Here is a 57,671-nt window from a genome sequence, read left to right as displayed (position 1 = left end):
GGAAGATCACGTCCGGGTCGGTGCGATTGATCTCCGCGATCACCCGCTCCCAGAACACGACCGGTTTCGTGTGCGGATTGTCCACGCGGAAGATGCGCACACCGTGGTCCATCCAGAACCGGAGCACCCGGACCGTCTCCCGGATCAGCCCGGGCATGTCCGCGTCGAAGGCGATCGGATAGATGTCCTGGTACTTCTTCGGCGGGTTCTCGGCGTACGCGATCGTGCCGTCGGGGCGGTGGTGGAACCACTCCGGGTGCTTCTCCACCCACGGGTGGTCGGGCGAGCACTGGAGCGCGAAGTCCAGCGCGATCTCCAGGTTCAGCTCGGCGGCCCGGCGCACGAAGTCGTCGAAGTCGTCGATCGTGCCGAGATCGGGGTGCACGGCATCGTGCCCGCCCTCCGGCGACCCGATCGCCCAGGGCACGCCGACGTCGTCCGGGCCCGGATCCAGCGTGTTGTTGCGGCCCTTGCGGAAGGTCGTGCCGATGGGGTGGATCGGCGGCAGGTACACCACGTCGAAGCCCATGGCGGCGACCGCGGGCAGCCGCCGCGCCGCGGTCCGGAACGTGCCGCTGACCGGCGGCTTCCCGGGCTCCACCACCGCGCCCTCGGAGCGCGGGAAGAACTCGTACCAGGAGCCGAACAGCGCCCGCTCCCGCTCCACCAGCAGCTGGAGCGGCTCGGCGGAGGTGACCAGCTCGCGCAGGGGGTGGCGCGCGAGGAGGTGGCGCACGTCGGGGGTGAGCGCGGCGGCCAGCCGGGCGGCGGCGGGACGGCCGGTGTCGCGCAGGGCCTCCACGGCCGCGAGCAGCGCGGCGCGGCGGCCCTTGCTCTCCGGCACCCCGGCCGCGGCCCGCTCGTACAGCTGCGCGCCCTCCTCCAGGACCAGCTCGGTGTCGATCCCCGCGGGGATCTTGATCTGGGCGTGGTGGTGCCAGGTGGAGACGGGGTCGCTCCAGGCCTCCACGGTGTAGGTCCACAGGCCCGTCCGCGGTACGGAGACGGTGGCGCCCCAGCGGTCCGTGCCGGGCGCCAGCTCGCGCAGAGGGGTCCAGGGGCCCGGGTTGCCCTCGGGGTCCCGCAGGACGACGTTCGCGGCGACCGCGTCGTGGCCCTCGCGGAAGACCGTCGCGGAGATCTCGAAGGCCTCTCCCACCACCGCCTTCGCGGGCCGGCGGCCGCCCGCGACGAGGGGACGCACGTCCAGGACCGGGATGCGGCCGATCGCGGGCGTGTACTCCGGCGCGCTCGCCGACGCGGACGCGCCTGCCGACGCGCTCGCGCCCGCGGACGCGCCCGCGTGCGCGGGGGCGGCGGGGACGTCGGAGCCGGTGGTGGCGGGKTCGGCGACGACCGGCTCGACGACGGGCGGCTCGGTGGTGACCGGCTCGATGGCGGCGGGCGCAGCGGTGACCGGCTCGGCGACGGCTGGCTCGGTGACGGGCGGCTCGGTGGCGGGCGGCTCGGTGGTGGCCGGCTCGGCGGTGACCTTCCCGGCTCTTCCGACGGCGGCCTTTCCAGCCTTCCCGCCCTTCCCGGCGGCGGTTGTCGCCGGTCCGGCCGGTTCCGTGGACGGAACCGGCAGCGGTGACCCGCCCGTCGGGGCGGACCCGTCCGGCCGGGCGGGCCTGGCCGATTTCGCCGGCTTGGCCGACTTCGGTGTCTTCGCCGGTTTGGCCGGCTTGGACGACTTGACGGGCTTGGCCGCCTTCGCCGTCGCGGCTGTCCGGTCCGTCCCGGCGGCGGTGGCCGGGGACCGTGGCCGGTCTGCTTTCTCCCCCTGGTCCGGGGGTGGTGTCGTGCCGGGCGTCGTGGGTGGTGACGACTGGTGGTGCATGGCGGGCATGACCGCTCCTGTCCGCGTCAACGAGGGTGGGCGGATGAGAGTGTGAGGAGGTGCTCCTGTGGTGGGTACCGGAGGAGCCTTCCCACCCCTTTCGGGTGGGCAATCCGGCACTTTGTTAACTACTCGCGCGTATGTCCACACACAAGACCGGCCTCGCCCGACGCGTATCCGCCAAGGATCCTTCAAGGATCTGCCCCGGATTCGCGAGATGAGACAGGTCTCTTGGTGGGCGTTGGTCAAGATTTGTCGACCTGCGGGTGCCCCGGCGGTGAACCGGGACCCGCGCCGGACGATTTTCCGACGGCCGCCCACTCGAATGGACCCCCTCTGACCTGCACGGATGTCGCAACGGGGTGGGCCGGCGGGGTGCGGGCCGTTCAGGTCCGCGGCATGGAGCGGCGCCGTCGAGGTAACCGGAAAGATCGTCCTGTCGGAGTCATGCGGGTGCGGCGCGGAGGTGATGCCCATGCCGGAAGCGAACGGGTCGGCGCGCGCCCCGGCCCGGGAAGTCCGCCCGTCCGTCCTCCCTGCCGCCGGTCCCGGCCGTGACCGGCACCTTGACACGGACCGGAGACACGGGTCGGCGCGATCGGACCGAGGGCGTACGCCCCCGCGGAGGTCCCGCGCACCTCGCGGCTCCCGGCCGGGCCGTGCGGGACGGTGGCCGGATCCCCACCCGGCGCCCTCGCGCGGGGCGAGCGGGGCCACGCGGCCGTACGCCGGGACGGAACCGGCCGTACCGGCCGTGCCGCCCGTTCGGCCCACACCCGGGAGGCGGCGAAATCGAGCCGCGCGGAGCGAGCGCGGTCCCGCGCGTCCGGGGCCCGCGGACGGGACGCGACCGGTCCCGGACGGCCCGGACGGCGGCGAGGCGCACCGTGCGGCGCACTTCGCGCCGTAGTTGCGCGGGCACCCTCGCCGCTACCGTCGTGGGTGACGGGGGCGCACACCGACGTGTGCCCCTCACGGCCCCGACCCCGACCGAACCGCCCCGGTGCACCGCCCTGATACACCGCTCCGAGGCGTCACCCCGATACACCGTTCCGACACATCGTTCCGACAGACCGTTCCGACACATCGCCCTGGTACGCCGCCCTGGTACGTCCTCCGTGAAGGTGGAAGCTCGTGAAGGCCATCCGCAGGTTCACCGTGCGCCCCGTACTCCCCGAAGCCCTCCAGCCCCTCAGCGACCTGGCGCGCAACCTGCGCTGGTCCTGGCACGCCGAGACGCGTGACCTCTTCCAGTCCGTGGACCCCGAGCGCTGGGTGTCCTCCGGCTGCGATCCCGTGCGCCTCCTCGGGAACGTGTCGTCCGGACGGCTGGCCCAGCTCGCGCAGGACCGGCGGTTCGTGCGGCGGCTGACCGACGCCGCCCACGAACTGGACGAATACGTGACGGGCGACCGCTGGTACCAGTCCCAGCCGCCCGAACGGCCCGACGCCATCGCCTACTTCTCACCCGAGTTCGGCATCACGGCCGCGCTGCCCCAGTACTCCGGGGGCCTCGGCATCCTCGCCGGGGACCACCTCAAGGCGGCCAGCGACCTCGGGGTGCCCCTGATCGGGGTCGGACTGCTCTACCGGCACGGCTACTTCCGCCAGTCCCTGTCCCGGGACGGCTGGCAGCAGGAGCACTATCCGGTCCTGGACCCCAACGAACTGCCCGTCTCCCTGCTCCGCGAGGCCGACGGCACACCCGCCCGGGTCTCCCTGGCGCTGCCCGGCGGCACCGCCCTGCACGCGCGCATCTGGCTGGCCCAGGTCGGCCGGGTCCCGCTGCTGCTGCTCGACTCCGACGTCGAGGAGAACGACCTCGGCGAGCGCGGCGTCACCGACCGGCTGTACGGCGGCGGCAGCGAGCACCGGCTGCTGCAGGAGATGCTGCTCGGCATCGGCGGGGTGCGCGCCGTCCGTACGTACTGCAGGCTCACCGGCCACGCGCGGCCCGAGGTGTTCCACACCAACGAGGGCCACGCGGGCTTCCTCGGCCTGGAGCGCATCCACGAGCTCTCCGCCGAGGGCCTCGACTTCGACGCCGCGCTGGAGGCGGTCCGGGCCGGCACCGTCTTCACCACCCACACCCCGGTGCCCGCCGGCATCGACCGCTTCGACCGCGAACTGGTGGCCCGCCACTTCGGTCCCGCCGCCGAGCTGCCCCGCATCGACGTCGAGCGCATCCTGCGCCTGGGTCTGGAGACGTACCCGGGCGGTGAGCCGAACCTCTTCAACATGGCGGTGATGGGCCTGCGCCTGGGCCAGCGCGCGAACGGCGTCTCCCTGCTGCACGGCCAGGTCAGCCGCGAGATGTTCGCAGGCCTGTGGCCGGGCTTCGACCCGGCCGAGGTCCCCATCACCTCGGTGACCAACGGCGTCCACGCCCCCACCTGGGTGGCGCCCGAGGTGCTGCGGCTCGGCGCCCGGCAGATCGGCGCCCAGCGCACCGAGGACGCCCTCACCGTCGGCGGCTCCGACCGCTGGGACGCCGTCGCCGACATCCCCGACCAGGACATCTGGGACCTGCGGCGCTCCCTGCGCGAGCAGCTGGTGACGGAGGTGCGGGAGCGGCTGTACGCGTCCTGGCGGCAGCGGGGCGCGGGGAGCGCGGAGCTGGGCTGGATCGACGGCGTCCTGGACCCGGACGTCCTGACGATCGGCTTCGCGCGCCGCGTGCCGTCCTACAAGCGCCTGACGCTGATGCTGCGCGACCGGGACCGGCTCCTGGACCTGCTGCTGCATTCCGAACGGCCCGTCCAGATCGTGGTGGCGGGCAAGGCCCACCCGGCCGACGACGGCGGCAAGCGCCTGGTCCAGGAGCTGGTGCGCTTCGCCGACGACCCGCGGGTGCGCCACCGCATCGTCTTCCTGCCCGACTACGGCATGGCGATGGCACAGAAGCTGTACCCCGGCTGCGACATCTGGCTCAACAACCCGCTGCGCCCGCTGGAGGCGTGCGGCACCTCCGGCATGAAGGCGGCGCTGAACGGCTGCCTCAACCTGTCGGTGCTGGACGGCTGGTGGGACGAATGGTTCCGCCCCGACTTCGGCTGGGCGATCCCCACGGCGGACGGCACCGCGGTCGACGACGACCGCCGTGACGACCTGGAGGCCGCCGCCCTCTACGACCTGCTGGAGCAGCGGGTGGCCCCGCGCTTCTACGAACGGGGCCAGGCCGGGCTGCCCGACCGCTGGATCGAGATGGTCCGCCAGACCCTGACCCACCTGGGCCCGAAGGTCCTGGCGGGCCGCATGGTCCGCGAATACGTGGAACGCCTCTACACCCCGGCGGCGTTGGCCCACCGGTCCATGGACCACGCCGCCGCCGGCGAGCTGGCGGTGTGGAAGTCCCGGGTGCGGGCGGCCTGGCCGCACGTGACGGTCGACCACGTCGAGACGACCGCGCTGACGGCCAGGGCCGAACTGGGCTCGACGCTCTCCCTGCGGGTGCTGGTCGGCCTCGGCGACCTGACCCCGGACGACGTCGAGGTGCAGGCGGTCTCCGGCCGCGTCGACACGGAGGACCGCATCACGGACGGCGCGGCCTTCCCGCTGAAGCCGGCGGGCGGCCCGGACCAGGAGGGCCGCTGGCTGTACGAGGGCCCGCTGTCCCTGGACCGCACGGGCCCCTTCGGCTACACGGTCCGCGTCCTCCCCTCCCACCGGCTCCTGGCGTCCGGCGCGGAACTGGGCCTGGTGGCCGTGCCCTCGGAGGAACTGGTGGAGGGGGCGGGGGTCCTGATGCGCTGAGCCGCCGCCGCCCGGTGCGTGCCGGACGGTGTGCCGCTGGTGGCGTGCGGTGGGTGGTGTGCGGCGGGCGGGGCGCTGTCCTAGACCGCCTCGTCGTCCGCGCACATCCGCCGCAGCACCGTCCCGCACCGCCGGGCGTACGCGTGCTGCAGACCGCGCGTCGCCGCCCCGCCCGCCTTCGCGTACCACTTGGCCGGACGGCTGAAGGCGGTCACGGTCAGCCAGACCGTGCCGTCGCCCGTGCGGTCGACCACGAAGGCCTCCTCGCCGGACTCGGGATGGCCGGGGAGGGTGCCGTAGGCCCAGCCGGCCCGGCGCGGCTCGTCCAGGGTCCAGACGATCCGGCAGGGTGCCTTGACGAGCGGGCCCAGGCCGACCGTCACGTCCACGCCCGGGGCCGCCTCGGCGGCGTCCGTCGTGACGGTGACGCCGATCGCCCGGTGGAGTTCCCAGGTCATGAGCGCCCGGGAGGCCGTCCTGAAGACCTCGTGGCCCTCACCGATGCGGGTGCGGACGTGCAGGGGGTGGAAGCCGGGCGGGCACCGGCCGTCGCGGGTCGCGCCCACGTCCTCGTACGTGAAGGGCATGGGCACCAAGAGTAGGGCGGCACCCGGGGACGCCTCGTCCCGGGTACCGCCCCTCACGACTCCTTGGCCGTCAGGCCACGTTCACGGCGGACCAGGCCGCCGCCACCGCCTTGTACTCCGCGCTCGACGTGCCGCCGTACAGCGCGGACGCCGCGTTCAGCGTCGCCGTACGGGCGCCCGCGTACTTCGTCGTGGACGTCATCCCCTCGGTGAGCGCCTTGTACCAGATCTTGATCGCCTTGTCCCGGCCGATGCCGGTGACCGTCGAGCCGTTCGACGTCGGCGAGTTGTAGCTGACGCCGTTGATGGTCTTGGCGCCGCTGCCCTCCGAGAGGAGGTAGAAGAAGTGGTTGGCCGGGCCCGAGGAGTAGTGGACGTCGACCGAGCCGAGGCTGGAGGACCAGCTGTCCTTGGACGCGCCGTCCTTGCTGGGCTTGTCCATGTAGCGCAGCGGGGTCCCGTTGCCGTTGATGTCGATCTTCTCGCCGATGAGGTAGTCGCCCACGTCGGAGGAGCTGCCCGCGTAGAACTCGACCGCCGTGCCGAAGATGTCGGAGGTGGCCTCGTTGAGACCGCCCGACTCGCCGCTGTAGTTGAGGCCGGCGGTGTTCGCGGTGACGCCGTGGCTCATCTCGTGGCCCGCGACGTCCAGCGAGGTGAGCGGCTTGGCGTTGCCCGAGCCGTCGCCGTACGTCATGCAGAAGCAGGAGTCCTGCCAGAAGGCGTTGACGTACCCGCTGCTGTAGTGGACGCGGGAGTAGGCCGCGACGCCGTTGTTCTTGATGCCGGTGCGGCCGAGCACGTTCTTGTAGAAGTCCCAGGTGACCTGGGCCCCGTAGTGCGCGTCCACCGCGGCCGTCTGGGTGTTGGACGCGGCGCCGGTGCCCCAGGTGTCGTCCGCGTCGGTGAAGAGGGTGCCGGTGCCGGACGTGCCCCGGTTGAGGTTGTACGTCTTGTGGCCGCCGCGGGAGGCGTCGTTGAGCTGGTAGGTCGAGCCCGACAGCGAGGTGCCGATGGTGACCTTGCCGGAGTACTGGCTGTTGCCGATACCGGTCTTGACCGCCTCCCACTCGTACAGCTTCTTGCCCGACTCGGCGTCGGTGACGACGTGCAGCTCCTGCGGGGTGCCGTCGTGCTGGAAGCCGCCGACGACCGTCTCGTAGGCCAGGACCGGCTTGCCGTCGGCCGCCCAGACGACCTTGCGGGGCGCCTTGTCGGCGGCGGACTTCGTGCTGCCCTCGGCCTTGGCGGCGGACACGGCCTGCTTCTCGGCCGCGGACTTGGCGATGGACGGAGTGACGTCGGTGACCTTGATGGTCGCCTTGGTCGCCTTCGTCACGCCCGTCGTCTTTCCGGCCTTGGTCTCGTGCACGACCAGGTCGCCGCCGAGGACAGGGAGGCCGGCGTAGGTGCGCTCGTAGCGGGTGTGGGTCGTGCCGTCGGCGTTCTTGACGACGTCTCTGACGACCAGCTTCTCGTCGGCGCCGAGGCCTATCTCGTCGGCGGTCTGCGGAGCGGCGGCCTCGGCCTTCTGGATGAGGCCCGTACGGGCGGCCGGGGACAGCTGGACGGGCGCCGCGGCGAGGGTCGTCTCGGACTGCTCGGCCGGGGTCTGGGCGGAGGCGGTCGTGAGACCGGTGGTGAGGAGGGCTCCGGCCGCGACGGCGGTGGCGATGGCGAGCGTGGTGCGGTTGCGACGCGCGTAGAGGGGGGTCACACAAGCTCCTTCGTGGGGGGTGACCGGCCGTCATGGGGAAGCGGCCGGACTGCGGTGAAGTTGCGGTGCGGGCGTGCCGTTGGTGCGAGGTGAACAGTGCCAGTTGAGTCGCGTACATGTCAGCGGGGCGAATGCAGGTTGGCCGGAAATCGTCCGCTGCCCGAAGATCCGCGTACGCAATGCGGACTTGATCGGCCGCAAAGGACCGGCAATGGAACCGGCAGGAACAAGTAAGTGCGCGGCAAAGCCCAGGTCAAAAGGGTGCCGCCCCGGGAGTCGGCTCCCGGGGCGGCATCGGGTCGTGACGGGCCTGTCAACTCGGCCCTACGGGAACGTGATCTTCCAGCCGTTGATCCTGCCGACGTCCTGGGCCGCCTGGTCCTGGACCCTCAACTGCCATGTTCCGTTGGCGACTTCGGAGGACGCGTTGACCGTGTAGGGGCCGGTGACGTTGTCCGCCGAGTCCGAGGAGCTGAAGGACTTCAGGCGGTAGGCCGTGCCGTCCGGCGCCACCAGGTCGACGACGAGGTCACCGCGCCAGGTGTGGGTGATGTTCGGCGTCACGATCAAGTTGGAGGGTGCATTTCCGGCCTGGCCGGAAACAGTTATCGAGGAGGTGACGGCGGCCCCGTTGTCCGGGATCGCCACCACGGCCGTGCTCTCGAACGACGTGCCGCCGCCCCCGCCGGGCCGGGTGCCGACGTTGATGCCCGCCCAGGCGTTCTGCACGGCCGTGTACTCCGCGCTCGTGGTGCCGTACAGCTCACCCGCGACCGCCAGCGTGCCGGTGCGGGCCGCCGCGTAGTTGGTCGTGGTCGTGAACTTCGTGGTGAGGGCCTTGAACCAGATCAGCGCGGCCTTGTCGCGGCCGATGCCGGTGACCGGCAGACCGTCCGAGGTCGGCGAGTCGTAGCTGACGCCGTTGACGGTCTTGGCGCCGCTGCCCTCGCTGAGCAGGTAGAAGAAGTGGTTCGCGGGGCCCGAGGAGTAGTGCACGTCCACCGAGCCGATGCCGGAGTACCAGCTGTCCTTCGAGGCGCCGTCCTTGCTGGGCTTGTCCATGTAGCGCAGCGGGGTGCCGTTGCCGTTGATGTCGATCTTCTCGCCGACCAGGTAGTCGCCGACGTCCGAGCTGTTGCCGGCGTAGAACTCGACGGCCGCCGCGAAGATGTCGGAGGTCGCCTCGTTCAGGCCGCCCGACTCGCCGCTGTAGACCAGCCCCGCGGTGTTCGCCGTCACGCCGTGCGTCATCTCGTGCGCGGCCACGTCGATCGAGGTGAGCGGCTTGGCGTTGCCCGAGCCGTCGCCGTACGTCATGCAGAAGCAGGAGTCCTGCCAGAAGGCGTTGACGTAGTTGTTGCCGTAGTGGACGCGGGAGTACGCGCCGACGCCGTCCCCGCGGATGCCGGTGCGGCCCTGCACGTTCTTGTAGTAGTCCCAGGTCAGCGCGGCCCCGTAGTGGGCGTCCGCGGCGGCCGTCTCGGCGTTGGAGGCGGCGCCGTTGCCCCACACGTCGTCCGGCCCCGAGAAGAGCGTGCCGGTGCCGGACGTACCGCGGTTGAGGTTGTACGTCTTGTGGTTGCCGCGGCCGGTGTCCGTGAGGTTGTACGTCGACCCGGACTGCGCGCTGCCCAGCGTCACCGAGCCGCTGTACTGGGTGTTGCCGGTGCCGTTGTCGACGCCCTGGTACTCGAAGAGCTTCTTGCCGGTGGCCGCGTCGGTGACGACGTGCAGCTCGTTCGGGGTGCCGTCGTGCTGCAGGCCCCCGACCACCGTCTCGTAGGCCAGGGCCGGCTTTCCGTCCGCCGCCCAGATCACCTTGCGCGCGCCGTCCGCCTCGGTCCGCTTCGAGCCCTCGGCCGCGGCGGCCCTGAGCGCCTGCTTCTCGGCGGCCGCCGGCTTCACGGCGGCGCTGGTGGTGAGGCCGGTGAGGCGGGCCTTCACCGCCCGGGTCACGCTCTGGGTCCGGCCCGACTTCGCGGTCTCGACCACCAGGTCGCCGCCGAGGACCGGGAGCCCGGCGTAGGTGCGCTCGTAGCGCGTGTGGACCGTGCCGTCGGCGTCCTTGACCACGTCGCGGACGACCAGCTTCTCCTGGGCGCCGAGGCCCAGTTCGGCCGCCGTGTCCGCCTTCGCGGAGTCGGCGTCGCGCAGCAGCGCGGCGCGCTGGGCGGGGGAGAGCTCGACGGCCAGGGACCCCTTGTCGAGCGTGCCCGGGGCGGGCCGGGGGTCGGCGGTCGCCGTACCCGTCTGGACGGCCGCGGTGAGCAGGGCGGCGACGGCGACGAGCGCGCCGGCGGTGCCCCTGCGGCGGGTGGAGTGCGAGGTGTGTCTGTGGGAGGTGCGTCTCAACACGGACTCCTTCTGCGTGGCCACGGACCGCGTGGCCAGGGGGGACCGGACGGCCGGCAGCCGACCGGGCAGCACAGGACGGAACGCAGAAACACGTGCGTGGGGGGAGCCACACCACGGCGGCGCTGACTGTGAGGTTGCTGTGGAGTGGTCGTGGGAAGAGTGGCAGGGGAACGGCTCCCTGTCAGGKGCGCATCAATAGATTGGCCGAAAGGGTCCGTTGTTCGGGATGCGGTGTTCGGTATACGGACCCGCCGCCTCCCGGCCGTACGAAAGCGGGCGCACCGGGGCGGGACCGGACCCCTGCCCGGCCCGGGACCGGACCCCTTGCCGGGCCAGGGACCGAACCCCTTGCCTGGTCCGGTCCCGTCCCGTCGTGTCCCGTTCCGTCGTGTCGCTACGACACGCGTACGACGCCCGGTCCGCGCGGGCGCAGGGCGGCGCTGACGGCCCGGCCCGCCTGGGCGACGGTGTCCGCGAGCCGCGCCACCGGTGACGACGCGTCCGTCACCACGCTCAGCGAGGCCGTCGGCGACGGCCCCGAGCCGTACAGCGGAACGGCCACGCAGGACACCCCGGCGACCGTCTCCTCGTGGTCGAACGCCACCCCGCGGTCCCGGATCGTCTCCGCGTCCGCCGCCCACGACGGCGGCAGCGGGTCCAGCGGCAGGCCGGGGCGCGCCCCGGCGACGATCACCTTCCCGGCCGCGGTCGACCAGGGGTACAGCGCGCCGGGCCGCACCGGGACGATCTCGTCCACCTCGCCGGGGACCGCCGCGACGACCATCGTGCGGCCCTCCCGCAGCACGTTGACGGACACCGTCGCGCCCGTCGCCCCGGCCAGGCGGCGCACCGGCCCCCGCGCCGCGCCCAGCAGACGCGGGTGCGCCTGCCAGCCGTGCCCCAGCCGGAAGATGCGCGACCCGATGCGGTACCGGCCGCCGCGCCGCTCGATCGCGCCCAGTTCCGCCAGCTGTCCCAGCAGGCGGTGCGCGGTGGCCTTCGGCAGGCCGCTGTCCGACGCGAGTCTGGTCAGCCCCTCCGGTGCAGGGGGCGGGGGCATACGCGGCGGGCATGGGCCTGCCCGCCGAAACCGCCCCGCACCAAGGGCGTCGCCGGGCCCGGGGACGACTCAAGCCGTCGGTGGGTGGGGGCTGGTCGCGCAGTTCCCCGCGCCCCTGAAGGGCTGCGCCCTCAGGGGCGCAGCCCCGTCTTCGAGGGGCGCGAGGAACTGCGCGAGCAACCACACACGGCCCGTCGGCTCCGGCACGGCCCGGGCCACCGGGTCCTGGGGCGTGCCGGCCCCGCCCCCCCCGCCGGACATCTCTAAGGGGCGTCCGGCTGCGCGTACTTCTCCCTCAGCTCGATCTTGCGTACCTTCCCCGAGACCGTCATCGGGAAGGACTCCATGATCTGCAGCCGGCTGGGGATCTTGTAGTGCGCCAGCCGTCCCTCGCAGAAGGCCCGCACGTCCGCCAGTGTCGGCGGATCGGCGGGATCGCGCGGGACGACGCAGGCGAGCACCTCCTCGCCGTACCGTTCGTGGGCCACGCCGACCACCTGCACGTCGGCGATCCCCGGGTGCGCGTACAGGAACTCCTCGATCTCGCGCGGGTAGATGTTCTCGCCGCCCCGGATGATCATGTCCTTGATGCGGCCGACGATCTGCACGTACCCGTCGTCGAGCATCACGGCCAGGTCGCCGGTGTGCATCCACCGCCCGGCGTCGACGGCCTCGGCGGTCCTCGCCGGCTCGTCCCAGTAGCCGAGCATCACGCTGTAGCCGCGGGTGCACAGTTCACCGGCCGCGCCGCGCGGCAGGGTCACCCCGGTGGCCGGGTCGACGACCTTGACCTCGATGTGCGGCAGGACGCGCCCGACCGTGCCGGTGCGGTGCTCCAGGTCGTCGTCGCGGCGCGTCTGGAGGGAGACGGGCGAGGTCTCCGTCATGCCGTAGCAGATGGACACCTCGGCCATGTGCATCTCGGCGACCACCCGCTTCATCACCTCGACCGGGCAGGGCGAGCCCGCCATGATGCCGGTCCGCAGCGAGGAGAGGTCGTACGTCGCGAAGTCCGGCAGGTCCAGCTCGGCGATGAACATGGTCGGTACGCCGTACAGCGAGGTGCAGCGCTCCTGCTGCACGGCCCGGAGCGTCGCCGCCGGGTCGAAGGAGGGCGCCGGGACGACGATGCACGCGCCGTGCGAGGTGGCCGCCAGATTGCCCATGACCATGCCGAAGCAGTGGTAGAAGGGCACGGGTACGCAGATCCGGTCCTGCTCGGAGTAGGCGATCGCCTCGCCCACGAAGTAGCCGTTGTTGAGGATGTTGTGGTGGGAGAGGGTCGCGCCCTTGGGGAAGCCGGTGGTGCCCGACGTGTACTGGATGTTGATCGGGTCGTCGCAAGACAACTCGGCTGCCCGCAAAGGGAGTTGGGCGCGCGCTTCGGCGGTCACGCGGTCGGGCAGCGCGTCCCAGCCCGGGTCGCCGAAGTACACGGCCTCCCGCAGTGCGGGACACCTGCCCCGCACCTGCTCGACCATCGCCCGGTAGTCGCTGCCCTTGTGGCCGGGTGAGGCGAAGAGCAGGGAGACGCCGGCCTGCTTGAGGACGTACTCGACCTCGTGGGTGCGGTAGGCCGGGTTGATGTTCACCATGACCGCGCCGATGCGGGCGGTGGCGTACTGGACGAGCACCCACTCGGGGCAGTTGACCGCCCAGATACCCACCCGGTCGCCCTTGGCGACGCCGCTCGCGAGCAGCGCGCAGGCCAGGCGGTCGACGTCCTCGGCGAAGCGGGCGTAGGTCCAGCGGCGCCCCGACGGCACGTCGACGAGCACCTCACGGTCCGGCCAGCGGGCCACCGCCCGGTCGAGGTCGGCCCCGATGGTGTCCCCGAGCAGCTCGGTGCCGCCCGTCCCGTGCGCGTACGACAGCCGTGCGGGCGCCGGCCGCGCACCGGACGGCGGTGACTGGGTGGGCCGCGCGTCGGACGACGGCGGCTGCGTGGGTGTCGGTCCGGTCATCGGAAGTCCTCCTCGCGGTACTCGGCGTCCGACCCGGCGGCCGTGGCCTCGCGCAGCTCGATCCGCCGGATCTTCCCGGACACGGTCTTGGGCAGCGCGCCGAACTCCAGCCGGCGCACCCGCTTGTAGGGGGCGAGGACCGTGCGCGCGTGCTCGAAGAGCACCTTGGCGGTGTCGGGCCCCGGCTCCCAGCCCTGCGCCAGCACGACGTACGCCTTCGGGACGGCGAGCCGCAGGTCGTCCGGCGCGGGCACGACGGCCGCCTCGGCGACGGCCTCGTGCTCCAGGAGCGCACTCTCCAGCTCGAACGGGCTGATCTTGTAGTCGCTGGCCTTGAAGACGTCGTCGCTGCGGCCCACGTACGTGATGTACCCGTCGGCGTCGCGCGAGCCGATGTCCCCGGTGCGGTAGTAGCCGCCCGCCATCGCCTCGGCGGTGCGGTCCGGGTCGCCGTGGTAGCCGGTCATCAGGCCGACGGGCCGCGCCGACAGGTCGAGCGCGATCTCGCCCTCGGCCGCGCCCGGGGCGCCCGTGACCGGGTCGAGCAGCTCGACGCGGTAGCCGGGGCTCGGCCGCCCCATCGACCCCGTCTTCAGGGGCTGGCCGGGGCTGTTGGAGACCTGCACGGCCGTCTCGGTCTGCCCGAAGCCGTCCCGGACGGTGACGCCCCAGGCCCGGCGCACCTGCTCGATGACCTCGGGGTTGAGCGGCTCGCCGGCGGCGACGACCTCGCGCGGCGGGGTGCGCAGCCGGCTCAGGTCGGCCTGGACGAGCATGCGCCACACGGTGGGCGGCGCGCAGAACGTCGTCACCCCGGCCCGGTCCATCTCCGCCATCAGCCGGCCCGCGTCGAAGCGGGTGTAGTTGTGGACGAAGACGGTCGCCTCCGCGTTCCAGGGCGCGAAGAGGTTCGACCAGGCGTGCTTGGCCCAGCCGGGCGAGGAGATGTTCAGGTGCACGTCGCCCGGCTTCAGCCCGATCCAGTACATGGTCGCCAAGTGGCCGACCGGGTACGACACATGGGTGTGCTCGACGAGTTTGGGGCGGGCGGTGGTGCCCGAGGTGAAGTAGAGCATCAGCGGGTCGCCGGCCCGGGTCGGACCGTCCGGCGTGAAGGGGCCGGGGTCGTGGCGGTGGACGTCCTCGTACGCGTGCCAGCCGGCGCGCCCGCCCTCCTGCGCGGGCCCGCCGTCGGGGGCGCCCCCGACGGCGATCCGCGTGTAGTCGCCGGGCACCTCGTCGAACTTGGCCGTGTCCTCGGCGCGCACCAGGACGTGCCGCACCCGGCCCCGCTCCACGCGGTCGCGCAGGTCGGCCGGGCCGAGCAGCGGGGTCGCGGGGATCACCACGGCGCGCAGCTTCATCGCGGCCAGCGCCGTCTCCCACAGCTCGGCCTGGTTGCCGAGCACGACGAGGATCCGGTCCCCGGCGCGGACGCCGAGCCCGCGCAGCCAGGCCGCGGCCCGGTCGGAGCGCGCGGACAGCTCGGCGAAGGACAGCTTCGTCTCCCGGCCGTCCTCCTCGACGATGTGCAGCGCGGTGCGGTGGTTGCCCCGCGCGACGGCGTCGAACCAGTCGAGCGCCCAGTTGAAGTGCTCCGGGCGGGGCCAGGAGAAGCCCTCGTAGGCGGCGGTGTAGTCCTCGCGGTGCTGCAGCAGGAAGTCCCGCGCGCTGCGGAAGTGCTCCGTCGGCGTCGTCGGCGGCGTCGTCATCTGTCCTCCTCGGTCCCGGGGCATTGCCGGGCGGCTCCCCCACATCGTGTAATCCGTGATGCGGGTCTCACTACCCCCGGACGGGGGGTGCGTGGCGGCGAAGGGACGGGCACGTGGCAACTGGCGCAGCCGGGGCGGTGGAGATGCGCGGCGCGCTGATGCGGCTGCGGCGGGAGACGGGGCTGGACGTCGCGTTCGGCGGGCTCGTCGAGCCGGGCCGCGGGCAGGTCCGCATCAGCGAGCTGACCGGCACCACGACGGCGGCCCTGGACGCGCTGGCGGTGTCCTCGGGCAACGGCCTCGGCGGCAAGGCGGCCGCCCTCGTGCGGCCGTGCGCCGTGACGGACTACTCCTCGTCGCGGCGGATCAGCCACGAGTACGACGCCGCGGTCGCCGCGGAGGGGCTGCGGTCCGTCCTCGCCGTGCCCGTCGTCGTACGGCGCCGGGTGCGCGGTGTCCTGTACGGGGCGCTGCGCTCGGCCCGGCCGCTGGGCGACCGGACCCTGTCCGCGGCGGTGCAGGCGGCACGGGACGTGGAGCAGTCCCTGGTCGTACGGGACGAGGCGTGCGGTCTGCTGGCGGCGGCCCGCGCACCCGGACCGGACGGCGCGGCCCGCGCACCGGATGCGGACGGCGCGACCCGGGAGCGGCTCCGGGAGGCGCACGGGGCGCTGCGCGCGCTGGCGCCGCGGGTGGCGGACCCCGTGCTGCGGGCCGAGCTGCTCGCGGTCTGCGAGACGCTGGCGACGGCCCCCGGTCCGCTGTCCGCGGCGGCGCCGCGGGTCCGGCTCACCCCGCGTGAGCTGGACGTCCTCGCGTGCGTGGCCGCCGGTACGACCAACGCGGCGGCCGGGCACCGGCTCGGGCTGCGCGCCGAGACGGTGAAGGCGTACCTGCGTTCGGCGATGCGGAAGCTGGGCGCGCACACGCGCCTGGAGGCCGTGGTGGCGGCGCGACGGGCGGGGCTGCTGCCGTGAGGGACCGGCTCGCTGCCGTGCAGGTCCGTACCTCTCCGCGCGACCTATACATGTGCAGGGCCCATGAAATCCCGTATACCGAATCTCTGTTATTTCCCTCACGGTGGAAACACCCGAAATTAAGGACCTCTTTGCATAATATTGATCCGACACGACTTGAGAGGAGCGGTGCGCGTGCGACGGGAGTTCGAGGAGCCTGTCAGACCCCGTTCCGAGCAGGTCATCGGGCGCGAGGAGCTGCTCGGACGAGCGCGTGACCAGCTCTCCCGCGGGGGCAGCGTCCTCTTGTACGGCCCGCCCGGAATAGGAAAGTCGACCGTCCTGCGGGCCATTACCACGGAATATGCCGAATCCGCCCGGACGGTGTTGCGCTGCTCGGCCACCGAGTCGGAATCGCACCTCCCGTTCCTGGCGCTGGTGGACCTGCTGGGCCTGGTCGCCGACGAGGTCGCGGACACCCTGCCCGCCCCGCAGCAGGCCGCGCTGGAGGCGGCGCTCACCGGCCGCGCCGAGCCCTCCCTGCACCAGGACGGCCTGGCGCTGCGGCTGGCCGTCCTGTCGGTGCTGCGCGCGCTGGCGGCCAAGGGGCCCGTGCTGCTCGTGGCGGACGACCTGCAGTGGCTGGACGCGCCCAGCGCCGAGCTGCTCGGGTTCGCCGCCCGGCGCCTGGGCGGCGTGCCGGTGCGGATGCTCGGCGCGGTGCGCACCGGCACCGAACCGAAGGAGCAGGAGCACGACCCGTATCTACGCGCGTATCCGCCGGAGACGCTGGCCCTGCGGCTGCCGCCGCTGTCCCGGCCGCAGGTCTCCGAGCTGCTCGCCGGCCGCGGGTACCCGGGGCTGCGCCGCTCGACCCTGCGGGACATCCACCACACCAGCGGCGGCAACCCGCTGTTCGCGCTGGAGCTCGGCCGCACCAAGTGCTCGGCATTGCTCAACGACATGCTTGTTGTCCCCCGTGTTTCCCGTTTCCCCCGTGTGGTGCGTGTACTTCGCGCGTGCGGCCGTCGGTGAGTGTGGTGGCCGCGGCCCGGTTCAACGAATCACCGGTCGCGCACCGGGTCAACGCTTTGGGCCGCCCCCGGTGCGTCGTGCCCGGACTCGCGCAGCGCCACCGTGGAGCCGAGGGCGACCAGGGCCAGGGCCGCACTCACGCACAGCAGCAGCACCCGGTACGGCACCAGGCCCACCAGCACCGCGCCGAGGCCGATCGACACGGCGAACGGCACGTTGACCGCGAAGTTGAGCGCCCCCGAGATCCGTCCGGTGAGCTCGTTCGGCGTACGGCGCTGGGCCGCCGTGGTGACGCCGACCACCAGCGCGGGGGCGCCCGCACCGGCGAGGACGGCACCGGCGACCACGAAGGGCAGCCCGCCGCCGGTCTGCAGCAGCAGGCCGGCGGAGAAGCACCAGAGCCCCGTGGAGATCTTCCGGAAGTCGCCGATCCGGCTGCTGAGCGCGGTGACGAGCGCGCCCGCGGCGACCGAGCCGATGCCCTCGGCGCTGGTGAGGAAGCCGACGTACGAAGCCGGTCCGCCGATGCCCTCCACCACGGCGAAGACGATCGCCTCGCAGAAGCCGATGGTCAGCCCGAAGACGAAACCGAGGACCAGCAGCCTGCGCAGCACCGGCACCTCCGCCATGTGCCGGACGCCCGCCATGGCCTCCGCCACCAGCGACCCGTCCTCCGCCGCGGGTCCGCTGGCCCCCTCGCCGCGCCCCCGCCCCCTGTCGCCGCGGGGCTCCGTCCCGTGCGCCGGGATCGCCGCCACGCACAGGGCGGCGACGAGGAACGTGACAGCGTCCAGCACGACGACGGTCCGTGCGCCGTACGCCGCGTAGAGCAGGGCGCCCGCCGCGGGACCCGCCAGCAGCATGGCCTGCCGGACCGTCGCCAGCAGGCCGTTGGCCCGGCCGAGCGACTCCTCCGGGACCAGGGAGCGGTTGAGGCCGTTCACCGCGGCCGAGACCACCTCGCCGCCCAGTCCGCCGCACACGGCCACCAGGTAGAGGATCCACAGGTCGCCGCGGTCGTCCACGGCGAGGAGCGGGACGAGGAGCACGGCCGACGCCGGACCGGCCGCGACGAGCACCCGGCGGCGCGGGAAGCGGTCGGCCACCAGGCCCGCGAACGGCGCGGCGAACGCGGGCAGCGTACCGGCGAAGATCATGCTCGCGGCGAGGGCGTTCGACCCGGTCAGGTCCTTGACCCACATGCCGAAGACGACGGCGAGCAGCCAGTCCCCGAAGGCGCTGACCGCCACGCCGGCCAGCAGCAGGCGAAAGCCCCGGTTCCGCGTCAACGGCACCGCCGCGGCGCGTGCGTCCCTCATGCCGCGGCGAGTGCGACCCTGGCGGCCGGCAGGACGAAGTCGATGTGGGCGCCGCTCACACCGTCGCCCACCCCGATGTGCACCCCGCCGGCGCCCTCGTTGATCTGGGAGTTGACCGACCAGTCCAGGGTGTCCAGGATCGCGTGGTTGGTGCCGAACGAGAACTCGACCAGACGCGCGCCGCTCTCTCCCGCACACCGCGCGAGGTCCTGCGCCCAGTCCGTGTCCCCGCAGACGGCGGACACGATGCGGCAGTCCTCGACCCGGACCAGCATGCCCCCGGCCTCGGCCACCCGGGCCGCGATCTCCCGCGCCCTGCGCAGCACCGGGGCGTCGAAGTCCAGTTGCGGATGGCGCGCCACGCACAGGCCGTCGGCCCAGAAGGTGCCGTCGGCGGTGTACGAGGCACTGCCGGTGCTGGTGCCGGTGCGGTCATCGGCGTCGGCGCGGTCGTCGCCGCCGGTGCCCACGTCGAGGCTGCTGTCGATGTCGACCTCGAAGTACTCGGCGACACTGACGAACTCACCGACGTCGAGCAGCGGTTGGAGCCGGGTGACCACCACGATGTCGTCCCGCACGACCCGGAAGGTCAGCGAGGTCCGGTCGCTGCTGACGGACAGGGGCCGCCGGGCCCTGCGCAGCACCGAGGTCCAGTCCCGGTTGCCCTTCGTGGACGCCTCCAGGTCGCTCGCCAGCAGGAGGCCGAGCGAGTAGGCCGCGGCCTCGGGGTGCGGGTCGAAGGACACCAGGGGCACCCAGAGCACACGGCTCGCGGCGAAGAGGTCGTGCAGTGCCTCCCGGGGCCCCAGGCTCGTGTAGTCGCAGCCGACGAGGACCACCGATCCGGGCGGTTCCGATATCTCCGCCAAATGCTCGCTGGGCAGCCCCCGTGCCGCCATCAGGTCCACGACGTACTGCTGGTCGGAGACGAACAGGACATCTCCGTCGGGAAATACGGAACGCAATCCCGGCCACACCTCGAATACATCTTTCATCTTTCCCCCATCGGCTGTCCCGGTCTTTCCCCGGCAGGCGCCGGGCCCGCCGTGAAGTGGGCGGACCCGGCGACACGGATCGGACGCGATCAGTAGACGTACGCCTTGACCGGCCGGTCGAGGCCGAGCTCGGCGAGGGTGGTCACGTCGCGCTCGGCGGAGTCCTCCAGGTCGCCCAGGAGGTCGCCGGGCTGCGTACCCATGGATTCCTTCGACATTTTCCCCAACTCCCTTTTCGAATGGTCCGGAACGGTGTCCGGCTGCATTCGATGCTCAGGGAGTTCCGAGGCCCCGCACAAGCGCGGTTCCGCTCAGCGGACCCGTGCGGAATGCGTGGTGCGGTAATGCGCCCGTGCGTCCTGCGGTGCGTTCAGGCCGGGCCGGACCGCTCGCCGGATCGCTCACCCGACCGCTCGCCGGACCGCTCGCCGTGCCACGAGTGCCAGAGCGCCGCGTACGCGCCGTCCGCCGCCACCAGGGCGTCGTGGGTGCCCAGTTCGGTCAGGCGGCCGTCCTCCATCACGGCCACCCGGTCCGCGTCGTGCGCGGTGTGCAGGCGGTGCGCGACGGCGATGACCGTGCGTCCTTCGAGCACGGCGGCCAGCGCGCGCTCGGTGTGCCGGGCCGTCGCCGGGTCCAGCAGGGCCGTGGCCTCGTCGAGGACCAGCGTGTGCGGGTCGGCCAGTACCACCCGGGCCAGGGCCAGTTGCTGGGCCCTGGAGCCGTCCGTGACCGGCACCGGGGACCGTTCGGGACCGCCGCGGGAGCCCAGCTCCGTGTCGAGCCCCTCCGGCAGCTCCCGTACCCAGTCGTCGGCGCCGACCGCCGCCAGCGCCGCCCACAGCGCCGCGTCGTCCGCGGCCGGTTCGGCGATCAGCAGGTTGTCGCGGACCGTGCCGAGGAACACGTGGTGCTCCTGCGTGACCAGCACGACCTGCCGCCGCAGCTGCTCCGGGTCCAGGCCCGCGACCGGCACCCCGCCCACCGTCACCGAGCCCGAACGCGGTGCGTCGATGCCCGCGAGCAGCCGGCTCAGGGTCGTCTTCCCGGCGCCGGAGGGCCCGACGACCGCCAGCCGCTCCCCGGGCCGCACGGTCAGGTCGACGCCGCGCAGCACCTCGCCGCCGCGGTCGTACGCGTAGCGCACCCGCCGCACGTCGATCCGGTCGTCCGCCGGGGCGGGGCCGCCCGACGGCACCGCCCGCGGGGCCCGGCCCAGGCCCTCCACCCGCGCGAACGAGGCGCCGCTGCTCTGCAGTTGCTCCACCCACGTCAGCACCGCGCCCAGCGGGGACTCCAGCTGGCGCAGGTACAGGGCCGCCGCGACCACGGCGCCCAGGCTCACCGCGCCCCGCGCGTGCAGGGCCCCGCCCGCCATCAGCACGGCGGCCACGGGAAGGACGAAGGAGACCTCCACGGCCATGAAGAACACCGACCGCAGGTACAGCGTGTGCATCCGGGTGCGGCGGGACGCCTCCAGGGCGTCCCGGCTCGCGGCGACGCGCCGCCGCTGCAGGCCGAACGCCTCGACCGTGCGGGCTCCCGACGCGGTGGCCGAGACGATCTCCGCGACCTCGGAGGTGGCCGCGCCCTCGGCGAGGTAGCCGGCCCTGGCCCGGCGCAGGTACCACCGCAGGCTCCACCAGGTGCCGGCCTGGGCGAGCACCGCGCAGACGCCCAGCAGCGGGTCGAGCACGAAGACCGCGCCGAGCAGGAACAGCGCCTGCACCCCGGAGACCAGCAGCTCCGGCCCGGCGTCGCGCAGCGTCGTGCCCACCGCGGCGACGTCGGCGGMGCCGCGGGCCGTCAGGTCGCCGGTGCCCGCCCGCTCCACCACGGAGGCGGGCAGCGCCAGCGCCCGGTCGACGAACTCCTCGCGCACCCGCGCCAGCGTCCGCTCGCCGAACCGGTGCCCCACGAGCCGGGCGGCCCGTGCCAGCAGCAGCTGGGCCAGCGCGCACACCAGGATGACCAGCGCCAGGCGGTCCACGGCGGCGACCGTGCCGCCGGCCCGGACCTCGTCGACGATGCGGCCGAGCAGCCACGGGCCGACCAGACCGGCGACGGCGGCCAGCGCGTTCAGGGCCAGTACGGCGGCGAAGGCACGGCGGTCCGCGCGGACCAGCCGGCCCGCGGCCGCGCGCACCTCGGCCGGCCCGGCGACCGGCAGCCGCCCGCTCACCGCCCGGCCCCTTCGGCGGCCGGCTCCCCGGCCGCACCCGTCCCGCCGTCGGCGGGGTCCGCAGGGCCCACGTGGTCCGCGTCACGGGCCACCAGCGCCCGGTACCCCGGCTCCCGGTCGAGGAGTTCGCGGTGGGTCCCGGTGGCCGCCACCTTGCCGTCGACCAGGTGGTGCACGAGGTCGGCCCGGTCGAGCACGAGGGGCGAGGTGCTGGTGACGAGGGTGGTGCGGCCGGCGCGCGCGGTGCGCAGCCGGGCGGCGACCGCGGCCTCGGTGTGCGCGTCGAGCGCCGAGGTGGGCTCGACCGCCAGCAGCACCTCGGGGTCGGCGAGCAGTGCCCGCGCCAGCCGGACGCGCTGGCGCTGACCGCCGGAGAGGCTGCGGCCCTGCGCGTCGACGGCCGAGTCGAGCCCGTCCGGCAGCCCGAGGACGATGTCGTCCGCGACGGCCGCGTGCACGGCCCGGCGGACGGCCGCGTCGTCGTGGTCCCGGCGGCCCCGCAGCAGGTCGCGCAGGGACCCGGCGAACAGGTCGGCCTCGTGGTCGGCGACCAGGATGCGCTCCCGCACCTGGGCCAGGGGGATCGCGTCGAGGCGTACGCCGCCCCAGGTCGCCGCCGACTCCGCGTACCGGCCCAGCCGGTCGACCACGGCCGCGGACTCCGCCGGCCGGGCCCCGGCCAGCGCGGTCAGCGCGCCCGGCACGACCCGGACACCGGACTGCGGGTCGTGCAGCACGGCGGGCTCCGCCGGGGCGTTCCGCACGGGGTGCGCGGCGGAGGCGGGGCCGTCGGTCACCGACGGCTCCAGGGCCAGGAAGCGCACGACGCGCCGCGCGGCCACCACGCCCCGGCTGAGCTGGTGGCCGCACTCGACGATGAAGGCCACCGGCGCCACCAGGACCGCGGCGTAGCCGTAGACCGCCACCAGCTCGCCGACGGTGAGCGAGCCCTGGACGGCGAGCCGGGCCGCCGCCCAGGTCACCACGGCGAGGAACACCGTCGGCAGCCCGGTCCCCAGCGCCTGGATCCAGCTGGTCACGGCCCCGACCCGGTACCCCTGGTCGCGCAGCCGCCGCGAGTCCCGGCGGAAGGCGTCCGCGAACAGCCCCTTGCCGCCCAGGCCGTTGAGGACGCGCAGCCCGCCGGCGAGGTCCCCGATCCGCGCCGTCAGCACGCCCTGGCGCTCGCGGTACTCCGTCTCCGCGCCCCGCAGCCGTCCCAGCGGCGGGCCGACGAGGAGGACGATCACCGGCACCCCGAGCAGCACCACCGCGGCCAGCGGCGGCGAGACCGACAGCAGCAGCCCGGCGACGACGGCGTAGGCGAGGACCGCGCCGACGCCGGGACCGACGACGGTCAGGGACTGGCTGATCGTCAGCACGTCGCCGACGCCGATCGTGACGACCTCACCGGTCCCGGTCCGCCGGGCCAGTCCGGCGCCCAGCCGGACCGACTGCCCCACCACGAGCTTCACCGAACGGAAGTTGGCGTCCATCCGCAGCCTGGTCATCGTGCGGTGGCGCAGGACGCCGATCCCGGCGTTGAGCACCCCCAGGCCCAGCAGGGCGCCGGTCCAGCCGGCCAGCGCGGCCCGGTGCCCCGGTGCCAGGCCGTCGTCGACGGCCCGGGACAGCAGGTACGGCGTCAGCGCCATCAGCACCATCCAGACGGTGGCCAGCAGCGCGCCCGCCGCCGACCGGCCCGGCTGCCGGGTCACCAGCCACCACAGGTACCGGGCGCCGCCGCGGAGGTCGGGCACCCCCGGATCGGCGTACGAGACCTCCGGGAGGGAGCCGTCCGCGCGGCGCCGCGTCACCCGGTGCGCTCCTCCACCAGGCTGTCCCGCCAGGCCCGGTGCAGGTCCGCGAAGCGGCCCGTGTCCTCGATGAGCCGGCCGGGGCTGCCGTCCTCCACGATCCGGCCGTGCTCCATGACCAGGACCCGGTCGGCGATCTCGACCGTCGACAGACGGTGCGCCACGACCACCGCCGTACGGCCGTGCAGGACCGTGTGCATGGCCCGCTGGACGGCCTGCTCGCCCGGCACGTCCAGGGAGCTGGTGGCCTCGTCGAGGATGAGGACCGCGGGGTCGGCGAGCAGGGCCCGCGCGAACGCCACCAGCTGGCGCTGGCCGGCCGAGATGCGCCCGCCCCTCTTGCGCACGTCCGTGTCGTAGCCGTCCGGCAGGGCGCTGATGAACGCGTGGGCGCCGATGGCCTTCGCGGCCCGCTCGACGTCCTCGCGGGAGGCGTCCGGGCGGCCGATGGCGATGTTCTCGGCGACCGTGCCGGAGAACAGGAACGCCTCCTGCGTCACCATCACGACCCCGCGCCGCAGTTCGGGCACCGCCAGCTCGCGCAGGTCCACGCCGTCGAGGAGGACCCGGCCGGTCGTCGGGTCGTAGAACCGGGCGAGGAGCTTGGCGAGCGTCGACTTGCCGGCGCCCGTGGAGCCGACCACGGCGACGGTCTGGCCCGCCGGGATCGTCAGCGAGAACGTCGGCAGCACCTCGCCTCCGGTGCGGTAGGCGAACCGGACGTCGTCGAACACCACCTCGCGGCCCGGCAGTTCGGAGGCCGGCGGCGGCAGGGTCCGCGGGTGGGCGGGCTCCGGCACCGAGGGGACCTGGGCCAGCAGGCCCGCGATCTTCTCCAGCGAGGCGGCCGCCGACTGGTAGGAGTTGAGGAACATGCCGAGGCGGTCGATCGGGTCGTACAGGCGGCGCAGGTACAGCACCGCGGCGGCCAGCACACCCAGCGCCAGCGAGCCCGAGGCCACCCGGTAGGCGCCCCACAGCACGATCCCCGCGACCGCCGTGTTGGCGACCAGGCGGGAGCCGACGACGTAGCGGGCCATCTCCAGGAGGGCGTCGCCGTTGCTGCGCTCGTGCCGGCTGTTGAGGGTGTGGAAGGCGGCGTCGTTGGCGGCCTCGCGGCGGAAGGCGCGCACCGGCCTGATGCCGTTCATCGTCTCCGCGAACTTCACGATGACGGCGGCGATCGCGGTCGAGCGGACGCCGAAGATCCGTCCGGCGCGGCGCCGGTAGCGCCGGATGAGGAGGTACAGCGGCACGAAGGACGCCACCGCGACCGCGCCGAGCCCCAGGTCCAGCCAGAGCAGCATCGCCGAGATGTAGACGAACGACAGGACCACGGTGATGAGTTCCTGCAGGCCCTCGCTGAGCAGCTCGCGCAGCGACTCCACGTCCGTGGTGGAGCGCGAGATGAGCCGGCCCGAGGTGTACCGCTCGTGGAAGTCGACGCTGAGCGCCTGCGCGTGCCGGAAGATCCTGCCGCGCAGGTCCAGCAGGACGTCCTGGTTGACGCGGGCGGACACCAGGACGAAGCCCCACTGCAGCGCGCCGGCCGCCACCGAGCACAGTGCGTACGCGGCGGCCACCGCGATCAGCGGACCGTGGTCGTCGTCGCGCAGCGCCGGTACGGCGCGGTCGATGGCGTACGCCACCAGCAGCGGGCCCGCCTGCACCGCGGCCTGCTGGAGCAGCAGGAGGACCGCGGCGAGGACGACGCGGGCCCTCAGCGGGGCGAGCAGTGAGCGCAGCAGGGTGGCCGTGGCGCGCGGGGGAGCGGGGAGGGCGTCGCGGTCGAAGGGGTCGCCGCCCGCACCGCCTCCGGCCGGCGCACCGGCCGGGGGGTTCCTGTCGTCGCTGTCGTCGTCCGTCGGCGCGGTGGTCGTGGGCGCCGTCATCGGGTCTCCCTCTCGCTCGTCTCTGTCCTTCCCGACATCAGCCAGGCGTACTCCGCGTTCGTGCGCAGCAGTTCGTGGTGCGTGCCCACCGCGGTGACGCGGCCCCCGGAGAGCAGGGCCACCCGGTCGGCGAGCAGCACCGTGGACGGGCGGTGGGCCACCACCAGGGCGGTCGTCCCGGCCAGGACGCGCCGCAGGGCCGCCTCCACCAGGGCCTCCGTGTGCACGTCCAGGGCGGAGAGCGGGTCGTCCAGGACGAGGAAGCGGGGGGTGCCGACGACCGCCCGCGCCAGGGCCAGGCGCTGGCGCTGGCCGCCCGACAGGCTGAGGCCCTGCTCGCCGACCTGGGTGTCGGTGCCCTGCGGGAGGGCGTGCACGAAGTCCGCCTGCGCCACGGCCAAGGCGCGGCGCAGCTCGGCCTCGCCCGCGGTGTCGGCGGCGCCCATCAGGACGTTCTCGCCCACCCCGGCGGAGAAGAGGGTGGGCTCCTCGAAGGCGACCGCCACGAGGGTGCGCAGCTCCTGCCGGGGCATCGCGGTGATGTCGACGCCGTCCAGGGTGATCCGCCCGGCCGTGACCTCGTGCAGGCGGGGCACCAGCGCGGTGAGCGTGGTCTTGCCGGAGCCCGTGCCGCCGACGAGGGCCATGGTCTCGCCGTGCCGCACGTGCAGGTCGACACCGTCGAGCACGGGAACGCTGCCGGCCTCGGCGTCGGGATACCGGAACCGGACGTTCTCGAACCGGAGCCCGTCGTGATCGCTGCTGCGGTTCTGACTGCGGGCACGGGCACGGGTGGGGACCGGCACCGGGGCGGCTGCGTCGGCCGGCTGCCCGGTGCCGGACTCCGGTGCCGCGTCCATCACCTCGAAGTAGCGCTCCGTCGCCGTCGCCGCCTCCTGGCTCATCGCCAGGAGGAAGCCGATCGACTCCACGGGCCAGCGCAGGGCGAGGGCCGTGGAGAGGAACGCGACCAGCGTGCCGGCCGACAGGTCCCCGTCGGCGACCTGCACCGTGCCGAGCACGAGGGCCGCGCCGATGGCGAGTTCGGGCAGGGTCGTGATGGCGGCGAAGATGCCGGCGAGCAGCCGCGCCTTGGCGAGCTCCGTGCCGCGCAGCGTGCGCGAGAGGTCCCGGAAGGCCAGGGCCTGGCTGCGGTGGCGCCCGAACCCCTTGATGATCCGGATGCCGAGCACGCTCTCCTCGACCAGCGTCGTCAGGTCGCCCACCTGGTCCTGCGCCCGCCGCGCCACCTGCGAGTACCGCTTCTCGAAGAGCCAGCAGACGACCATCACCGGCAGCGCGGGCGCGAGCAGCACGAGTCCCAGGGTCCAGTCCTGGGCCAGCATGATCAGGACGCCCACGAGGATCGTCACCGAGTTGACCAGCAGGAACGTCAGCGGGAACGCCAGGAACATCCGCAGCAGCATCAGGTCGGTCGTGCCCCGCGACAGCAACTGCCCGCTGGCCCAGCGGTCGTGGAACGCGACGGGCAGCCGCTGCAGGTGCCGGTACAGGTCCGCCCGCATCGCCGCCTCGACCCCGGCCAGGGGCCTGGCCACCAGCCAGCGCCGCAGCCCGAACAGGGCCGCCTCGGCGATGCCGAGCAGCAGCAGGTACAGCGCCCCGAGCCACACGCCGCCCGTGTCCCGGTCGGCCACCGGCCCGTCCACGATCCACTTCAGGACCAGCGGGATCACCAGCCCCGTGCAGGAGGCGACGACCGCGACCACGGCGGCGGTCCCGAGCCGCGCCCGCACGGGCCGTACGTAGGGCCACAGGCGCAGCAGGCTGCGGACGGCGGAACGGGGCGCGGTGGGGGCGGGTGTAGTGGCCATCAGGAGCGAGCCTACGGTTCGGCACTGACAGGGCCCAAGGGGTTTTGGACCGGGCCGGGTCCGTCGCCGGTCCTACGACCTGCGCCTTTTCGGACCCTGCGCGTCGGAATTCGGCCGTCCGCCGGTGGGGGCCGATCGCGCGGTTCCCCGCGCCCCCGAAGGGGCGCGGCCCCGCTACGGGACCACCCGGAGCAGCAGGACCGAGCGGGACGGGACCGTGATCGTCGTGCCCGAGCGGTGCACCCGGTCCGGGGCCTCCCGCTGGTCCTCCTGCGACGTGTCGACGACCACCTCGTACGAACCGGCCCACGGCGGGCCGGGCAGGGCGAAGTCCGTGGAGCGGTCGCCCGCGTGCAGGACGGCCAGGAAGCTGTCGTCCGTCACGGGGACGCCGCGCGCGTCCCGCCCGGGGATGTCCCGGCCGGACAGGAACATGCCCAGCGTGCCGGCGGGCGCGTACCAGTCCTGCTCGGTCATCTCGGTGCCGCGCGCGGTGAACCACGCCAGGTCCCGCAGCCCGTCCGCGGAGTGGGGCCGCCCGGAGAAGAAGGCCCCCCGCCGCAGCACCGGATGGGCGTGGCGCAGGGCGATCAGCCTGGACGTCAGCTCGAACAGCGACCGCCAGCCGGGGTCCTCCAGCAGGCTCCAGTCGAGCCAGCTGATCTCGTTGTCCTGGCAGTAGGCGTTGTTGTTGCCGCCCTGCGTGCGCCCGAGCTCGTCGCCCGCGACCAGCATCGGCACCCCGGTGGAGAGGAGCAGCGTGGTGAGCAGGTTGCGCAGCTGGCGGCGCCGCAGGCCGTTCACCCCGGTGTCCCCGGTCTCGCCCTCGGTGCCGCAGTTCCAGGCCCGGTTGTCCTCGGTGCCGTCCCGGTTGCCCTCGCCGTTGGCCTCGTTGTGCTTGCGCTCGTACGACACCAGGTCCCGCAGGGTGAAGCCGTCGTGGGCGGTCACGAAGTTCACCGAGGCGTACGGCCGCCGCCCGCCCCACGCGTACAGGTCGCTGGACCCCGACAGCCGGTACCCGAGGTCCCGCACGTCCGGCAGCGCGCCGCGCCAGTAGTCCCGTACGGCATTGCGGTAGCGGTCGTTCCACTCCGTCCACAGCGGCGGGAAGGCGCCCACCTGGTAGCCGCCGGAGCCGACGTCCCACGGTTCGGCGATCAGCTTCACCCGGCGCAGCACCGGGTCCTGCGCGATGACGGCGAGGAACGGGGAGAGCATGTCGACGTCGTGCATGGAGCGGGCCAGCGCCGCCGCCAGGTCGAAGCGGAAGCCGTCGACGCCCATCTCCGTCACCCAGTAGCGCAGCGAGTCCGTGATCAGGCGCAGCACGTGCGGCTGCACGACGTGCAGGGTGTTGCCGCAGCCCGTGTAGTCCGCGTACCGCCGGGCGTCGTTCTGCAGCCGGTAGTAACCGCGGTTGTCGATGCCGCGCAGCGACAGGGTCGGGCCCAGCTCGCTCGCCTCGGCCGTGTGGTTGTAGACCACGTCGAGGATCACCTCGATGCCCGCCGCGTGCAGGGCGCGCACCATGCGCTTGAACTCCCCGACCTGCTGGCCGTTGGTCCCGGAGGCCGCGTACGCCGCGTGCGGGGCGAAGTAGCCGATCGAGTTGTAGCCCCAGTAGTTCTTCATGCCGCGGCGCAACAGGTGGTCCTCGTGCGCGAACTGGTGCACCGGCAGCAGCTCGACGGCCGTCACCCCGAGCGACGTCAGGTGCTCGATCGCGGCCGGGTGCGCCAGCCCCGCGTACGTGCCCCGCAGCTCGGGCGGGATGCCCGGGTGCAGCTTGGTGAAGCCCTTCACGTGCAGCTCGTAGATGACGGAGTCCGCCCAGGGCGTCTTCGGGCGGCGGTCGTCGGCCCACTCGTCGCCGGGCGTGTCGTCGTGGACGACGACCCCCTTGGGCACGTACGGCGCGGAGTCCCGGTCGTCGCGCACGGTGTCCGCGACGTGCTGCTGCGGCCAGTCGCGCACGTGCCCGTACACCTGGGGCGGCAGGGCGCCGAACTCGTCCTGCCCGGCGCCGTCCACGGCGCGCGCGTACGGGTCCAGGAGCAGCTTGGCCGGGTTCCAGCGGGCGCCGGTCCACGGGTCCCAGCGGCCGTGCACCCGGAAGCCGTACCGCTGCCCGGGCCGCACCCCGGGCACGAAGCCGTGCCAGATCTCGTGGGTCAGCTCGGTCAGCGGCACCCGGACCTCGGCGCCGTCGCCCTCCCGGTGGCCCGGGTCGTCCGGGGAGCCGAAGAGGCAGAGCTCGACCGACTCCGCGCCGCCCGCCCAGAGCGCGAAGTTGGTGCCCGAGACGCCGTCGGGCCCCGTCCTGAAGCGCGCCCCGAGCGGCGTCGGCGCACCCGGCCAGACAGGGACGGCGGGCGCCGTGCGCGCCGCGCCGTTCAGCACGGGGGCGGGCTGCGCGGGCAGCGCGCCCCCGGGCGCGCGGCCCTCCTGCACTGCCTCCTGCTCGGCTGCGCTCGACACGTCTGGCCCTCCCGCGGCTCGGTCGGAGCGGCACGAGAGGACCGCGGCGTCCCGGCCGCGGCCCCATGTCGTGTCGTCCTCCCCACTGTTCTGCCCAGCGCCGGGCCCGCACTCACGTCCGCGGGGCGCGGCCCGTACCCGCGTTTCCCGAGGCGGGGGCCGAACGGGCGTCCCGGACGGGACACGCCGGGCGCGACCGGGGCACCTGCCGCACCCACCCACTTCCCCGGGGCCGCTGCGTCGTTGGGTCCCACGTGATGCACGCACAGACCCGCACGTGGCGCGCAGGGGCCGCGCTGGCCGCCGTACTGACCTGGGCGGGCCTGCTGGCCGCGGCCGCCGGATGCACCTCCCACGGGGCGGACGAGATGCTCGGCAAGCCCCGCGCCCCCGAGGAGGCGATCCGCGTCTCGCCCGACGACGGCAGCAAGGCGGTGCGCCCCGGGGAGGGGCTGACGGTACGGGTGCCCGCCGGCCGCCTGGAGTCCGTGCGGGTCGTGAAGTCCCAGGACGCGCGGAAGTCCCCGGTCCCCGGCCGGATCGCCGGGGACGGCGCGACCTGGCGGCCCGACGCCCCGAAGCTCGCGACGGCCGCCCGGTACACGGTGGACGCCGTCGCGCTGGACGCCCACGGCAGGCGCGTGGCACGGCACACCACGTTCACGACGTACGTCCCCGACGAGCGGCTCATCGCGTACGTCGCCCCGGAGAACCGCTCGACGGTCGGCACCGGCATGATCGTGTCGCTGGAGTTCAACCGCCCGGTCGAGCACCGCGCGGCCGTCGAACGCGCCGTCCGCGTGACCTCCGTACCGAGGACGGAGATCGCCCCGCACTGGTTCGGCGACGACCGCCTGGACCTGCGCCCCGAGACGTACTGGAAGCCCGGCACGAAGGTCACCGTCGCCCTGCGGCTGCGGGACGTCGAGGCGGCCCCCGGCGTGTACGGAGTGCAGTACAGGACCACCTCCTTCACCGTCGGCCGCAGCCAGACCAGCGTCGTCGACGCCGCCGCCCACACCATGCGGGTGCACCGCGACGGGGAGCTCCTGGCCACCGTGCCGATCACCGCGGGCGCCCCCGGCCGGACGACGTACAACGGGAAGATGGTGGTCAGCGAGATGCTGGAGGTGACCCGGATGAACGGGGCGACCGTCGGCTTCGAACGGCCCGACGGCAAGGGCGAGTATGACATCCCGGACGTGCCGCACGCACTGCGCCTGACCTCCTCGGGCACCTTCCTGCACGGCAACTACTGGGCGAAGGGCGTGTTCGGCACGGCCAACGTCAGCCACGGCTGCGTCGGGCTGCGCGACGTGAAGGGCGGCGGTTCCGCGACCCCGGCGGGCTGGTTCTTCGACCGCAGCCTCGTCGGCGACGTCGTCGAGGTGGTCCGCAGCGACGACAGGAAGGTCGCTCCGGACAACGGCCTCGGCGGGTGGAACATGGCCTGGAAAGCCTGGAAAGCGGGCTCCGCGGTGAAGTAGACCGACATAGGGGTACGCGCAGACGAGGCCCCGGTCGCGCTGGAGGCCCCGCCAGTTGGGACTGAACGGTGACATTCCCAGGAGTCCATCTCTCCTGGCAGTGTGATTAATTAGCGCGACGTGCGCGGGACGCGCCGTGGTACGGGCCTGACCAGAGGCCGTGCGAGGGGAGAAGGAACGTGAACGGGCGACCGATATCGGGGGCGTCGGTTGGCGCGCGGACACGGAGCGGCAAGGGGGTCCCGGCACTCGTGCTGGGCCTGCTGCTGCTCCTCGTGACCGCGTGCGGCGGAGGCGGGGGAGGGGACTCGGACTCCGGGTCCGACAAGGGCGGCAAGCAGGATTCGGGCCAGGCCGACACCAAGGTCTCGCAGGCCGTCGTGGCCATCACGCCGAAGAACGGCGCCGACGACGTGAAGACCAGCGGCGCGCTGAAGGTGACGGCCGCCAAGGGCAAGCTGACCGAGGTCACGGTCGAGGACACCAAGGGCGACCCGGTCGAGGGGAAGATCACCGACGGCGGCGCCAGCTGGACGCCCAGCGGCCATCTCGCCGCGTCCACCAAGTACACGGTCCACGCGGTGGCGAAGGACTCCGAGGGCCGCGAGGCCGCCGAGGAGTCCGCATTCACCACGCTGACCCCGAAGAACACCTTCGTCGGCATCTTCACACCCGAGGACGGCTCCAAGGTCGGCGTCGGCATGCCCTTCTCCGTGCGCTTCACCCGGGGCATCACGCACCCGGAGGACGTGGAGAAGGCGATAAAGATCAAGACCGAGCCCGCGGTCGACGTCCGGGGCCACTGGTTCGGCAACGACCGCCTGGACTTCCGCCCCGAGGAGTACTGGGAGCCCGGTACGAAGGTCACCGTCTCCCTGGACCTCGACGGTGTCGAGGGCCGGCCGGGCGTCTACGGCAAGCAGGCCAAGAAGGTCGAGTTCACGATAGGCCGCAGCCAGGTCTCCACCGTCGACGTCAAGACGAAGAAGATGACGGTCAAGCGGGACGGCAAGGTCATCAAGACCATCCCGGTCACCACGGGCGCCCCCGGCTACGAGACCTGGAACGGCCAGATGGTCATCAGCGAGCGCCTGCGCGTGACCCGCATGAACGGCGAGACGGTCGGCTACGGCGGCGAGTACGACATCAAGGACGTGCCGGACGCGATGCGCCTGACCACCTCGGGCACCTTCCTGCACGGCAACTACTGGAGCGGCGACGCCTTCGGCAACCGCAACGCCAGCCACGGCTGCATCGGCCTGCGCGACCAGCGCGGCGGCGGCGACCGCAACGCCCCGGCCGCCTGGTTCTTCGACCGCTCGATCATCGGCGACGTGGTGATCGTGAAGAACTCCAACGACCGGACCGTGGCCCCGGACAACGGGCTCAACGGCTGGAACATGTCGTGGGAGAAGTGGACGGCCTGACCTCCTGAGTTCCTTCCCGGGACCGTACGGCCCCGGTGTCCTCCGCTGTGACGGAGCACACCGGGGCCGTTCCTGTTAGCCCCCGTTAACCTGCCTCCATGACTGTGCATCTCGAAGTCGCCGAGGGCGTCGGCACGATCCGCCTCGACCGCCCGCCCATGAACGCGCTGGACGTCGCCACACAGGACCGGCTCAGGGAACTCGCCGAGGAGGCCACGCGCCGCGAGGACGTGCGCGCCGTGATCCTTTACGGCGGCGAGAAGGTGTTCGCGGCCGGCGCGGACATCAAGGAGATGCAGGCCATGGACCACACGGCCATGGTCGTACGCTCCCGGGCCCTGCAGGACTCCTTCACCGCCGTGGCCCGCATCCCGAAGCCCGTCGTCGCCGCCATCACCGGCTACGCCCTGGGCGGCGGCTGCGAGCTGGCGCTCTGCGCGGACTACCGGATCGCCGCCGACAACGCCAAGCTCGGCCAGCCGGAGATCCTGCTCGGCCTGATCCCGGGCGCCGGCGGCACCCAGCGCCTGTCCCGGCTGATCGGCCCCTCCCGTGCGAAGGACCTCATCTTCACCGGCCGCATGGTCAGGGCCGACGAAGCCCTGACGCTCGGCCTGGTGGACCGCGTCGTCCCGGCCGCCGACGTGTACACCGAGGCGCACGCGTGGGCCGCCAAGCTCGCGCAGGGTCCCGCGCTCGCGCTGCGCGCCGCCAAGGAGTGCGTCGACACGGGCCTGGAGACGGACATCGAGACCGGCCTCGCGGTCGAACGCACCTGGTTCGCCGGGCTGTTCGCGACGGAGGACCGGGAGCGGGGGATGCGCAGTTTCGTCGAGGAGGGACCCGGCAAGGCGAAGTTCCTCTGAGTCACCCGATGAGTCACCCGAATCACGCTCCGGACACTTGCTGTTGACGGGACGTCTCATCCGCGCCTTGCGGGATCACCTCGTAGGAGCGGTTTATCGAACCCTTAAGCCAGCCTTAAGGGTTTCTTGTCCGCAAACGCGAGCGGTTGCCCCGGACGGCCCTGTATTTGCAGGTCAGGCGGTCCGTACAAGCCCTTTCGGTGCCTCTGTCATATGCCGAGCACATGGTGTGGAACGGGCGGCTCCGGGGGGCGTATTCCTCCGGAACGGCCCCGGAAGGGCGCCTCGGCAGCGATGATGGGGGCATGGCGGGGCTGGAAGGTATCGAACAGCCGCGGCGGCACGTGAGTGCGACCGCGGCGCGCTGGTCGCCTGCTGCCGAGGACGAACACGCGCTGAAGGCACTGGAACTGTTCGGCAACCCCACCGAGGCGGAGGTGCCGCTGCCGTCCCGCCCGGAGTCGGCCGCCACCGCGCGCCGGCTCATCCAGGTCGTGGTGCTCCGCCAGTGGCACCTCTCGCCCAAGACGACCGAGGACGCGGTCCTGCTCGTCTCGGAACTCGTCGGCAACGCCGTACGGCACACCGGGGCCCGGGTGTTCGGGCTCCGCATGCGGCGCCGGCGGGGCTGGATCCGGATCGAGGTCCGGGACCCCTCGCGGGGGCTCCCCTGTCTGATGCCGGTACAGGACATGGACGTCAGCGGCCGGGGCCTGTTCCTGGTCGACAAGCTCTCGGACCGCTGGGGCGTGGACCTGCTGCCGCGCGGCAAGACGACATGGTTCGAGATGAGGGTGGCGGACCGCTAGCTTCCCTCGCGGGCATTCCAGCCCGTCCGGCAGCTCTACGACCCCACCGCCGCCGCGGCCGACCCCCGCGTCGACATCCGCCGCATCACCCCCGAACCGGTCTGGCGCACCGGCTGCGGCACGCTCTACCGCAGCGACGCCCGCGGCCCCGCCGTCGTCTTCGAGCAGGGCTTCCACCCCAGGGACGTGGTGAACGGCCAGTACGACATCGAGCAGTACGTCCTGGTCAACCAGCCCTCCCCGTACGTCTCCACGAGCTACGACCACGACCTCTACAAGACGTGGTGGAAGAGCGGCTACAACTACTACATTGACGCCCCGGGCGGCGTGGACGTCAACAAGACCATCGGCGACACCCACCGGTGGGCCGACCAGGTCGAGGTCGCCTTCCCTGGCGGCATCGCGCGCCGGTACATCATCGGCGTCTGCCCGGTCGACAAGAAGACCAAGACCGAGATCATGAGCGAGTGCGAGAGCAACCCGCACTACGAGCCCTGGCACTGAGCGGCGCCGCCGCCGGGCGCCGCGCTGTGCCGCCGGCCGGAACGTTAATCTGGCCTCGTCAGTGAAGCACCACGAAGGGGCGGGTCCGGTGGCGGACATCGAGGAAGCACGCAAGGCGTTCGAGCGCATCGACGTGGACGGGGACGGCTACATCACCGCCGCCGAGTTCAAGAAGGCCCTGGCCCAGGGCGGGGACTGGAACGTCACCGACTCGGTGGCCGAGGCCGTCATCGGCGCCCAGGACCTGAACGGCGACAAGCTGCTCTCGTTCGACGAGTTCTGGGCCCACCTGAACAAGTGACGTGAGCCGTCGCAAGGGGCGCCCCGCGGGACGGGGCGCCCCTTCGTCATGTCCTCACTCGATTTGACCCATTCGGGGAAGGTCCGGAATAGCCCGATCCGACCCGGGGTTGGTACTCCCCGCAGGTATGCGCAGCAGCACTCCAGGAGCCATCCACCCCCTCCCTCGAAGGGCGAGCAGGACATGAAGATCGGCATCATCGGAGCAGGCAACATCGGCGGCAACCTCACCCGGCGGCTCACCGCGCTCGGGCACGACGTGCAGGTCGCCAACTCCCGCGGCCCGCAGACCCTCAGCGCGCTGGCGGAGGAGACCGGCGCCACCCCCGTCACCGTGGAGGAGGCCCCGCGGGACGCCGAGATCGTCGTCGTCACCGTCCCCCTGAAGGCGGTCCCCGACCTGCCGTCCGGGCTGCTGGACGGGGCGGCGGACCGGGTGACCGTCATCGACACCGGCAACTACTACCCGCAGCGCGACGGCAGGATCGCCGGCATCGAGGACGAGGGCCTGACGGAGAGCCGCTGGACCGCCCGGAACCTCGGGCACACCGTCGTGAAGGCCTTCAACGGCACGTACGCCCAGGACATCCTGGACCGCGCCCGCCCGGCCGGCGCGCCCGACCGCATCGCCCTGCCGGTGGCGGGCGACGACGCGGCGGCCAAGCAGGTCGTGCGCGCCCTCATCGAGGAGCTCGGCTTCGACACCGTGGACGCGGGCGGCCTCGACGACTCCTGGCGCCAGCAGCCCGGCACGCCCGTCTACGGCCTGCGGGCGGACGTGGAAGGCGTGCGCAAGGCCCTGGCCGAGGCGTCCCCGGAGCGCGGCCCGGACTTCACGGCGTAACACCCTCCGTCTCTCCCCCCCTCAGACGGTCTCCAGGGGCAGGTGCGGCCCGTCCGGCAGTTCGACCCCGACGGGGTCGCCGGGCCGCACCACGCCACCCGTGACGACGACCCCCATGATCCCGGCCAGGACCCGGACCTTCCCGTCCGCGTCCCGCCCGACGACCTGCTTCATGAGTCCCTTGCGGAAGCCGTCGATCTGCGCACAGGGATTGCGCAGCCCGGTCACCTCGACCACGGCCCCGTCCCCGAGGCGCAGCAGCGTCCCGGTGGGCAGCCCCAGCAGGTCGACGCCCCGGGTGGTGACGTTCTCCCCGAGCTCCCCGGCCGCGACCTCGAACCCTGCCTCCCGCACCTCGTCGAACAGCTCCTCGTGAATGAGGTGCACCTGCCGCAGATTGGGCTGCGAGGGATCCTTCCGCATCCGGAACCGATGCTTGACGGTCACCCCGGCATGCACATCACCCTCGACCCCGAGCCCGGCGAGCAGAGTGATGCTGTCCCGATTCGGCTTGCTGAACGAATACGACCCATGACTGCTGACAGCAGCGACACTCCCACCCATGCTGGGCAGCTCCCCTCGTCCCCGAACTGATCAATCCCCTGTACGAGAGCGTTACATGTGTTCGGCGGCCTCGTTGATCGGATCGTACGTCAGCTGGACCGATCGAGCGGGGGACGGGATGAGGCACTGCGAAGCGAGCGGACACGGGTGGACCTGTGATCGGTCGTCCGAACGGTTTCCGCTGACCAGAGGGTTGTGCAAGACCCACTACATGCAGCAGCGCAGAGGGAGGGAACTCGCTCCTGTCGACCTGGCACGCTCGGTCGCCGACGGCGGTCGGGTGTGTGCGTTCAGCGGTTGCGGCAGAGCCGTTTCCGCCAGGGAACTCTGCACCGGTCACTACCAGCAGTGCGTCAAGGGACAGCCGTTGTCGCCGCTGCGGAAGAAGAGAGGGAACGGAGTTTTCCGAAAGATGATCGAGCGCGGCATCGTCGAATGCCTGGGATGCGGCGAGGCGAAGCCGCTGGCGGAGTACTCGCTCCTCAATGCGTCGGGAGCGCCGAGACCGTACTGCAAACCGTGCAATGCCGAACGTGCACGCCTGGGCCACTACAAGGTGACCAGGGGGTTCGTTGACCTGCTGCTGGCATTTCAGCAGGGCCGATGTGCCGTGTGTGCCAGGCCGCACGCAGGCGGTAGAGCCATGGACATCGATCACGATCATGCCTGCTGCCCCGGCCCGGGCAGTTGTGGAGCGTGCGTCCGAGGCCTCGTCTGCAACAACTGCAACCTGCACGGCCTTGGGTGGTACGAAGCTCTCCCGCCCGAGCTTCGTACCTTCGACCTGCTCGACGAGTACCTCGCCGATCCACCGGCGAAGCGCCTTCGCGCGGAACTGGCCCTGACGGGCGCCTAGGCGCCTCAGGCGTCCTCGGCCCACTCCCGCAGGGCGGTCTTGCTGGAGAAATCGGCGACGTTCTTGTCCAGCGGGTCGTCCGTGTACTGGTGGAAGCGCCATTTCGCCTGGATGCGGGGCTTGCCCGCGGTCACGTAGTCCGCGATCCAGAGGCCGTCACCGGCATAGGATGTCGTGTCCACGTTCAGCCAGTAGCTCCGGTTGCAATAGAGGACGACCCGGTTGTTCGGGCGCAGTTCCTTGAGCTTGCGGATGAAGCGGTCCTTCTCGGCGTTGGTCGCGTGGGTGCCGTCGCCCGTCGTCTCCCAGTCGACGGCGAGGATGTCGCCCGCCTTCTCCGGGGCCTTGCTCAGGAAGTACTCGGCCTGGGCTGTGAGGTTGCCGGGCCACAGGAAGTGGTAGAAACCGACCACGCAGCCGGCGTCCCTGGCCCGCTTCGTCTGCGCGCTCAGCTTCGGGTTGATGTAGGTGCGGCCTTCGGTGGCCTTCACGAAGACGAAGGACAGCCCTTCGGTGCTGTACGAGGACGACTGGTAGGCGCTTACGTCGATGCCGCGCAACATGCGTGACTCCTTGGTGCTGGGGTGGCCGGAGACACGGATGTGTCTCCTGGGGCCTGTGGGGGCAATCCCCTTTGTGGTTCCCGCACTTGGCCCGTACTACCCTCACGTCCGCCGGTGTCCCAGAGGTTGCGCCGGGGCACGCGCCCCGGCTCGGCTGCCGGCGTGGCGGCATCATCTCCAGATGACTGCTTCCGGCCAAGGGGGTGGGATATGCCGGCCTTTTCGTGTTGCTCGTCACTGGTAGGACGGTAAGGACGTCGCAGCACAGACCTCTGTTCAGGGCAGACGAGTAAGGAGAAGGGGATCATGACCAGTGAGCGGAACAACTCCGGCTGAGCGCTTCGGTTACTTCGCGTAGAGCAACTGCACGCCGTCGAAGTGGACCCCATCGATGGTGAGACTGTTCCCGTTGGCAGGGCCAGCGAACGCGCTGATCGACCGTGGGCTGGCCAGCGCATGCTTCGCGAGATCGTGCCTGAGGTTCTCCCTTCTGGGCGTCCGGACTGGGAAACCGTATGTACTGCCTCCCACACCGCTGGTGGATGGATGAGGGTTTCTGCTGGTCATGAACGGACCAGCAGAAAGTTCTTGGGAACAGTCGATCGACGAGGCCAGCATGGTCGTTCCGGAAGGCCTTCCGGAACGCGTCAACTGGATTCTTCCTTCCAGCGGGACGCCTCGCGGTAGGCCCTGAAAACTCGCTGGTGGTCAGGTCCGAGCAAGTGTGCACAGTCCTTTCCCAGGCGTTGGCAGAGCGCGGCGGCGCCACGAGGGTCGCCCGACTCGCCGGTGAGTCGGGCGTGCCGGGCGCGCGCGTCGAGCACATCGGAATCCATCGCTCGGGGGCCGTCGGAGTGTCGCTCGATGAACCGTTCCAGACTCTGGATCTCGGGAACGTGCCGAGTGTCGACGTGGGGGCCCGCAGCGTTGTCGGAGACGTATTCGATCTGCTGGACCGCCCGGGCCACGGCGCGAGCATCAGGTGGGCGGTCCTCGGGGGCCTTCTGGAGCAATCTCAGAACGAGGGCGTCGAGAGTTCCAGGGATACCGGGGCGCAGCGCGCCGGGAGGGGCGGGCGTTTCGTTCACGTGATGCCACATGACTGCGTAAGGATCCGGGATGTGTCCAAAAGGGGACCAGCCGGTGAGCATTTCGTACACGACGCAGCCGAGTGAGTACAGGTCGCTGAGGGCGTTGCCCGATTGGTCACGGAGCCGTTCCGGGGATGCGTAGTGCACAGTGCCCCAGCCTGGACCGTGCGAGGACGATGCATCGATGAAGCGGGCGAGGCCGAAGTCGACGACCTTGGCGGAGCCAGTGGTATCGATGACGATGTTGCCGGGTTTCACGTCCCGGTGAACCACGCCGGCTTCGTGGGCGTCGGCAAGGCCGTCGCAGATGTGCCTCGTCCAGCGTACGGTCTGTTCCAGGGTGAGCTGTCGGCCCTGTCCGGTGTCGTCGGAGAGAGGTCTGCCGTCTATGTACTCCATGACGGAGTAGAGCACGTCACCGTCTTCGCCGTGGTCGTAGATGACGGCGACATGAGGGCGGTTGCGGATGCGCGCCATGGCCTGCGCTTCCTTGCGGAATCGTTCGACGCGCCGGTTCAGGTCCTCGGAGGGCTCGCTCTGTCCGGGGTGGCGGTGCAGCGTAGCTAGTTTTACCGCGACCGAGCGATCAAGGCGCAGGTCGCGTCCGAGCCAGACAGTGCCCTGAGCGCCGCGGCCGAGGGGGGAGAGCAACTTGTAGCGCTGGTCGAGAACGCGTCCGGATTCCGTCATTATGTTACTTACCCATCGGGTCCCAGGCGCGCAACTCGGACAATCGCGCGGCATGTTCAATCCATTCGGCAAAGAACTCGATGCGGCGGCTGAGCACGTCCTGCAACCGGCGCTGCGCATGCTGCCGTTGAGCCGTGCCGGCCTCGCGGATCCTGCCACGCTCGGCCGGTACGCGCGTCACATCCAGCAGTCCCCACACTCCCGCCACGGCACCGAGTAGTAGGGCGAGGCCCAGAAGGGCGCCCCCGAGCAGGAAGGGGGTCAGCAGGAGAACGGACAGACCACCGGCGGTGCCTCCGACGCGACGCGGTAGGTTGCGATCGACGGCTTCGGCCTCGGCTTCGGTGCACGCGAGCAGATGGGCGTCGAGCTCGTCGGCGAGGGCTCTTACGTCGATGTGCGCGCCTGGGTCGGTCGGCAGCGAAGTGCGCCAGCCATCGATCGCAATGCATATCTCTCGGGGCCGGTGCTGCAGCGAGGTCGTCACCAATTCCTCGGCCGCACTGCGCAGATTTGGCAGTATTTGCATGAGTGCGAGGCGGCGCGCATCCTCGCCGAGTGCGATCTGACTGGGTTTGAAGACGGCGTTGTCGAGCAGCGTCGCGAAGTCCATGACCTCGGCGTCCGCCTCCTGGCGCAGCGTGTGCTCCTCCCGCGCCGCCTGCTCGTTGCCGCGGTGCTCGATAAACCGGAGAAGCGCTTCCTTCTTAGTGTGCAAGGCCGCCTCGTCGGGTTCGAGGTGGCCGATGAGGCGGTCGATTGCGGTCGCGGCATAGCGGACATGCCTGGCGGTGGACGTCGTGTGGTCCATGGGCGGGAACTCCTTGCGGAGGTGCGCGAGGGTTCCGGTCGTAACAGTGGCAAGCCGCCAGCGGTCACGTAGCTCCGCCCAGTCTCCGTCATACGCTTGGCCCAGTGGCTCGAATCGATCACCGGGCGATATGAGCAGTCTGCGCAGCTGAGGTTCCCAGCGTCGGACGCTCGCCCTGGCTGCCGTCCCGCCAGCTCCCGCTTCGGTGCCCCAGCGCACCATCACCTGACGGGCGTAACTGTGGGCGAGATCGCCGAGTTCCCGGCTGGCGACGGCGTCAAGGACAACAAGGAAGTCCCTGCTGAGCCGGTCCGGATCGACGGCGTCCTGAAGGTAGCCGTCCATCCAGTTGCCGGCCCGCTGATGGTCGCCCATCCTGGCCGCAGCCAGTGAGAAGAAAAGGTTGGCTTTACCCAGATCCTGCTCCTGCGCCTGCCCCATGGCGTCGAGTTGACGGTCGACGTCGCCGTCGAGTCGGGCGGCGACCGACAGGGTGGCGTGGGCAAGCCAGAAGTCAGGGTCGTGGACGAGGTGTTCCTCCACAAACATCCGGAGGTTTTCGGTACTCAGAACCCCGTTTTCCACGAGCTTCGGAGTGAGCTTTCTTACCAGGCCGCGGGCGAGGGAACGCACCTTGTCCCGGTGGCCGAATCTGCGCTGCCAGTCTCTGTCGATGCGCTCGAACTCGAACTGTGCGGCAAGGACGGCTTGGTCGAGTTCGTACTGAGAGCGGAAATCTGTGACGACGATTGTGAGCTGGCCGAGCTCGGACTGGGTCCTGGTCAGGTCTTCCCGTACCTGTTCGGTGGCGAAGCCTACCGACTCGACCTGAGTGGCGAGTGCGTTTGCTTTGCTTCGCAGTGCCTCCACATTCCCGGACAGCGCGCCGAACTGGTCGTGCAGGATCGTCAGGTCGTTCTCTCGACGCTGCTGCGCCTCGTGTATCTCCTTGAGGCTGTCTCCCAGCTCACTGATGCGAGCGTCGGTCGCGGACTGCTCGTCCACGTTGTTCCCCTGTTCGTTCGGCCGTGCGGGTTTACGGTCTTCGGAACAGGTACCTTCCAGCGGTATGCCGGGGGAGCGCAAGGGCGCTTTTAGGCGCAGGCGGCGCATGGGAGGACTCTGCTCAGGTTGAATGCCTCATGTTCAGTTCTTGAGGGGTGGCTGACTCCGGCCGCGCAGAGGAGCGCGTGGTGGGAAGGGCTGCACAGTCCGAGGCTGGAACCATTACAGCCAAGACGGCGGCGGAGCAGGCGACCTATTGGGCATGGCAACCTGGGCGCGAAGATCATTTCTTCAGTGAGCGACCCTATTCACAGCTGGATGATCAAGCTGAAAGCTAGAAATCGCTGTTAAGGCCTATGGCCTCAGCACTCGATGATGTTCACCGCCAGCCCGCCCCGTGCCGTTTCCTTGTACTTGACGGACATGTCGGCTCCCGTCTCCTTCATCGTCTTGATGACCTTGTCCAGGGAGACCTTGTGGGAGCCGTCGCCGCGCATGGCCATCTTCGCCGCCGTGACCGCCTTGACCGCGGCCATGCCGTTGCGCTCGATGCAGGGGATCTGGACGAGGCCGCCGACCGGGTCGCAGGTCAGGCCGAGGTTGTGCTCCATGCCGATCTCGGCGGCGTTCTCGACCTGTTCGGGGGACCCGCCGAGCACCTCCGCCAGCGCGCCCGCCGCCATCGAGCAGGCCGAGCCGACCTCGCCCTGGCAGCCGACCTCGGCGCCGGAGATGGAGGCGTTCTCCTTGAAGAGCATGCCGATGGCGCCCGCGGCGAGCAGGAAGCGTACGACCCCGTCCTCCTTCTCCTCGGCCGAGGAAGCGCCGGCGACGAAGTTGACGTAGTAGTGCAGGACCGAGGGGATGATGCCGGCGGCGCCGTTGGTGGGGGCGGTCACGACGCGGCCGCCCGCCGCGTTCTCCTCGTTCACCGCCATCGCGTACAGGGTGATCCACTCCATGGCGTGGGCCGCCGGGTCGCCCTCGGCGCGCAGCTGGCGGGCCGACATCGCGGCGCGGCGGCGGACCCGGAGGCCGCCGGGCAGGATGCCCTCGCGGGACATGCCGCGCGCCACGCACGCCTGCATGACCCGCCAGATGGCCAGCAGCCCCTCGCGGATCTCCTCCTCGGTGCGCCAGGCCCGCTCGTTCTCCAGCATCAGCGCGGAGATCGACAGGCCGGTCTCCTTGGTCAGCCGCAGCAGCTCGTCGCCCGTGCGGAAGGGGTACTTCAGGACGGTGTCGTCCAGCTTGATGCGGTCCTCGCCCACCGCGTCCTCGTCCACGACGAAGCCGCCGCCCACCGAGTAGTACGTCTTCGAGAGCACCTCGGCGCCCGTCGCGTCGTACGCCCACAGCGTCATGCCGTTCGCGTGGTAGGGCAGCGCCTTGCGGCGGTGCAGCACCAGGTCGTCGTCGAAGGAGAAGTCGATCCCGTGCTCGCCGAGCAGGTCGAGGCGGCCGGAGGACCTGATCTTCTCGACCCGTTCGTCGGCGCTCTCGACGTCCACCGTGCGGGGCGAGGCGCCCTCCAGGCCGAGCAGGACCGCCTTGGGCGTGCCGTGGCCGTGGCCGGTCGCGCCCAGGGAGCCGTACAGCTCCGCGCGGACCGAGACCACGGGGGCCAGCAGGTCCTCGTTGCGCAGGCGGAGCGCGAACATGCGGGCGGCGCGCATCGGGCCGACCGTGTGGGAGCTGGACGGGCCTATGCCGATCGAGAACAGGTCGAAGACCGAGATGGCCACGGGGAACTCCTCAAAGCGGGGTGAAGCGGGGTGGAGCGGAAAGGGGTACCGCGCGCACCTTCCAGTGTGCGCGGTACCCCGCGAAACGGAACTACTTCCCCAGACCGGGGTACAGCGGGTGCTTGTCGGCCAGGGCGGTCACCCGGGCCTTGAGCGCGGCCGCGTCGTAGGACGGCTTGAGGGTCTCGGCGATGACGTCCGCGACCTCGGTGAAGTCCTCGGCGGTGAAGCCGCGGGTCGCCAGCGCCGGCGTGCCGATCCGCAGGCCCGAGGTCACCATCGGCGGCCGGGGGTCGTTCGGGACGGCGTTGCGGTTGACCGTGATGCCGACCTCGTGGAGGCGGTCCTCGGCCTGCTGCCCGTCCAGCTCCGACTCGCGCAGGTCGACCAGGAGCAGGTGGACGTCGGTACCGCCGGACAGCACGTTCACCCCGGCCTCGCGGGCGTCGGCCGCCGTCAGCCGCTCGGCGAGGATGCGCGCGCCCTCGACCGTGCGGGCCTGGCGCTCCTTGAACTCCTCCGAGGCGGCGACCTTGAAGGAGACCGCCTTGGCCGCGATCACGTGCTCCAGGGGGCCGCCCTGGAAGCCCGGGAAGACGGAGGAGTTCAGCTTCTTCGCGAAGGCCTTCTTGGCGAGGATGATCCCGCCGCGGGGCCCGCCGAGCGTCTTGTGCGTGGTGGAGGTGACCACGTCCGCGTACTCCACCGGGTTCGGGTGCAGGCCCGCCGCGACGAGGCCCGCGAAGTGCGCCATGTCGACCCACAGGTACGCCTCGACCTCGTCGGCGATCCGGCGGAACTCGGCGAAGTCCAGCTGCCGCGGGTACGCCGACCAGCCGGCGATGATCACCTTGGGGCGGTGCTCCTTGGCGAGCCGCTCGACCTCGGCCATGTCGACCAGGCCGGCGTCGTCCACGTGGTACGCGACCACGTCGAACTGCTTGCCGGAGAAGTTCAGCCGCATCCCGTGGGTCAGGTGGCCGCCGTGGGCGAGGTCCAGGCCGAGGATGGTGTCGCCGGGCTGGGCCAGCGCGAAGAGCGCGGCCTGGTTGGCGGAGGCGCCCGAGTGGGGCTGCACGTTGGCGTACTCGGCGCCGAACAGGTCCTTGACCCGGTCGATGGCGATCTGCTCGGCGACGTCGACGTGCTCGCAGCCGCCGTAGTAGCGCCGGCCCGGGTAGCCCTCGGCGTACTTGTTGGTGAGGACCGAGCCCTGGGCCTCCATGACCGCGACCGGGGCGAAGTTCTCCGAGGCGATCATTTCGAGGGTGGACTGCTGGCGGTGCAGCTCGGCGTCGAGCGCGGCGGCGACGTCCGGGTCGAGTTCGTGCAGGGGCGTGTTCAGAAGCGACATCGGTCACAAGTCCTTAGGAGCCGGAGCCGGAGAATGCGGTGTACTCGTCCGCGGAGAGCAGGTCGTCCGGCTCGTCCGCCACCCGCACCCGGAACAGCCAGCCGCCCTCGAAGGGGGCGGTGTTCACCAGCGCGGGGTCGTCCACGACGTCCTGGTTGATCTCCGTGATCTCGCCCGAGACGGGGGAGTACAGGTCGCTCACCGACTTGGTCGACTCCAGCTCGCCGCAGGTCTCGCCCGCGGTCACCGTGTCACCGACCTCCGGGAGCTGGACGTACACGACATCGCCGAGCGCGTTGGCCGCGTGCTCCGTGATGCCGACCGTCGAGACGCCGTCCTCGGCGCCCGACAGCCACTCGTGCTCCTTGCTGTAACGCAGCTGCTGGGGGTTGCTCATGGCTTGAATTCTCCTGTACGCCGGGGAGTGCTGGTGCGGTGGGAGCGGGGTGGAGCGGGCGATGTGCCCGAGGTCACCGGACGGCCGGCTCCTGAGGCCGCCGGGCGGTGCCGGTCCGCGCTCGCGGACCAGTGTCGCCGACGGCGGCCGCCGGCCGGGGTCACTTCTGGTGACGGTGGACCGGGGTCACTTCTCGCGCTTGTAGAACGGCAGCGCCACGACCTCGTACGGCTCGTGGGTGCCCCGGATGTCGACGCCGACCCCGGCGGTGCCGGGCGCGGCGTGCACGGCGTCCACGTACGCCATGGCGATCGGCCTGCCGAGCGTGGGGGAGGGCGCGCCGGAGGTGACCTCGCCGACGACCTCGCCGGCGACGACGACGGGGTACCCGGCGCGCGGGACGCGGCGACCCTCGGCGACCAGCCCGACCAGGACGCGCGGGGGCCGCGTCGCGGCGCGGGAGGCGGCCTCGGACAGCGCCTCGCGGCCCACGAAGTCGCCCTCCTTCTCGAACTTCACGACCCGGCCGAGTCCGGCGTCGAAGGGGGTGAGCGAGGTGCTCAGCTCGTGCCCGTACAGCGGCATGCCGGCCTCCAGGCGCAGCGTGTCGCGGCAGGAGAGCCCGCAGGGGATGAGCCCGGCCGGGGCGCCCGCCTCGGTCAGCGCCTCCCACAGCTTCGCGGCGTCGGCCGGGGCCACGAACAGCTCGAAGCCGTCCTCGCCCGTGTAGCCGGTGCGCGCGATCAGGGCCGGGACGCCGGCGACGGTGCCGGGCAGGCCCGCGTAGTACTTCAGGCCGTCGAGGTCGGCGTCGGTGAGGGACTTCAGGATGCCGGGGGACTCGGGGCCCTGGACGGCGAGCAGGGCGTAGGCGTCGCGGTCGTCGCGCACCTCGGCGTCGAAGCCCTCGGCGCGCTCGGTGAGGGCGTCCAGCACGACCTGGGCGTTGGAGGCGTTCGCCACGACCATGTACGCGGTGTCGGCGAGGCGGTAGACGATCAGGTCGTCGAGGATGCCGCCGTCGGTGCGGCAGATCATGGTGTAGCGGGCGCGGCCGGTCTTCACGCCGCCGATGTTGCCGACCAGGGCGAAGTCCAGGAGGGCGGCGGCCTGCGGCCCGCTCACGGTGATCTCGCCCATGTGGGAGAGGTCGAAGAGACCGGCCCGGGTGCGGACGGCGAGGTGCTCGTCGCGCTCGGAGCCGTACCGCAGGGGCATGTCCCAGCCCGCGAAGTCGGTCATCGTGGCGCCCAGCGAGCGGTGCAGGGCGTCGAGGGCGGTGCGGCGCGGTACGGCGGAGGCGTTGCTGCTCATCGGCTGGGGCTCCCAAGGCATGACGGCGAGGTCTTTCCTCCCCATCTGTCATCGAAACCTGAGAGGTTCGCCGTGGCCACCGGTGGGCGTGGTGGTCACCGACTTGCACCTTGGGTGGGACCGGCGCCCGGCTGACGGACGGCGGCCCGCTTTTCAGATGTGCCTCGCCCGCGCGGTAACGGGGCCTGAGAGATTCAAGGGAGGGACTTGCTCCTTCGGCGCCCGGGCACTCGTACACCTGCGTGTACACGTACCCGGAACTCTCCCGCGCGGATTCAAGCGGCCGGTATGCAGTTGGCGGGCACATCATTGCACGCCTCACCGGAAAGCACGCCCCCCGGAGATCTGTGACGGGGCTGTGGCAGGACGGGGACGGAAAAGGAGGACCGGCGCATTACCTTCTCTTTACACTCGACGGGGGATGGGTGTCCCGACCCCATGGGGAGGACGATCAGGGTGAACAGGACCAGGGCGTACGCGACCGGCTCGGGCATCGCGATGCCCAAGCAGCCCCCCGCCCCGGCCAGGGAGGCGTGCGGCCCGTTCCCGGTGCCCGTCGTCCGCGACCTGCGGGACCGGGCGGGCCACAGCCCGCACGGCCTGCGGTTCGGGGCGGCGGACCTGGTCGTGGTCACGGGCCTGCCGGGCAGCGGCAAGTCGACCCTGATGCGCCGGGCGGTGACCGGCCGCCGCATCGACTCCCAGGACACCCGCGACCGCTGGGACGCGCGCCTGTCCCGCTTCCTGCCGTACGCGGTCTACCGGCCCCTGGTGCGGGCCGCGCACTACGCGGGCCTGCGCCGGGCCCTGCGCTCGGGCGAGGGCGTGGTCGTGCACGACTGCGGTACGCAGGCCTGGGTGCGCGCCTGGCTCGCCCGCGACGCCCGGCGCCGCGGCGGCACCCTGCACCTGCTGCTGCTCGACGTCGACCCCGGCACGGCGCTGGACGGCCAGCGCGAGCGCGGCCGCGGCGTCTCGCGGTACGCGTTCGCGCGCCACCGCGGCGCGGTCGCCCGGCTGCTGCGCGCGGTGGAGAAGGGCGAGCTGCCCGACGGCTGCGGTTCCGCGGTGCTCCTGGACCGGGCCTCGGCGGACGTGCTGCGACGCATCGATTTCGGCGACTAACCTCGTCAACCGCACACGGCGGTACGAGCAGGCGGTGGAGATGGACTTCCCGGCACAGGACATTCCGGCACAGGGTTCCCCGGCCGGGGCACACCCGCACCCCCACGCGGGCTGGCCCGGCAACGAACTGGAGGAGGTGCTCGCCGCCTCCCTGGGGCTGCCGCCGTCGCCCTCGACGGGCGCCCGCATCGTCGAGACCGCCGGGCGCAGCTTCCTCTGGGTGCCGCTGCCCGAGGGCGGCGGCCCGCACAGCGGTCCGCTCGACCTGCCCACGATCGAGCTCGGCGGGCAGGCGTACGTGCCGGTCTTCACCTCCCAGCAGCAGTTCCGCCAGGTCGTGGGCGACCACATGGCGTACACCGTGGCGCCCGCCGTGGAGTTCGCGCGGGGCCTGCCGCCCCAGGTGGGCATCGCGCTGAACCCGGACGGCACGGTCGGGGTGCCGCTGCCCCCGCCCGCCGTCGCGGAGCTGTGCCGCACGGGCCGCACCGAGCTGGACGGGTCCGTGAGCGGCGGCCGGGTGCGGCTGTTCCAGCCCGACTGGCAGGACGACCCGCTGGACTTCCTGGCCGCGGTCTCCGCGGAGTTCGACGGCTCCGGCGCCGTGCTGAGCGCCCGGCGCTGCCTGGCGAGCATCGAGGGCGGCGACCCGGTGATGTTCATCGGCGTCGAGGCGGTCCACTGGGACGAGTCCGCCCGTACGCTCCCGCTCGACGCGGTGGGCCGCGCGCTGGGCCGCGTCCCGGTGGCCCACCCGGTGAACCTGGTCTTCCTGGACGTCGCCCAGGACCCGGTAGCCGACTGGCTCCGCGAAAAGGTCCGCCCGTTCTACACCCACACCTTCTGAGCGGGCCCGCCCCGTCAGGGGGCGCCCGTTCAGGGGCGCGGGGAACTGCGCGCCCGGCCCCCACCGGCCCGCAGCCAAAGCACTACACAGAGTCCCGAGCTCCAAACGCCAAACCCAGCGGAGCGCAACGGTGCTGTCCGGATCGACACTTAAGCTGGTTTCATGGCTCGTCGGGGTGGTGCGAAGTTCAAGCGAACGCGCCGCTCCACCGAAGGAAAACCCGTATGTCGGGGATGTCGCGAAGGGGCGGTAGAAGGTGAGCGCGTCGGGCACGGCCGCGGCCGGGCAGGTCGAGCACATGCTGCGCCAGGTGACGCCCGGGCGTTACGACGCCTACGAGGCGCTCCTGCGCGCCCTCGCGACACCGTCGTCCGGCCAGGTCTGGATGCTGCTCTGGCACGGCCAGGCCGGCTCCCCGGACGCCCAGTACGGGAACATGGAGGTCGACGGCTTCGGCTACGCCCCCTGTGTGACCTCGGCGCAGGAACTCTCGGCCAGCGGCTGGAACCGTTCGTACGAGGTGGTCGACGGGCTCGACGTGGCCCGCACCCTCTACCCGGACCACTTCGGCCTCTGGCTGAACCCGCACGCGCCGGGCGGCGGCGTCGGCATCCCCTGGCTGGACCTGCGCCGCATCGCCACCGGTCTGGAACGGCAGCCCGCGGGCCCGCTGCGGCTGTCCGAGCCGGGCATCGAGATCCCGCAGTTCTACGCCCTGCTCACGCAGAACGCGCACCGCACCACCGCCGTGCGCTCGCTGCGCCGCGCCTGGGTGCAGCCCGCGCTCGGGGCGCCCTACCTGGCCATCGGGCTCGACGTGTACGACACCAGTCCGCCCGCGGTGGACTCGGTGCGGGCGATGATGCAGCAGTCCATCGGCGCGGTGCCGGACGGGCTGCCGGTGTCGACCGTCGCGATGTCGGACGCGTACGACCCGGTGGCGCTGTGGCTGCGCGCCAACGCCCGGCCGTTCTACGACCGCGAGGCGCACGCGGCGCCGGTGCAGGCTCCGGCGGCGGGCGGTTACGGGTTCCCCGGCACCTACTGAGATGATCCTGGTGGACGGAGTCCGTCCGGGGGTCCAACCCGTGGAGCACCCGCTCCCGCACCCATGCCGCCGTTGATCGGAATGTCCCGATCTACGCGGGTAAATGGGTGGGGAGGCCCCTTTCGCCCCAAGTGTCATGTGTCCGCACCCTGTTACCCGGCGTTCGGATAACGGAACCCTCCTGACGGCATCACGTTTGCGCATCCATTCACCGTCAGGGCTGGCTTCAGATCACCGAGGCGTTGAAGACTCCCCGTCCAGGGGGTTTAAACCTCCAGAGATGTGTACGACGGACTGATCACGCCGCTACAGCGGCAAGCGTGGGCCGGCTACCGCCGGTTGAGAGGGGTCCCTGCCACGATGACGGCACCATTGCACGAGCCGACGGCCGAAGCCGCGCCGAGCGCGGCCGAAGAGGCGGCGCTCGTTGCCGGCTCCGGCGAGGCGAAGGCGGTACAAGGACGTTCCCTCGGCCGCATCGCCTGGGAGCGCCTGAAGCGGGACAAGCTGGCTCTGGCGGGCGGCGTCGTCGTCCTCGTGCTGATCCTGGTCGCGGTGTTCGCCCCGCTGATCGCGAGCCTGGTCGGCCAGGACCCCGAGACGCACCACGAGGACCTGATCGACCCGCTCTTCTCGACCCCCACCGGATCCTTCGGCGGCATCAGCGGGGACCACCTCTTCGGTGTCGAACCCGTCAGCGGCCGCGACATCTTCGCCCGCATCGTCTACGGGGCCCGGATCTCCCTGCTGGTCGGCTTCCTGTCGGCCCTGGTGGCCGTGGTGCTCGGCACGATCCTCGGCGTGCTCGCCGGCTTCTTCGGCGGCTGGGTCGACGCCGCCGTCAGCCGCGTGATGGACGGCCTGCTGGCCTTCCCGCAGCTGCTCTTCATCATCGCGCTGGTCTCGGTCATGCCGAACGAGATGCTGGGCCTGACCGGCACGGGCGTGCGCCTGTTCGTGATGATCCTGGTGATCGGCTTCTTCGGCTGGCCCTACGTCGGCCGCGTGGTGCGCGGCCAGACGCTCTCCCTGCGCGAGCGCGAGTACGTGGAGGCCGCGCGCAGCCTCGGGGCCGGGCGGTTCTACATCCTGTTCAAGGAGCTGCTGCCCAACCTGGTCGCGCCGATCATCGTCTACACGACGATGATGATCCCGACCAACATCCTCACGGAGGCGGCGCTCAGCTTCCTGGGCGTCGGCGTGAAGCCGCCGACCGCCTCGTGGGGCCAGATGCTCTCCGCCGCGATCGACTACTACGACTCGGACCCCATGTACATGGTGATCCCGGGTGTGGCGATCTTCATCACCGTGCTCTCCTTCAACCTCTTCGGCGACGGCGTACGCGATGCGCTCGACCCGAAGGGCTCCCGCTGAACTGCCGTACCCCCAAGGGCCCGTCATCTGTCGACGGGCCGCTACATATCGGAGGATCCGAGTGAGTACCCAACGCACCACAGGGCGGCGCAAGCAGGCCGTGGCAGCCGCAGCCGTGGTCGCTGCACTGCTGTCCACGGCGGCGTGCGGCGGCGGCGACGACAACGACGGCGGTGGCTCGAAGAGCGGCGCGGCCGGCTTCGACGCCGCGAACAACAAGGTCGCCCAGGCCTCCGCGGCCAAGAAGGGCGGCACGCTGAAGTTCGCGGCCGCCCAGGACGCCGACTCGTGGGACACCACGCGCGGTTACTACGGCTTCATGTGGAACTTCAGCCGTTACTACAGCCGCCAGCTGGTGACCAACGCCACCGAGCCGGGTGCGAAGGGTGCTGCGGTCACGCCGGACCTCGCCGAGAAGACGGCGGAGATCTCCGACGACGGCAAGACCTACAAGTACACGCTGCGTGACGGCGTCACCTGGGAGGATGGCAAGCCCATCACCTCCAAGGACGTCAAGTACGGCATCGAGCGCGCGTGGGCGCAGGACGTGCTCTCCGGCGGTCCGATCTACCTTCAGCAGGTCCTCGACCCGAAGAAGGAGTACAAGGGCCCGTACAAGGACAAGTCCGCGGACAAGCTGGGTCTGAAGGCGATCGAGACGCCGGACGACAAGACGATCGTCTTCAAGCTGCCCGAGGCGAACTCGGACTTCGAGGAGATGCTCGCGCTGACCTCGGCGTCCCCGGTCCGCCAGGACAAGGACACCAAGTCGAAGTACGGCCTGAAGCCGTTCTCGTCCGGCCCGTACAAGTTCCAGTCGTACACGCCGAACAAGAGCCTGATCCTGGTCCGCAACACCGAGTGGAAGCAGGCTTCCGACCCGGTCCGCAAGGCGTACCCGGACAAGATCACGGTCAACTTCTTCACCAACGCCAATGACATGGACCAGCGCCTGATCAACGGCGACTACGACCTGGACCTCGGTCAGACCGGTCTCTCCCCGCAGGGCCGCACCAACGCCCTGAAGCAGCACAAGGAGAATCTGGACAACCCGGTCTCCGGCTACATCCGCTACGCGGTCTTCCCGCAGAGCGTCAAGCCGTTCGACAACGAGCACTGCCGCAAGGCCGTGATCTACGGTGCCGACCACGAGTCGCTCCAGACCGCTCGTGGCGGCCCGGTCGCGGGTGGCGACATCGGCACCAACATGCTGCCGCCGTCGGTCCCGGGCTCCGAGGGCCAGAAGTACGACCCGTACGAGTCGGCCACGACGAACAAGAACGGCAACGTCGCCAAGGCCAAGGAAGAGCTCAAGGCCTGCGGCAAGCCGAACGGCTTCAAGACCACCATCGCGGTCCGCAACAACAAGCCCGTCGAGGTCGCCACGGCCGAGTCCCTCCAGGCCTCGCTGAAGAAGGTCGGCATCACCGTCGACATCGACCAGTTCGACGGTGCCCAGACCACCGGCATCATCGGCAGCCCCTCGAACGTGAAGAAGAAGGGCTACGGCATCATCATCATGGGCTGGGGCCCGGACTTCCCCAGCGTCCAGGGCTACGGTCTGCCCCTGTGGAGCGGCGACTACATCCTTGAGAGCGGCAACAACAACTTCGCCCTGATCAAGGACAAGACGATCGACGGCCTCTTCAAGGACTACACGAAGGAGCTCGACGACGCGAAGAAGGCCGAGATCTCCAAGGAGATCAACCACAAGGTCATGGAGGGCGGCTACTACCTGCCCTTCGTCTTCGAGAAGTTCATCAACTGGCGCTCCAGCCGCCTGGCGAACGTCTACACGTCCGACGGTTACAGCGGTCAGTACGACTTCGTGAACCTCGGCCTCAAGAAGTAACACCGACCGGCGCACCCGCCACACGGTACGAAAGGCAGGTGAAGGCCGGCGCGGCGTGACCCGCGGGCCACCGGAAGACCTCCGGTGGCCCGCGGCACCGCCGCCGGGCCGAGAGCAGTGCTCGCATACCTCATCAGGCGGCTCTTCGCCGCCGCAGTGATGCTGGTGATCATCATCCTGGTGGTCTTCGGCATCTTCTTCCTCGTCCCCCGCTGGGCGGGCGTGGACCCGGCCACGATGTTCGTCGGCAAGCAGGCGGACCCTGCGGCCATCGAGGCCGTGCGGCAGAAGCTCGGTCTGGCAGACCCGATCTTCGCCCAGGTCTGGGAGTTCTTCAAAGGCCTGTTCGTGGGCCGTACGTACTCCGGCGGCGGCGACGTCACCAAGTGCGCTGCCCCCTGCTTCGGTTACTCCTTCCGCAGCGAGCAGGCCATCTGGCCGGTGCTCACCGACCGCTTCCCGGTGACCCTGGCGCTCGCGCTCGGTGCCGCCGTGCTGTGGCTGCTCTTCGGTGTCGCGGCGGGTGTGCTGTCCGCGCTCAAGCGCGGGTCCCTCTGGGACCGCGGCGCGATGATCGTCGCCCTCGGCGGCGTCTCGCTCCCCATCTACTTCACCGGTCTGCTGTCGCTGGCGATCTTCAGCTACGGACTGGGCTGGATCGACGCCCAGTACGTGCCGCTGGAGGAGAGCTTCACCGGCTGGTTCGGCGGCATGATCCTGCCCTGGGTCACGCTCGCCTTCCTGTACGCCGCGATGTACGCCCGCATCACCCGCGCCACCATGCTGGAGGTCCTGGGTGAGGACTACATCCGCACGGCCCGCGCCAAGGGCCTGACCGAACCCGTCGTCATCGGCAAGCACGCCATGCGGTCCACCATGACGCCGATCCTGACCATGCTCGGCATGGACCTCGGTGCGCTCATCGGTGGCGCGATCCTCACCGAGACCACCTTCAGCCTCCCCGGCCTCGGCCAGGCGGTGCTCAAGGCGATCAGCGACAAGGACCTCCCCGTCATCCTGGGCGTCACGCTGATCACCTCGCTCGCGGTGATCATCGCGAACCTGCTGGTGGACCTGCTGTACGCCGTGATCGACCCCCGAGTGAGGCTCTCATGACCGAACTCAGCAAGAGTGGAGCCGCGGTCGGCGAGCCCGTCAAGGGTTCGCCCGCCCCCTCCGCCTTCCTCGAAGTCCGTGACCTCAAGGTGCACTTCCCGACCGACGACGGCCTGGTCAAGTCCGTCGACGGGCTCACCTTCTCGCTGGAGAAGGGCAAGACCCTCGGCATCGTGGGCGAGTCCGGTTCGGGCAAGTCGGTGACCTCGCTCGGCATCATGGGCCTGCACACCGCCGGCCAGTACGGCAAGCGCAAGGCCCAGATCTCCGGTGAGATCTGGCTGGACGGCACCGAGCTGCTCTCCGCCGACCCCGACCACGTGCGCAAGCTGCGGGGCCGCGAGATGGCGATGATCTTCCAGGACCCGCTGTCCGCGCTGCACCCGTACTACACGATCGGCCAGCAGATCGTGGAGGCCTACCGGATCCACCACAAGGTCGACAAGAAGGTGGCCCGCAGGCGGGCGATCGAGATGCTCGACCGCGTGGGCATCCCGCAGCCCGACAAGCGCGTGGACAGCTACCCGCACGAGTTCTCCGGCGGTATGCGCCAGCGCGCGATGATCGCGATGTCGCTGGTCAACAACCCCGAGCTGCTGATCGCGGACGAGCCGACGACCGCCCTGGACGTGACCGTCCAGGCGCAGATCCTCGACCTCATCCGGGACCTGCAGAAGGAGTTCGGCTCCGCGGTCATCGTCATCACCCACGACCTGGGCGTCGTCGCCGAGCTCTCCGACGACATCCTGGTGATGTACGGCGGACGCTGCATCGAGCGGGGTCCGGCCGAGAAGGTCTTCTACGAGCCCAAGCACCCCTACACCTGGGGTCTGCTGGGTTCCATGCCGCGGCTCGACCGCGACCAGACCGAACGGCTGATCCCGGTCAAGGGCTCCCCGCCCTCGCTGATCAACCTCCCGACGGGCTGCGCCTTCAACCCGCGCTGCGCGTACGCGGACGTCCCCAAGGACAACGTCACCCGCACGGTCCGCCCCGAGCTGTCCGAGGTCGGCAGCCAGCACTGGGCCGCCTGCCACATGACGCAGGAGCAGCGGGAGCGGATCTGGACCGAAGAGATTGCGCCCAAGCTGTGAGCGAGGACAAAGCTGTGACCCCTTCCGCGCAGAGTGGTGGCGCGACCCTCACCAAGGACGCCGCGCCCGGCGAGACGCTCCTGAAGGTGACCGGTCTGCAGAAGCACTTCCCGATCCGCAAGGGCCTGCTCCAGCGGCAGGTCGGCGCGGTGCGGGCGGTCGACGGCCTCGACTTCGAGGTCAAGTCCGGCGAGACCCTGGGTGTCGTGGGCGAGTCCGGCTGCGGCAAGTCGACGATGGGCCGGCTGATCACGCGGCTGCTCGAACCGACCGCGGGCACCGTGGAGTTCGAGGGCAAGGACATCACCCACCTCGGGGTCGGCGCGATGCGCCCGATGCGCCGTGACGTCCAGATGATCTTCCAGGACCCGTACTCGTCGCTGAACCCGCGCCACACCATCGGCACGATCGTCAGCGCCCCCTTCAAGCTCCAGGGCGTCACGCCCGAGGGCGGTGTCAAGAAGGAGGTCCAGCGGCTGCTGTCGGTGGTCGGGCTCAACCCCGAGCACTACAACCGCTACCCGCACGAGTTCTCCGGCGGCCAGCGCCAGCGCATCGGCATCGCCCGCGCGCTCGCGCTCAACCCGAAGATGGTCGTGGCCGACGAGCCGGTCTCCGCGCTCGACGTGTCGATCCAGGCGCAGGTGGTGAACCTGCTGGACGACCTCCAGCAGGAGCTCGGCCTCACCTACGTGATCATCGCGCACGACCTGTCCGTGGTGCGTCACGTCTCGGACCGCATCGCCGTGATGTACCTCGGCAAGATCGTCGAGCTGGCGGACCGCGACTCGCTGTACAAGGCGCCGATGCACCCGTACACCAAGGCGCTCATGTCCGCGGTGCCGATCCCGGACCCGCGGCGCAAGTCGGCCAAGAGCGAGCGCATCCTCCTCCAGGGGGACGTGCCCTCGCCGATCGCACCGCCCAGCGGCTGCCGCTTCCACACCCGGTGCTGGAAGGCCACGCAGATCTGCAAGACCACCGAGCCGCCGCTCCTGGAGCTGAAGCCCGGCCAGCAGGTCGCCTGCCACCACCCGGAGAACTTCGAGGACCAGGCACCGCAGGACACCGTGCTGCTGACCGTCGCCAAGGAGGCGGCGGAGCTGGTGGCCGACGAGGTGCTCGCGGAGTCCGCGGCCACCTCGGCCGCGGTCGCGGCGGAGGTCGCCGCGGAGACGCCCGCGAAGGCGGCTCCGGTCGCGGAGACCCCGGTGGCGAAGGCTCCGGCCACGGAGGCCCCGGTGGCGGAGACCCCGGCTGCGGAGGCTCCCGTCAAGGAGACTCCTGCCGACGAGAAGTAAGCAGCAGAGAAGCAAGTAACACCGAGCCCCCGCCTTGCAACGCAAGGCGGGGGCTCGGTGTTGGGTGAGAATACAGAGGTGCTCCAGCAACTCTTCACCCCCTCCGTCCAGCACACGCTCGAACTCGTCGGCATCTTCGTCTTCGCGATCTCCGGCGCGCTGCTGGCCGTCCGCAAGAACTTCGACGTCTTCGGCATCGCCGTCCTCGCGGAGGTCACCGCACTGGGCGGCGGGCTCTTCCGCGACCTGCTCATCGGGGCCGTGCCGCCCGCGGCCTTCACCGACCTCGGGTACTTCCTGACGCCGCTCCTCGCCACCGTGCTCGTGTTCTTCCTGCACCCCGAGGTGGAGCGCATCCAGCTCGGGGTGAACGTCTTCGACGCGGCCGGCCTCGGCCTCTTCTGCGTCTCCGGCACGACGAAGGCGTACGAGTACGGCCTCGGCCTCACCGCATCCGCGACCCTGGGCCTGGCGACGGCGGTCGGCGGCGGCGTGCTGCGGGACGTGCTCGCCAACGAGGTGCCCTCGCTGCTGCGCTGGGACCGCGACCTGTACGCGGTGCCGGCCATCGTCGGCGCCACGATGGTCGTCCTGTGCATCCGCTACGACGTGCTGACCCCCGTCACCTCGGCGCTCGCCGTCGTCACCGCCTTCGTGCTGCGGCTGCTCGCGATGCGGTACCACTGGCGCGCCCCGCGGGCCTGGAACCGGCGCTCGACGGCCGTGGAGGTGCAGGAGTGATCCGCGGGGTCGTGTCCCGAGGGCCCGTGCTCCGGTGACCTGTGTTCACCCGCGCTCCGGTGACCTGTGTTCATGTAAAGGAAACAGAAAAAGCTACTGCTTAGTAATTGCCTGTTGTACCGTGCAGGCATGCCAGAAGCAGCTTCCGCGCACGCGACCCGGGCCAGGATCGGCGACAGCGAGTTCGACCGCGACACCGCCCTCACCCGGCGGGAGACGGGCGTCTACGACATCGACCTGTCCGCCGGGTGGACGATCATCAACGCCGTCAACGGCGGCTACCTCCTCGCCGTCCTGGGCCGCGCGCTCGCGGACGCGCTGCCGCACCCCGACCCGTTCACGGTCACCGCGCACTACCTGACCGCGTCCCAGCCGGGCCCCGCGGTCGTGCGCACCGAGGTCGTACGCACCGGCCGCACCCTCTCCACCGGCCAGGCGTCCCTGTTCCAGTACGACGACGGGGGCCGCGAGGTCGAGCGCATCCGCGTCCTCGCCTCCTACGGGGACCTCGACGGCCTGCCCGACGACGTCCGCACGGCCGCGGAGCCGCCCGCGATCCCGCCGCTCGACCAGTGCTTCGGCGCCGCGGACAGCCCCGACGGCGCCCCTGTCCCCGGCAGTTCGGCCATCACCGACCGGCTGATGCTCAAGCTCGACCCCCACACGCTCGGCTGGGCCCTCGGGGCGCCGTCGGGCAAGGGGGAGATGCGGGCCTGGTTCGGCCTCGCCGACGGCCGCGACGCCGACCCGCTCTCGCTGCTCCTCGCGGTGGACGCGCTGCCGCCCACCGCCTTCGAGATCGGGCTGTCCGGCTGGGTGCCCACCGTCGAACTCACCGTGCACGTGCGCGCCCGTCCGGCGCCGGGTCCCCTGCGGGTCTCCATCACCACGCGCAACCTCGCCGGCGGCTTCCTGGAGGAGGACGCCGAGGTCTGGGACAGCACGGACCGCCTGGTCGCCCAGTCCCGCCAACTCGCCCGCGCGCCCCTGACGGGGCCGGGCTCAGCCCAGCCAGTGGTGGCGGCCGATGCTGATCAGCCGCATCC

The 57,671-nt window shown here is 71.5% G+C and carries 42 protein-coding genes, 2 pseudogenes and 2 riboswitches (1 of these 46 running past the window's edge); of the genes and pseudogenes, 21 read left to right on the top strand and 23 right to left on the bottom strand.

The window, feature by feature from the left end; all coding sequences use genetic code 11:
* Positions 1 to 1,849, bottom strand: the 5' portion of a protein-coding gene (locus FGF04_RS02450; RefSeq protein ID WP_235882141.1) for an alpha-1,4-glucan--maltose-1-phosphate maltosyltransferase. 776 nt of this gene lie to the left of the window's left edge; the window shows 1,849 of its 2,625 coding nt (coding positions 1–1,849); it begins with the start codon at positions 1,847 to 1,849; the stop codon falls past the left edge of the window.
* Positions 1,850 to 2,974: 1,125 nt separating this feature from the next.
* Between FGF04_RS02450 and glgP the strand changes: the two genes are divergently transcribed.
* Complete coding sequence (gene glgP / locus FGF04_RS02445; RefSeq protein WP_149509519.1) at positions 2,975 to 5,593, top strand: alpha-glucan family phosphorylase; 2,619 nt, start codon at positions 2,975 to 2,977, stop codon at positions 5,591 to 5,593.
* An 80-nt stretch (positions 5,594 to 5,673) separates the two neighbouring features.
* Here glgP and FGF04_RS02440 read toward each other — a convergent pair whose 3' ends face one another.
* The 6 genes from FGF04_RS02440 to FGF04_RS02415 all read right to left on the bottom strand — a co-directional run bounded on the left by FGF04_RS02440 (position 5,674) and on the right by FGF04_RS02415 (position 14,988).
* A complete protein-coding gene (locus FGF04_RS02440; RefSeq protein WP_188113931.1) occupies positions 5,674 to 6,180 on the bottom strand; it encodes a DUF1990 family protein in 507 nt (168 codons plus the stop codon).
* A gap of 70 nt (positions 6,181 to 6,250) precedes the next feature.
* The gene (locus tag FGF04_RS02435; protein WP_149509517.1) at positions 6,251 to 7,897 is read right to left on the bottom strand and encodes a M4 family metallopeptidase; all 1,647 of its coding nucleotides are present in this window, start codon (positions 7,895 to 7,897) and stop codon (positions 6,251 to 6,253) included.
* A 324-nt stretch (positions 7,898 to 8,221) separates the two neighbouring features.
* On the bottom strand, positions 8,222 to 10,249 hold the full coding sequence (locus FGF04_RS02430) for a M4 family metallopeptidase (RefSeq protein WP_408055581.1): 2,028 nt from the start codon (positions 10,247 to 10,249) through the stop codon (positions 8,222 to 8,224).
* Between the two features lie 397 nt (positions 10,250 to 10,646).
* The gene (locus tag FGF04_RS02425; RefSeq protein WP_149509515.1) at positions 10,647 to 11,312 is read right to left on the bottom strand and encodes an IclR family transcriptional regulator; all 666 of its coding nucleotides are present in this window, start codon (positions 11,310 to 11,312) and stop codon (positions 10,647 to 10,649) included.
* 263 nt (positions 11,313 to 11,575) lie between these two features.
* Positions 11,576 to 13,276 (bottom strand): AMP-binding protein, encoded by a 1,701-nt coding sequence (locus FGF04_RS02420; protein WP_149509514.1) that lies wholly within the window; start codon positions 13,274 to 13,276, stop codon positions 11,576 to 11,578.
* Complete coding sequence (locus FGF04_RS02415; RefSeq protein ID WP_149509513.1) at positions 13,273 to 14,988, bottom strand: AMP-binding protein; 1,716 nt, start codon at positions 14,986 to 14,988, stop codon at positions 13,273 to 13,275. Before FGF04_RS02415 ends, FGF04_RS02420 begins: the two co-directional genes overlap by 4 nt.
* Before the next feature lie 143 nt (positions 14,989 to 15,131).
* Here FGF04_RS02415 and FGF04_RS02410 point away from each other — a divergent pair, with 143 nt between their 5' ends.
* Both FGF04_RS02410 and FGF04_RS02405 read left to right on the top strand, forming a co-directional pair.
* Positions 15,132 to 15,965 carry a helix-turn-helix transcriptional regulator gene (locus FGF04_RS02410; RefSeq protein ID WP_188113934.1) on the top strand — a complete coding sequence of 278 codons (834 nt, stop codon included), beginning with the start codon at positions 15,132 to 15,134 and terminating at the stop codon, positions 15,963 to 15,965.
* Positions 15,966 to 16,133: 168 nt separating this feature from the next.
* Positions 16,134 to 16,880 (top strand): annotated as a pseudogene (locus tag FGF04_RS02405) (ATP-binding protein); the annotation flags it as partial.
* 128 nt (positions 16,881 to 17,008) lie between these two features.
* Here FGF04_RS02405 and FGF04_RS02400 read toward each other — a convergent pair.
* The 8 genes from FGF04_RS02400 to glgX form a co-directional block, all read right to left on the bottom strand.
* Positions 17,009 to 18,298 carry an MFS transporter gene (locus FGF04_RS02400; protein ID WP_149509510.1) on the bottom strand — a complete coding sequence of 430 codons (1,290 nt, stop codon included), beginning with the start codon at positions 18,296 to 18,298 and terminating at the stop codon, positions 17,009 to 17,011.
* Positions 18,295 to 19,293 carry a hypothetical protein gene (locus tag FGF04_RS02395; RefSeq protein WP_149509509.1) on the bottom strand — a complete coding sequence of 333 codons (999 nt, stop codon included), beginning with the start codon at positions 19,291 to 19,293 and terminating at the stop codon, positions 18,295 to 18,297. The genes FGF04_RS02400 and FGF04_RS02395 overlap by 4 nt, the downstream gene beginning before the upstream one ends.
* Positions 19,294 to 19,382: 89 nt before the next feature.
* Positions 19,383 to 19,511, bottom strand: a complete 129-nt coding sequence (locus tag FGF04_RS41610; RefSeq protein ID WP_268893761.1) for a hypothetical protein — start codon at positions 19,509 to 19,511, stop codon at positions 19,383 to 19,385.
* A 152-nt stretch (positions 19,512 to 19,663) separates the two neighbouring features.
* Positions 19,664 to 21,475: an ABC transporter ATP-binding protein gene (locus FGF04_RS02390; RefSeq protein WP_149509508.1), complete on the bottom strand. Its 1,812-nt coding sequence runs from the start codon at positions 21,473 to 21,475 to the stop codon at positions 19,664 to 19,666.
* Complete coding sequence (locus FGF04_RS02385; protein ID WP_149509507.1) at positions 21,472 to 23,292, bottom strand: ABC transporter ATP-binding protein; 1,821 nt, start codon at positions 23,290 to 23,292, stop codon at positions 21,472 to 21,474. Before FGF04_RS02385 ends, FGF04_RS02390 begins: the two co-directional genes overlap by 4 nt.
* The gene (locus FGF04_RS02380) at positions 23,289 to 25,184 is read right to left on the bottom strand and encodes an ABC transporter ATP-binding protein (RefSeq protein ID WP_149509506.1); all 1,896 of its coding nucleotides are present in this window, start codon (positions 25,182 to 25,184) and stop codon (positions 23,289 to 23,291) included. Before FGF04_RS02380 ends, FGF04_RS02385 begins: the two co-directional genes overlap by 4 nt.
* Positions 25,181 to 27,019: an ABC transporter ATP-binding protein gene (locus FGF04_RS02375; protein ID WP_149509505.1), complete on the bottom strand. Its 1,839-nt coding sequence runs from the start codon at positions 27,017 to 27,019 to the stop codon at positions 25,181 to 25,183. Before FGF04_RS02375 ends, FGF04_RS02380 begins: the two co-directional genes overlap by 4 nt.
* A 174-nt stretch (positions 27,020 to 27,193) precedes the next feature.
* Positions 27,194 to 29,500 carry a glycogen debranching protein GlgX gene (gene glgX, locus FGF04_RS02370; RefSeq protein ID WP_149509504.1) on the bottom strand — a complete coding sequence of 769 codons (2,307 nt, stop codon included), beginning with the start codon at positions 29,498 to 29,500 and terminating at the stop codon, positions 27,194 to 27,196.
* Between the two features lie 254 nt (positions 29,501 to 29,754).
* On the opposite strand from glgX, the gene FGF04_RS02365 reads away from it, so the two are divergent.
* The 7 genes and pseudogenes from FGF04_RS02365 to FGF04_RS02335 all read left to right on the top strand — a co-directional run bounded on the left by FGF04_RS02365 (position 29,755) and on the right by FGF04_RS02335 (position 35,737).
* On the top strand, positions 29,755 to 30,987 hold the full coding sequence (locus FGF04_RS02365) for a L,D-transpeptidase (protein ID WP_149509503.1): 1,233 nt from the start codon (positions 29,755 to 29,757) through the stop codon (positions 30,985 to 30,987).
* Between the two features lie 179 nt (positions 30,988 to 31,166).
* Complete coding sequence (locus tag FGF04_RS02360) at positions 31,167 to 32,414, top strand: L,D-transpeptidase (protein WP_149509502.1); 1,248 nt, start codon at positions 31,167 to 31,169, stop codon at positions 32,412 to 32,414.
* A gap of 98 nt (positions 32,415 to 32,512) precedes the next feature.
* The gene (locus FGF04_RS02355; protein ID WP_149509501.1) at positions 32,513 to 33,280 is read left to right on the top strand and encodes an enoyl-CoA hydratase/isomerase family protein; all 768 of its coding nucleotides are present in this window, start codon (positions 32,513 to 32,515) and stop codon (positions 33,278 to 33,280) included.
* A 305-nt stretch (positions 33,281 to 33,585) separates the two neighbouring features.
* Positions 33,586 to 34,089, top strand: a complete 504-nt coding sequence (locus tag FGF04_RS02350) for an ATP-binding protein (protein ID WP_188113930.1) — start codon at positions 33,586 to 33,588, stop codon at positions 34,087 to 34,089.
* A 36-nt stretch (positions 34,090 to 34,125) separates the two neighbouring features.
* Positions 34,126 to 34,593: pseudogene (locus FGF04_RS02345) on the top strand (ADP-ribosyltransferase); the annotation flags it as partial.
* A gap of 88 nt (positions 34,594 to 34,681) precedes the next feature.
* Positions 34,682 to 34,894 carry an EF-hand domain-containing protein gene (locus tag FGF04_RS02340; RefSeq protein ID WP_149509499.1) on the top strand — a complete coding sequence of 71 codons (213 nt, stop codon included), beginning with the start codon at positions 34,682 to 34,684 and terminating at the stop codon, positions 34,892 to 34,894.
* A gap of 48 nt (positions 34,895 to 34,942) precedes the next feature.
* On the top strand, positions 34,943 to 35,737 hold the full coding sequence (locus FGF04_RS02335; RefSeq protein WP_149509498.1) for an NADPH-dependent F420 reductase: 795 nt from the start codon (positions 34,943 to 34,945) through the stop codon (positions 35,735 to 35,737).
* A 21-nt stretch (positions 35,738 to 35,758) separates the two neighbouring features.
* Here the strand turns inward: FGF04_RS02335 and FGF04_RS02330 are convergent, their stop codons facing one another.
* On the bottom strand, positions 35,759 to 36,301 hold the full coding sequence (locus tag FGF04_RS02330; RefSeq protein WP_149509497.1) for an MOSC domain-containing protein: 543 nt from the start codon (positions 36,299 to 36,301) through the stop codon (positions 35,759 to 35,761).
* Positions 36,302 to 36,713: 412 nt separating this feature from the next.
* On the opposite strand from FGF04_RS02330, the gene FGF04_RS39870 reads away from it, so the two are divergent.
* Entirely contained in the window at positions 36,714 to 37,157 is a 444-nt protein-coding gene (locus tag FGF04_RS39870) for an endonuclease domain-containing protein (RefSeq protein WP_188113929.1), read from the top strand.
* Positions 37,158 to 37,162: 5 nt separating this feature from the next.
* On the opposite strand, the gene FGF04_RS02320 is transcribed toward FGF04_RS39870, so the two are convergent.
* From FGF04_RS02320 to gcvT, 7 genes are all read right to left on the bottom strand, one after another.
* Complete coding sequence (locus tag FGF04_RS02320) at positions 37,163 to 37,720, bottom strand: glycoside hydrolase family 25 protein (RefSeq protein WP_149509495.1); 558 nt, start codon at positions 37,718 to 37,720, stop codon at positions 37,163 to 37,165.
* A 647-nt stretch (positions 37,721 to 38,367) separates the two neighbouring features.
* Positions 38,368 to 39,501: a serine/threonine-protein kinase gene (locus FGF04_RS02315; protein ID WP_188113928.1), complete on the bottom strand. Its 1,134-nt coding sequence runs from the start codon at positions 39,499 to 39,501 to the stop codon at positions 38,368 to 38,370.
* A 4-nt stretch (positions 39,502 to 39,505) separates the two neighbouring features.
* Positions 39,506 to 41,425 (bottom strand): hypothetical protein, encoded by a 1,920-nt coding sequence (locus tag FGF04_RS02310; RefSeq protein WP_149509493.1) that lies wholly within the window; start codon positions 41,423 to 41,425, stop codon positions 39,506 to 39,508.
* A 254-nt stretch (positions 41,426 to 41,679) separates the two neighbouring features.
* Positions 41,680 to 43,062 carry an L-serine ammonia-lyase gene (locus FGF04_RS02305; RefSeq protein WP_149509492.1) on the bottom strand — a complete coding sequence of 461 codons (1,383 nt, stop codon included), beginning with the start codon at positions 43,060 to 43,062 and terminating at the stop codon, positions 41,680 to 41,682.
* 91 nt (positions 43,063 to 43,153) lie between these two features.
* On the bottom strand, positions 43,154 to 44,416 hold the full coding sequence (gene glyA / locus FGF04_RS02300) for a serine hydroxymethyltransferase (RefSeq protein WP_149509491.1): 1,263 nt from the start codon (positions 44,414 to 44,416) through the stop codon (positions 43,154 to 43,156).
* A gap of 13 nt (positions 44,417 to 44,429) precedes the next feature.
* Positions 44,430 to 44,813 (bottom strand): glycine cleavage system protein GcvH, encoded by a 384-nt coding sequence (gene gcvH / locus FGF04_RS02295; RefSeq protein ID WP_149509490.1) that lies wholly within the window; start codon positions 44,811 to 44,813, stop codon positions 44,430 to 44,432.
* 186 nt (positions 44,814 to 44,999) lie between these two features.
* The gene (gene gcvT / locus FGF04_RS02290) at positions 45,000 to 46,127 is read right to left on the bottom strand and encodes a glycine cleavage system aminomethyltransferase GcvT (protein ID WP_149509489.1); all 1,128 of its coding nucleotides are present in this window, start codon (positions 46,125 to 46,127) and stop codon (positions 45,000 to 45,002) included.
* Positions 46,128 to 46,162: 35 nt separating this feature from the next.
* Positions 46,163 to 46,290: riboswitch (glycine riboswitch) on the bottom strand.
* Positions 46,291 to 46,405, bottom strand: a riboswitch (glycine riboswitch).
* A gap of 160 nt (positions 46,406 to 46,565) precedes the next feature.
* Here gcvT and FGF04_RS02285 point away from each other — a divergent pair.
* The 10 genes from FGF04_RS02285 to FGF04_RS02240 all read left to right on the top strand — a co-directional run.
* A complete protein-coding gene (locus tag FGF04_RS02285; RefSeq protein WP_188113927.1) occupies positions 46,566 to 47,252 on the top strand; it encodes an AAA family ATPase in 687 nt (228 codons plus the stop codon).
* Between the two features lie 40 nt (positions 47,253 to 47,292).
* Positions 47,293 to 48,099, top strand: a complete 807-nt coding sequence (locus FGF04_RS02280; RefSeq protein ID WP_149509488.1) for an enhanced serine sensitivity protein SseB — start codon at positions 47,293 to 47,295, stop codon at positions 48,097 to 48,099.
* 256 nt (positions 48,100 to 48,355) lie between these two features.
* On the top strand, positions 48,356 to 49,147 hold the full coding sequence (locus tag FGF04_RS02275; RefSeq protein ID WP_149509487.1) for an enhanced serine sensitivity protein SseB C-terminal domain-containing protein: 792 nt from the start codon (positions 48,356 to 48,358) through the stop codon (positions 49,145 to 49,147).
* A 360-nt stretch (positions 49,148 to 49,507) separates the two neighbouring features.
* Entirely contained in the window at positions 49,508 to 50,521 is a 1,014-nt protein-coding gene (locus FGF04_RS02270; RefSeq protein ID WP_149509486.1) for an ABC transporter permease, read from the top strand.
* A gap of 61 nt (positions 50,522 to 50,582) precedes the next feature.
* Positions 50,583 to 52,373, top strand: coding sequence for an ABC transporter substrate-binding protein (locus FGF04_RS02265; RefSeq protein WP_149509485.1), 1,791 nt, complete (start codon positions 50,583 to 50,585; stop codon positions 52,371 to 52,373).
* Positions 52,374 to 52,490: 117 nt separating this feature from the next.
* Positions 52,491 to 53,489, top strand: coding sequence for an ABC transporter permease (locus FGF04_RS02260; protein ID WP_149509524.1), 999 nt, complete (start codon positions 52,491 to 52,493; stop codon positions 53,487 to 53,489).
* Positions 53,486 to 54,583: an ABC transporter ATP-binding protein gene (locus FGF04_RS02255; protein WP_149509484.1), complete on the top strand. Its 1,098-nt coding sequence runs from the start codon at positions 53,486 to 53,488 to the stop codon at positions 54,581 to 54,583. Before FGF04_RS02260 ends, FGF04_RS02255 begins: the two co-directional genes overlap by 4 nt.
* 14 nt (positions 54,584 to 54,597) lie before the next feature.
* Entirely contained in the window at positions 54,598 to 55,884 is a 1,287-nt protein-coding gene (locus FGF04_RS02250) for an ABC transporter ATP-binding protein (protein ID WP_235882139.1), read from the top strand.
* 78 nt (positions 55,885 to 55,962) lie between these two features.
* The gene (locus FGF04_RS02245) at positions 55,963 to 56,625 is read left to right on the top strand and encodes a trimeric intracellular cation channel family protein (protein ID WP_149509482.1); all 663 of its coding nucleotides are present in this window, start codon (positions 55,963 to 55,965) and stop codon (positions 56,623 to 56,625) included.
* Positions 56,626 to 56,754: 129 nt separating this feature from the next.
* On the top strand, positions 56,755 to 57,671 hold a 917-nt coding region (locus FGF04_RS02240; RefSeq protein ID WP_149509523.1), incomplete at its 3' end, for a thioesterase family protein.

The sequence above is a fragment of the Streptomyces apricus genome, from assembly GCF_008369065.1.
Classification (GTDB): Bacteria; Actinomycetota; Actinomycetes; order Streptomycetales; family Streptomycetaceae; genus Streptomyces; species Streptomyces apricus.
Note: the sequence above shows the minus strand (reverse complement) of the source record. Positions and strands in the feature narration are given on the sequence as shown.

What these genes read in the sequence shown, in the direction of transcription:
- FGF04_RS02380 (WP_149509506.1), bottom strand. Translation starts at nt 25,184, where the DNA reads ATGACGGCGCCCACGACCACCGCGCCGACGGACGACGACAGCGACGAC.
- FGF04_RS02410 (WP_188113934.1), top strand. Translation starts at nt 15,132, where the DNA reads ATGCGCGGCGCGCTGATGCGGCTGCGGCGGGAGACGGGGCTGGACGTC.
- FGF04_RS02285 (WP_188113927.1), top strand. Translation starts at nt 46,566, where the DNA reads ATGGGGAGGACGATCAGGGTGAACAGGACCAGGGCGTACGCGACCGGC.
- FGF04_RS02270 (WP_149509486.1), top strand. Translation starts at nt 49,508, where the DNA reads ATGACGGCACCATTGCACGAGCCGACGGCCGAAGCCGCGCCGAGCGCG.
- FGF04_RS41610 (WP_268893761.1), bottom strand. Translation starts at nt 19,511, where the DNA reads ATGTCGAAGGAATCCATGGGTACGCAGCCCGGCGACCTCCTGGGCGAC.
- FGF04_RS02315 (WP_188113928.1), bottom strand. Translation starts at nt 39,501, where the DNA reads ATGACGGAATCCGGACGCGTTCTCGACCAGCGCTACAAGTTGCTCTCC.
- FGF04_RS02425 (WP_149509515.1), bottom strand. Translation starts at nt 11,312, where the DNA reads ATGCCCCCGCCCCCTGCACCGGAGGGGCTGACCAGACTCGCGTCGGAC.
- FGF04_RS02420 (WP_149509514.1), bottom strand. Translation starts at nt 13,276, where the DNA reads ATGACCGGACCGACACCCACGCAGCCGCCGTCGTCCGACGCGCGGCCC.
- FGF04_RS02415 (WP_149509513.1), bottom strand. Translation starts at nt 14,988, where the DNA reads ATGACGACGCCGCCGACGACGCCGACGGAGCACTTCCGCAGCGCGCGG.
- FGF04_RS02375 (WP_149509505.1), bottom strand. Translation starts at nt 27,019, where the DNA reads ATGGCCACTACACCCGCCCCCACCGCGCCCCGTTCCGCCGTCCGCAGC.
- FGF04_RS02255 (WP_149509484.1), top strand. Translation starts at nt 53,486, where the DNA reads ATGACCGAACTCAGCAAGAGTGGAGCCGCGGTCGGCGAGCCCGTCAAG.
- gcvT (WP_149509489.1), bottom strand. Translation starts at nt 46,127, where the DNA reads ATGAGCAGCAACGCCTCCGCCGTACCGCGCCGCACCGCCCTCGACGCC.
- FGF04_RS02335 (WP_149509498.1), top strand. Translation starts at nt 34,943, where the DNA reads ATGTCCTCACTCGATTTGACCCATTCGGGGAAGGTCCGGAATAGCCCG.
- FGF04_RS02320 (WP_149509495.1), bottom strand. Translation starts at nt 37,720, where the DNA reads ATGTTGCGCGGCATCGACGTAAGCGCCTACCAGTCGTCCTCGTACAGC.
- FGF04_RS02440 (WP_188113931.1), bottom strand. Translation starts at nt 6,180, where the DNA reads ATGCCCTTCACGTACGAGGACGTGGGCGCGACCCGCGACGGCCGGTGC.
- FGF04_RS02330 (WP_149509497.1), bottom strand. Translation starts at nt 36,301, where the DNA reads ATGGGTGGGAGTGTCGCTGCTGTCAGCAGTCATGGGTCGTATTCGTTC.
- FGF04_RS02280 (WP_149509488.1), top strand. Translation starts at nt 47,293, where the DNA reads ATGGACTTCCCGGCACAGGACATTCCGGCACAGGGTTCCCCGGCCGGG.
- FGF04_RS02350 (WP_188113930.1), top strand. Translation starts at nt 33,586, where the DNA reads ATGGCGGGGCTGGAAGGTATCGAACAGCCGCGGCGGCACGTGAGTGCG.
- FGF04_RS02395 (WP_149509509.1), bottom strand. Translation starts at nt 19,293, where the DNA reads ATGAAAGATGTATTCGAGGTGTGGCCGGGATTGCGTTCCGTATTTCCC.
- FGF04_RS02310 (WP_149509493.1), bottom strand. Translation starts at nt 41,425, where the DNA reads ATGCGCCGCCTGCGCCTAAAAGCGCCCTTGCGCTCCCCCGGCATACCG.
- FGF04_RS02400 (WP_149509510.1), bottom strand. Translation starts at nt 18,298, where the DNA reads ATGAGGGACGCACGCGCCGCGGCGGTGCCGTTGACGCGGAACCGGGGC.
- gcvH (WP_149509490.1), bottom strand. Translation starts at nt 44,813, where the DNA reads ATGAGCAACCCCCAGCAGCTGCGTTACAGCAAGGAGCACGAGTGGCTG.
- FGF04_RS39870 (WP_188113929.1), top strand. Translation starts at nt 36,714, where the DNA reads ATGATCGAGCGCGGCATCGTCGAATGCCTGGGATGCGGCGAGGCGAAG.
- glyA (WP_149509491.1), bottom strand. Translation starts at nt 44,416, where the DNA reads ATGTCGCTTCTGAACACGCCCCTGCACGAACTCGACCCGGACGTCGCC.
- FGF04_RS02355 (WP_149509501.1), top strand. Translation starts at nt 32,513, where the DNA reads ATGACTGTGCATCTCGAAGTCGCCGAGGGCGTCGGCACGATCCGCCTC.